This is a genomic window from Streptomyces sp. NPDC091416, assembly GCF_044756845.1.
Taxonomy (GTDB): domain Bacteria; phylum Actinomycetota; class Actinomycetes; order Streptomycetales; family Streptomycetaceae; genus Streptomyces.
The window spans coordinates 1-51,071 of the sequence record NZ_JBIVTU010000026.1 but is presented as its reverse complement, the minus strand read 5'-3'; the positions used below and the strand labels follow the sequence as shown (position 1 = coordinate 51,071).

Genomic DNA, 51,071 nt, shown 5'->3' with positions numbered 1-51,071 from the left:
CCCCGACGCCTGAGGGCCACCCCCCACCCACGACCAGGGATCCTTCCCCAACCTCAACTACGAAACGGACAAGAGCTCACGTTCCGCACTCTCAGAGTAGCCAAAACCATCATAAAGCCACTGAGAGGCGCCACCCACGCCCGCAGCCTGCTTCCGGCCGCCATTAGGACCTCCCACCCTCAGCCCGCATCGGCCAACCGATAGGAGCGGGCCTGGAGAGATACCTTGCCAGACTAGTTGAACGTGTTCACCTTTGGGGCTGCCTGGGCGTTCCCCGCCACGGCGGGGGCAGCAGTGCCGTCGTCGGACGAGGAAGACCCGATCGCGCCGGCGACTACCTGACGCCGGACACCTGATGGGTTCTGAACCGCTTGTCTGCAGTTCAGCTGACTCGCGCACGCCTTCCTCGGAGATCGCGTGCCGGGTCCCTACGCCCCATTGGACGAGATTATTTCCCTTCCCACCTGGGATGTTTTGATGTCCGAGACGAACAGGCAGCCAACTGCAGACTCTACGAACTCAGGCCCCGGCACTTCGCCTTCTTTTGGGTCTCGTCCGGCAGCAAGCCGTTCGCCGTCCTGGTCGTAGATGACGCGCTCATTCTCGGAGGTAGCCGTCCCGTACGCAGATCCCCCGCGATCAGTCGCAAGCCGCTCGTCCAGCCTCAACCCGGCTGCCTCCCGGCGGACATTCGTAGCCGTACAGGGAGCACGCTCTCACGCCCCGAACCAGGCGTGGAGCGGCAGAGACGATCTCCGTATACCGGGAGGGACGGCGGGGCGGGTGTCGTCAGTGCTCGGTGAGGTCCCGGATGTCCCAGCCAGCGCCGGTCATCGCGTCCGCGTACTTTTTGCTCCGGTCGCGGTGGGCAGCGAGCACCAGAAGGTGGGTGGGGCGTGTCGCGCCGACGAAGACGAGCTGCACGGCGGCCTGGACGCTCTTCAGTTCGCGCAGCGGGTCGCTCCCTTCGGCGATCATGCGCAGCGCCTCGGTGACGTCGAACTTCTTGCCTGTCTTTTCCAGACACTCCAGGATCAGTGTTGCCGCGTGGGTCTCGCCCTTCGCGCTCTGGATGGTCCCGGGCACGGCCCGCGCCGCTGGTACTGCGGCGCCGGCTGCGGGAACCGGCCCGGGAGCCACGCCTGCCGTAGCAGCGGGGGTGAATTCCATTTCAGGCTGGCGCAGTTGGCAGCCGTTGAGAAGCTTCAGCTGGACGGCCAGCTGCTCGGTGGCCTCTCCCCAGCTCGCTTCGTCGAACCCGTCTGCGTTGAGAAGGAGTTCACGCAGCAGAATCCGAACCCTGCCTCCAGCCGTCGCCGCTGACCTCTCCAGGCGGCCGAGGGTCGGGAGGCCGTCGCCGGTCGATGACGAGACGGACGCGCGCACGGCGTTCCACAACTCGGTGGCCGCTTCGTGGCTGTCCGGGCCTGTCCTCCACCGGGCGCTTGCCGCACGGGCCGCGCCGATCAGGGTGCGGTGAGCCGTCGGGCGGCTGGTCGGCGTGTATGCGGGCAGGTAACAGGAGATCGACTGCGGGTAGACGGGTGAGGTTTTCGCATTCTGTCGAGCACCCAGTACACGCGGTGGACGCCGCACCAGAACGTCCTCGGGGACGGTCACAGCGGCCATGCGCTCGAAGGTCGGAACGACGTCGGACACTGTGGTCTCGTCGAACAGCAGAACCGCCACCTGACCGTCGGGGCCGGCTCCCCGGACCTGCTGGGGCCGCCGGACGGCCAGGCGGCTGGCCACGGCCGCGATCTGCGGCCCGAAGCGGCGGCTGACCGGCAGCTCCGGGGACCCCGGCAGCGGGAACAGGGAGGCGGGCCCTCCTACGGAGGCCGCGTCGCTGTAGATGCCCTGGTTGGTATCGCCCACCCGCTGCACGACGGTGGATGAGGAGGCGAACACGAGGTCCAGCAGTTCGTGCTGGGTGGCGCTGGTGTCCTGCGTTTCGTCGAGGAGAACGAACGGGAAGCGCGTGGTGACCGCGGCAGCGATACCCGAGTGCCGGGCGAGATACTCCTGGGCGATGGCGTACATGTCCTGGAAGCGGAAGATGCCCCGGCGTGCGAGAGTCCGCTTGAGGTGGTCCAGCTGTTTTCCGCTGGATGACTGGGCGCCGAAGGGCAGATCTCTGGCCGCTCCGGTAACCGCGAGTTCGCCGTCCTGGTAGGTGAACGTCGCCCCGGTAACGATGCCAGTGCCCTGGTGCTGGTGTTCCACATAGTTGCGCAGGGTGGAGTATTCGGGGCGCTGCAGGAGCCGGAAGGCTGCGGTCTCGAAGGCCGCGTCGTCGATGGACCGGACCTCCACTCTTCTGTCCCGCACGGCCGGCAGCGCGAGGAAGGTGTGCACGAAGGACTGGATGGTGCCGATGAAGTGCGGATAGCGCAGCAGGCTGCGTCCTGTGGCGAGAAGGCCCACTCGGTCGGCGATCTCGTTCTTGGCCGTGTTGGTGTGCGACAGCACGCATACCCCGCGGGTCGGGGAGGTCCACGCGTCGGCCATCAGGGCGAGCTTGAGTCCGATCAAGGTCGTCTTGCCCGACCCCGGGGCGGCCTGGAGGTCCTGGGTGCTCTCGCTTTGCAGGAAGTCCCACTGCTCGGCATCGAGCGGGTCCAGCCCCAGGAGTTTCACCATGTCCTCCACCTTGTCGGTGGCGAAGGCGTCGGGCAGGTAGGTGCGGGTCACGGGGCCACCTCGCCGCACAGGTAGGTGAAAGCATCGAGCAGGTAGGGCGGGATGTCGCTGCGAACAAGCGGCGTCGAGGCGAGCAACTGGGCGGCGAACTGTGCGGTGATCGGCTTGCTGACGTTGTCCAGCTTGAGCGGCCGGTAGATCTTCAGGGCGGCCTCTTCCGGGGAAAGTCCCTGCCCTATCCACGTGTCGACAACCCGGTCGGCCCGCGCGATGGCTTTCTCCGTTTTGTCGGCGTCCGGCCAGGACCGTGCAGCGACGGATGCCAATTTGACCGCGCGATACATCAGCCTGGCCATGGTCCAGGACGTGACCGCGAGGTCGTACTCCAGCGTCCACCAGTCAGACACGAACGTCTTCACCGGCCCGTCGTCGCCGGTGGTGAGGTTCGTGACGTACGCGGATATCTCCTCCTCCGTCATATCGGTCCAGCGTGCGAGCTTGCCCCTCATGACTTCGGAAGTTCCGGCGGGCACGAGATCGCGGTCGCGGATACAGGCCACGCGGACCGGAATCTGCTCACCGGCGCGCTGGAAGACCCGGCTGTAGCGGAACAGGCCGACGTGCCCGACGTTGACCACGCTGACCCCGTGTTCGTTGAAGGGCATACCCAGGGCGTCGGCGAGCGCGGGCAAGAAGATCGCCTCGGCGTCTCCCTCGACCATCGCCAGCCCCCGGGCGAAGAACATGTTCGCCTTGGTGACGTCCAGGAACCGGGTCAAGAACGCGTAGTCCCCCTCGGTCAGGCGCGTCATACCGCGCCGCAACGGAAACGTACGTCCCCGGGCGACCAGGGTCAGACACTCGACCGGCGTCGAGGAGGCGAGGTTGGGGCTGTGGGTGGTGAGGATGACCTGCACAGGTGCCCTGTCACCTTCCTGCGGCCGCTGCGCCTTGTCCCGCAGCAGGTCCATGATCCGGGTCTGCAGCTGGGGGTGGAGGTGCGCCTCGGGCTCCTCGATCAGCAGCAGGGGCGCCAGTTCGTTCTTGCCCAGCAGGAGCAGCTCCGCGGCCATGAACAGGGCGTTGTTGTAACCGAGTCCGCGGCGCGTCCAGTCGTCGGATGCTGTGAAGAGGTTCAGTTCCAGCCGCTCCAGCGCGCGGACCAGCGTCGCATCCGTGGCAACGCTGATCTTGGCGCGCAGGACGTCGTCACCGATCGCGAATCGCTGCAAGTAGGCCGAGTTGATGTCCTCGCTCACCTCCGAGACAGCCTTATTGTCGCGGATATCGCACTCAGCCCGCCGCAGAATTCCCCTCAGAGTCGACGGGGGTTCATCACCGGTCGGGTCGAAGTCGTCGACGTCCTGGTCCTTCATCGCCGGGTAGCCGGCGAGGATCTGGGACAGCCGTGACCCGCGGCCCGAGCGCAGTTCCGCCTCTGCATCGCGAAGGGGGCGCAGGTAGGTGGCGCGCAGGAGTTCGCGAGCAGCGCCGTCCAGGGCGGGGCCGTTGCCGTCCGGTCCGGTCCGGGTAGTGACCGAGACCCGGTTGCGCAGCGGATCCATCCGCTGGGCCTTGAATGTGACACACAACCAGACGGCGCCGTCGCGGTCGTGGGTGAGCAGTTCCAGGAAGACCGCCTGCTCCTCGGTCGACAGGTCGGTGAAGGCGCACCCGATAGTGAAAGTCTCCGCCCTCCCGTCCTTCCCGAGGTGGAAGTCGTCCTGGGAGACCCGGTAGTAGTCCGATGCTGCGGACTGCAGGCACAGCCGGATCGCGTCAACGATCGCAGTCTTCCCGCTGTCGTTCTCCCCCACGAGCACATTCGTCCCGGCCGTGAACGACAGGCTCAGCGCATCATCCCGCTCGCCCTCTCCCTGCGCTGCGGGTCCGAAGACCCGGAAGTTCTCGACCCGCAGATGCGCCAAGTACACACAGTCCCCCGCTGACAGGGGCCGCGGCACCCTATTCTCCGAGACGGAGCCCCCAGGCGGCACGGCCCTTGATCTATATTCCCGGAATCCTACGCACTCCGCTGGCCCTGCCCAGGAGGAATCCGGCAGAGCGGTGGGCGCCAACGGCATGAGTGCACCTCCGGCGACGACAACGTAGCTCGCGCAGCCCCGGCGGTACGTCGACCACCCAGCGCGGGGCAAAGGCGGAGGGCTGCCTCCGCGGCGGCCGGCCCCTCCCTCTGGTGACGTTCGTGGGCGTCGACCATGGCCAGGAGGTGCTCTCCGCGGGCCAGCTCCTGCTCGCTCTCGACCTCGGCCCGGAACCCCGAATCGCTGGTGCCTATCGGTGGAGTCGGGTACTGGAACTCCTCGAATGCCTCGGCAGGGACACTGCGAAACAGTGACACTGGCAGTCGCGGGGGTGCCTCGGACACTCGGCGGTGCGCAGGTACGGGTACAGACCGTCGGATGCCAGAGCGGCGAACTCACGCGCGGGGCCTGCCAAGCTGACGTCGGAGCGCGGGTTGGAGCACGACCGCATCCAGGAATCATGGACGAAAGCGGCAGCACTCCCCCACGCAACTTGTCGTGCAATTTCATGCGCAGAGAATGCACACGGAAACTAGCGGGGTACCTAGTGAGGTCAACACCGCCTGTGCGAACCGCTCAGGAATCCTTAGCCGTCTCGACTTCAGGTGCAGTATTCTCGCCAACTCGGCCTCTCTGCTGCGCCCGGTGGAAAAGTACTGGAGCCGCCACCAGGCTGGCCAGCAACGTTCCGGCTCCGGCCAGTTGGAGGGCTCCATCGCCGCCCAGCTGGCCGGCTGCCGGGCCGCCCAACGCCGTGCCGGTGAGATTGGCGCCGTTCAAAGCAGCACTGGAAGATGCGAAGGCGCGCCCTCTGACCTCGGTCTTCACTCGGTCATGGATCAGATTCCGGATGGCCAGGCTCTGCAGTGCGTTGGCCATGCCGGTCAGGATGAATGCGATAAGAACAATGGCGAAATGGGGCACTGACGCGCCGAGGATGAGCCCCGCCCCCATCAGGGCCCCGGAACCGGCCAGGACACGGGACTGCCACGACAGGGGGACCCGGGGGGCCACCAGGCTCGCGGCGACGAGTGTTCCCACCGTGTGAGCGGTGACCAGGACCCCATAGCCGGCGTCCGAGGCGTTGAGGTCGTCACGGATGAAGAACACCCGGGCGACATTGAGTATCGCCGTGAAAGCAATCGCGGACGCCAGGGAGAGGATCGCTGTGCGCAGCAGCCGGTCTTGGCTCAGGACGCCGACGCCTTCGCGGACCTGGGCAGCCCAGCGCGGCCGGCCGGGAAGGAGGGAGACCGGCTCGCGCCGGACCTTCAGGCCGGCGAAGACGAGTGCCATCACGACGAAGGATCCGGCATCGCACAGCAGGGCGATGCGATCGTCGAACGCTGCGACAAGAACACCGGCCAGTGCCGGCCCCGCCACACTTCCCAGCGACCTGAACGTCTCCAGGCGGGCATAGCCGCGGGCGATGTCGTCCTCCCCCACAATCTCGGGGACCACCAACTGCAAAGCCGGAGAGACGATCGCCAGCCCGGCCCCCAAGAGCGCCAGCAGTGCGATCGTGGCGGCCTTGTTGTCGACCACGGCCAAGCCCGCTGCCACCACCGACTGAAAGGCGGTCACGACGACGATCAACCTTCCGCTCTCCACCCGGTCGATCAACGGAGCAGCCAGCGGGCCGATCACCACAATGGGCACCACGCTCGCAATCACCAGCACCGAGATCACAGCCCCGGACTCGCCCTGGTCATGCAACCGAAGCGTCAGGGCGATCATCGCCATCTGGTCACCCATCGCGGACAGCCCGTACGTCGCCGCCACCACCGACAGGACAAGACTTGGGTTGCGAAGCATCCGCCGATGCTGCCACCCGCCCACCACAGCCTCCACCACTGAAAATGGCCATCCACACCGAGCACGTCGATGGCCACCACCCAAGGTGACATCGCGGCTCAACTGGCCTTCACCAACGAACAGAGGTTCGCCTGGAGGGAAGTTCTAGGTGTAGGAGGCCAGGACGTTGCTGACACCTTCGCGCAGCCGTGAGGCTGCCGGTTGTCCATCGGCGGCGCTGTGGGGTCGGTGGTAGTTGTAATGAATGTTCCAGACTCCGAGCGCCTGGCGGCGTTGGTCTTCTGAGGTCCAGGTACGGACGTAGAGGAACTCCTCGGAGATGATTCGGTTGTAACGCTCCACCTTGCCGTTGTGCCGGGGCGTGTATGGCGTGATCCGCTGATGTCTCGAAGCCAGCAGTGCTCGATGGAACGCCTCGGCGCGGTAGCAGGCCCTGTTGTTGGTGACGATTCGCTCGATGTGAGTGACGCCGGTGCCGTCGTCGCAGCGCCGGTCCGAGCACGACGGCCGCCGCACCAGACCCCGCCCGATCAGCCACCCGAACGGCTTTTTGATCAGGGCCTGACAACTCCCCAGCCCGGCCCTAACTGAACGGCGCGGCATCGAAAGCCTGCGCGAGATCACCCAGGAAGCACGATGTGGATCGAGCGGGCCGGCGTCCCCTTACGGGTGGCGACGGCTCGTTTGATGTCATCATCCAACCCGCGGCCTCATCTTTGCCGGGATCAACAAGCGCCCGCCCTCCGTGCCCTCAGACCGGCTGGCTGGCGTCTCAGCCACGCACGGAACGACTTCCAACGCTTTGTGATGGTGCTGGTCTGCGTCCACACGCTCAGCGGCACCGACATGCACCACCTGCGACTCACCGACCTCGACCTGTCCCGTGAGCGCCTCATCGTCCGGCGCCCCGGCAAACGCCACATCATCTACCTGGACGAACTCACCTACCGTTGCGCCTCCGCGTGGCTCCGTGAACGCCACCGCCGCTGGCCGGTGACCACCAACCCGCATCTGCTGATCAACCGCTGGACTGCGGTAGACACCACCTACTCGCCGATCGGCACCACGTTCGCCAGAATCTTCCGGCCCACCGGACTCACGATGCCGACACTGCGGCAGGACCGGATCCGCGACGAGGCGTTCGAGGTCGACGACCCGCTCCACCTGATGCGCCTGTTCGGCATCTCCTCGCAGACCGCGATGCGGTACATCACCGCGGCGCACCCCGAACGCACAGGGAAGCTCCCACGATGAGGCGAGCACACGGCGGGGGCAGGTCTCCGTTTCGGGATAGAGCTTCGGCCGCCGGGTGCGCTGGGTGAACGGAGACTGCTCCTCCTGCACGCCGCGCACGCGTGGAACGAGGCCCGCCCCTCATCGACGACTCGCCCGCGACTGATCACTATTCAGGGGAGGCCGTCTTCCGAGCGCGGGCGATCCGCGCCTGGCTCTCATAGCGCGGGTCGAAGGGAAGGTCGTGAGCGTCACGGATGCGGCCGAACGTCTCGGCGGACTCGCCGGTGAGTTCGCTGAGCTGAGCAAGTCCGGCGCCCTTGCGTAGGCCATCAAGACCGATGACACGCACGACAGGATTGAGCTTTCGCTCTGTCTCCTTGGCCTTCTTGTAGCCGTCCAGTTTGCGGGCCTCTTCCTCAGTGGGGGTTCAGTCGCTGTCGGGTTGGCCGGTTCGTGTCCGCCTCTCGCCTGATCGTGACCGAAAAGCGCCAGTCATGCGAAGGATGTCTGTACGGGTAATGGAACGGTCCCGTACCTTTCGCCAGCGGAGGCACGGGAGTTGACGCCTGCCTCCGCTCCGGACGTCGGATCGGGTGGGGGAAGTTCAATGGCTGTACGGCGGTTTCCGGCTGGGCGCGGGAGAAGGCGACTCGGTCCGGGCACGCGGGTACTTGGGGGTGGCCCGCACCGGGGCCAGCGGCCAGTCTTCCGGCACCGCACGGGGCTGGTCTTCGCACTGATCATGGTACTGGCCGTGTGCGGGCTGTCCTCCCCCGAGTCCTTCCGCACCGCAGCGGCGGCGCCCGGCCCGGACGCGGGCTCCGCCGTAACCGCTCCGGAAGGGCCGGAGGGCACCTCGTTCAACCCGAACCAGATCAAAGACATCAAGACCGCCGACCCCGGCGCTGGCGTCAACCTGGTGCAGGCGCCCACCGCGAACAACCAGGGCGACGCCCGCCTCTCGTACCCCATCGCGGTGCCAAAGGGACGCGGCGGTCTGCAGCCCGAGCTCGCCGTCACCTACAACTCCTCCGGCGGCAACGGCTGGACCGGAGTCGGCTGGGATGTCGTCACCCCGCAGATCACGGTGGACACCCGCTGGGGCGTGGCGCGTTACGACGCGGACGAGGAGACCGAGTCGTACCTGCTGAACGGGGAACAGCTCACCCCGCTCGCACATCGCGGCGCCCTCCAGCCGCGCAGTACCGACAAGGTCTTTCACACCCGTGCCGAGGGGCGCTTCGAGCGCATCGTCCGGCACGGCGACGCGCCATCGGACTACTGGTGGGAGGTCACCGACAAGCAGGGCGTGCGCACCGTCTACGGCGGGGAGCCCAACGCCACGCTCGCCGACGACGCGGGCAACATCGCGGTGTGGGCCGCCCGTGAGGTCCGCGATGGCCACGAGAACCTGCTCCGTTACCACCATGTGACGGTCACCGACGGCGGCACGGCGGACGCCAAGGTGCCCGGCCGTGCGCTCTACCCGCAGCGCATCACCTGGACCGGGCGCGGCGATACGGAGGGCCGCTACTCGGTCAACTTCCTCCGGGACCGCGACCGTGGCGAGGCCCGCCGCGGCGACGTGCAGATCGACGCACGGTACGGCTTCAAGCGGGTGACCGCGGACCTGTTGCGCCGTGTCGAGGTCAAGCTCGATGACCAACTGATCCGCGCCTACGAACTGAACTACCGCACCGGCGCGTTCGCGAAGACACTGCTCAGATCGGTCTCCCAGCTGGGTTCGGACGGCAATGTCTTCCACACCCACCTCTTCGACTACTTCGACGACGTCCGTGACCAGTCCGGCACGTACAACGCCTTCGACGAAGCCGCCGCCTGGTCCGTGCCCGACGACAGCCTCGGCTTGGACATTCGCCAGGGCGGGGCTAGCGCGCTCTCTTCCACGACCTCGGCGAGCGCGGGCGGTCACCTCTACGTCGGCTACAACCCGAGCAGCGTCCCGGCGAAGTCCGGCTCGGCAGGCGTGAAGGTTGGCGTCAACGCCGGGGTCACCGACGGACTTCTGGCCCTGCAGGACGTCAACGGCGACAACCTGCCGGACAAGGTGTTCCGCAAGAACGGCAAGATCTGGTACCGGCCGAATCTCTCCGGACCCGGCGGGCAGCCGAAGTTCGGCGACACCGCGATCGAGCTGAGCGGGCTGCCCGGAATATCCCGCGAGCGGACCCTGTCTGGGACCGCGGGCATCGAGGCGTACGCCGGCGTCAACGGGCAGCTCGACTACGTGTCGACGACGACCACCTCCGACCGCTACTTCACCGACGTCAACGCCGACGGCATCGCCGACCTCGTCAACAACGGCGGTGTCCTGTACGGCCGTCTCGGCGCCGACGGCAAGCCAAGCTACGGCACCGACAGCAGCGGCACGCCCGCCCCCGTCGGCTCCGGCGCCGCATCGGGCACCATCGTCGGCGACCAGACCGAGGCCTTCGAACGCGTCGTCGACAACTCTCCGTTGATGGACAGCGTCCGACGCTGGGTCGCCCCCTACGACGGCACGGTGAAGGTCGAGGGGCCGGCGCGGCTGGTGAAGGACACTGGCGCGGAGCGGGCCGCCTACGAGAAGGCCGACGGCGTCCGCGTCACCATCCAGCACAACGACACCGAGTTGTGGGCACAGCGGATCGGCCCCGATGATTACATCGACTTCGCTCCGACCGGAGTCGGTGCGGTGCAGGTCCACAAGGGCGACGCGTTCTATTTCCGGGTGCAGTCCGTCCTCGACGGCATGTACGACACCGTGGCCTGGGATCCGCGCATCACTTACACCGACGGTGTCGCCGCGGAGAGCGACGCCAACGGGTTGAGCAGTACTGTCTTCGATGCCAAGAACGACTTCACGCTGGCCGGGAGGGCCTCCGCCGTCACCGCGCCGCTCTCCGGCACTCTGAAGATCACCGGCGACGTGGTGAAGGCCGCCGCCACCTCGGACGACGTGACCGTCCTCATCACCCACGAGAGCAGCGACCTCCTGGGTAACCCGGTGACGAAGGAGCTGATCCGCAAGGTGCTGCCGGCCGCCTCCACCGGAACCACTCCCATCGACCTGAACGTGACGGTCGGCGCGCGGGAACGCCTGTCCTGGAAGCTCCTGGTCGATTCACCCATCGACGCGAACGCGGTGAAGTGGGCTCCGCAGGCCTACTACACCAAGGCGAGCGGCGTGGACTCGGTTGTCGACTCGGAGGGCAAGCCGTCCATCGTCGTCAACCCACCGTACGAGCTGAACCTCTACCCGGTGACCTCGCGCAGAGGCCCGCAGACCTCGTGGCAGGCAACGCGCACTGGCACGCTCACCGTGGAACCGGACATCCAGCTGAACTCGAACCTTGAGAACGCGACGATCTGGTTCACGGTGAAGAAGCGCAACGGCCTGGTCGGCAAGCGGAGTATCGGGATCACCCTGGGAGCGGGAGTGCCTGCATGGCTGACCCGGCTCAGCGTCCCGGTCACCGCTGGCGACGAGCTGTTCTTCGACCTCTCCACCACCAACACCAAACTCGTCGGCCTACTCAAGTCTCTGACGGTAAAAGTAAGTTACGACACCACCAACTGGACGACGGTGCCGAGCGCCATGAACTCACCGGCCGTGGAGGGGGCCTTCGCTCAGCCGTTTCGCGGCTGGGGCGCTATCGGCTACCAGGGCAACAAGGAGCGCGCCACTCGCCCCATTGCCCAGAACGAGCTTGTCATCGACCAGAGCTACAAGGACGCACTGCCGAAGGCGCCGGTCCAGGCGGATCTCGAATCGTTCACCGAGGACCCGAAGGTCCCCACCCCGCGAGTCACCGTCCTCGCCCCGCAGCCCGCGAACGGCAAGTGGGTCGCCTCTGACGACAGCACCTGGATCGGCGACTCCGCTGCCGCGAGCTCCCGGCTGGGCCTCGACACCATCGATGTGGTCACCGACGCCGAACTCGCCGGGTCAACCGGCCTGATCCGGCGCGGCCGCACCCAGCAGATCTCCACCACCCTGACGCTCGGCCCGTTCGGCGGGAGCGGCGCCCTGGGTACCAGCGTCGGCGAGATCGACTTCCTCGACATCAACGGCGACCGGTTCCCGGACGTGGTTGGCAGCAAGGAGATCCAGTACTCCGACATGGACGGCGGGCTCGGCGCCACCCGCGGCAGTCTCGGCGGCAACGTCCGCGAGTCGAGGTCGCTCTCTGGCGGCGTCGCCCTCAGCGCGGGCAGCCCGGCCCGCACCCTGGCCAACGCGAGCGGCTACGACGCGCCCAACGGCCGGTCCGCCGCCACCTCCGCGCGCACCGGTCCCGAGATACCCGCCCTCGGCATCGGCGGCAACCTTGGTGGCGGCGAGTCCGACGCCATGTTCGACCTCACCGACATCAACGGCGACGGTCTTCCTGACAAGGTGTACGAGAACGGCGATGCCCAGCTCAACCTAGGCTACCGCTTCGCCGCCCGCGAACCCTGGGGCGGCGGTCCGGTCAACGACGCCTCCACCCTCAACACCGGTGTCAATCTCGGCTTCAACCTCGACAACTACGGCTTCGCGGGCGGGCTGTCCGCCACACTCGGCACCTCGTCGACCAACGTGTCTCTCGCTGACGTCAACGGCGATGGCCTCACCGACCGCGTGTTCACCGACGGCAGGAACCCGGTGAAGGTCGCCGTCAATTCCGGCTCGGGCTTCACCGCGCCCACCGCCTTCCGGGGCGCGTTCAGCGACATCGCCGTCGACAAGAACGCCACCCTTGGAGGCGGCGCCTACTTCACCTTCGGCTTCCCCGTCGGCGCGGGCAGCATCGTCTTCAACCCCGGTGTCGACTTCTCCACCAGCATCGGCCGCGCCGAGGTCGCCCTGCGCGACGTCAACGGCGACGGCCTCCCCGACCACGTGAAGTCCACCCGGGACAACGAGATGCAGGTTGCCCTCAACAAGGGCGGCCGCACCAACCTGCTGCGCTCCGTCAGCCGCCCCATGGGCGCCCGCATCGACCTCGACTACACCCGAGCCGGCAACACCGCCGCCATGCCGGACAGCCACTGGGTTCTCTCCCGCTCCACCGTCACCGACGGTGTCCCCGGAGACGGCGCGGACGCGAGCACCGCCACATTCCGCTACGAGAGGGGCCGCTCCGACCGAGCCGAACGCGAGTTCCTCGGCTTCGGCCGGGTGATCACCGAACAGCGCGACCCCAGCGCCGACGACGCCGTCCGCCGCGTCCTCACCGACGACTACCGCACCGACGGCTACGTCACCCGCGGGCTCCTCACCCGCAGCCTCACCGAGGACGGCGCCGGACACCCGTACAAAGAGACGCTAAACACCTACACACTGGTGGACGCCGCCTCCGGTGAGCCGGCCGATCCGGACAGCCTCACCACCACCGTCTTCCCGCAGCTCACCCAGGTCGAGCAGAAGTACTACGAAGGCGCCGCTACCGCCGGAGCCAGCACGACCACCCAGCTCTCCTACGACTCCTACGGCAACGTCACCCGCGTCTTCGACACCGGCGGTGAGGGCACCGCCGACGATCTGGAGACCACCTACGCCTACACGGCCTCCGACGTGCAATGCCGAGAGGCGAACCGCACCGGCGTCGCCGACGAGACCCGGCAGAAGGACGCCGCCGGGAAGGTGCTGCGCCACCGCGCATCCGACGTCGACTGCGCCACTGGTGAGGTCCGCCAGGTCCGCGAGTACCTCGACGACAACACCGCCGCGGTCTCCGACATGACTTACCACCCCGACGGCAACCTGAAGGCGGTCACCGGCCCCGCCAACGCCAAGGGCCAGCGCTACACCCACACCTACGGCTACGACCCCACCGTCGGCGTGCAGATCGAGTCGGTCGAGGACAGCTTCGGCTACCGCTCCACCTCCGCCTACGACCTCCGATACGGGGTCCCCACCCGGAACACGGACCAGAACAACCAGTCCGTGACGATGACGTACGACAGCGTCGGCCGCCTCGCCACGCTCACCGGCCCCTACGAGCAGGACGCCGGCCAGGCGACGATCACCTTCGGCTACCACCCCGAGGCACCCGTCCCGTACGCCACCACGCAGCACCTCGACCGGGCCGCCGACGGTGTCCGCGAGGACACCATCGACACAGTCGCCTTCAGCGACGGCCTCCAGCGGATCCTGCAGGAGAAGAAAGACGCTGCCGTCGCCGGCTCACCGGGCGCCGCCCCGACCGACGTCATGACGGTCTCCGGCCGTATGAAGTTCGACGCCCTCGGCCGCACGGTGGAGAAGTACTACCCGGTCACCGAGCCGAAGAGCACCGCCAACACCACCTTCAACACGGCCTACGACACAGTCGCGCCGACGAAGGAGACCCTCGACGTCCTCGACCGCTCGGTGAAGACAGTCCAGCCCGACGGCGTCAGCACCAGCACTGACTACGGCTTCGGCCCCGACCGGTCCGGGGCCACACGCTTCGAGACCACCGTCACCGACGGCAACGGCATCAAACGCATCACCTACACCGATGTGCGCGAAGTGACCACCTCAGTCAAGGAATTCCACGACTCCAAGCCGGTATGGACTAGCTACGCCCACGACCCCATGAACCAGGTCACAGCCGTCACCGACGACAAGAACAACGTGACCAGGGCGGGTTATGACGGGCTGGGACGCCGCGTCTCGTACGACAGCCCCGACGCGGGCCGCACGGAGACCCGTTACGACCTCGCCGGGAACGTCACCACCAAGATCACCGCCAACCTCCGCGCCGCCGACAAGGCCATCGAGTACGACTACGAGTACTCCCGCCTCAAAGCCATCCGCTACCCGACCTTCCCCGCGAACGACGTCAGTTACGACTACGGAGCCCCGGGCGCCGCTGACAACACCGCCTCCCGCGTCAGCGAGGTCCACGACTCCGCCGGCACGGTGAAGCGCGCCTACGGAGCCCTCGGCGAGGTCACCAAGGAAACCCGAGCCGTCACCGCGGTGCACGAGGCCCCCCGCACGTACGACACCTCCTGGCGCTACGACGCCTTCAACCGCGTCCTCGCCATGACATACCCGGACGGCGAGACCCTCACCTACGAGTACGACTCCGGCGGCCAGGTCAAGCGGGCCACCGGCACCAAGAACGGCACGGACTACACGTACGTGGACCGGATCGACTACGACAAGTTCGGTCAGAAGGCCCTCCAGCAGGCTGGCAACGGCGTCCGCACGACATACACCTACGACGCCGAGGATCGCCGCCTCGCCACACTGAAGTCCACGCAGTCGGACGGAGCGGCCTTCCAGGACCTCAGTTACACCTACGACAAGACCGGCAACATCACCTCGCTGGCCAACAACGCGCCCCAGGGCGGCGACATCGGCGGGCCCAGCACCCAGACCTACGCCTACGACGACCTGTACCAGCTCACCTCGGCGTCCGGCACCTACACGGACAAAAACGCGGCCCGGAACTCGTACACCCTGAGCCTTGAGTACGACTCAATTCACAACACCACACGCAAGACGCAGACCCATGAGATCACAGACGGCACCCCCGCCCGCCCGTCCGCTGGTGGCGGCAAGGGGCCCATTGAACCGGTCGAGAACCCGGACAACGGCCCCGACGTCCAGGACCGCACCAGCTACGACTACGCGTACACCTACGACGGCCCGAAGCCGCACGCCCCGGGCAAGGTCGGCCCAGTCAGTAACGATTACGACGCCAACGGCAATCTGACCAGCACCCTCAACACCGCCGTCGCCGACAAGCACCGCCAGTACGTCTGGGACGAAGAGAACCGCCTCGCCTGCAACCAGGACACTGCGACAGCGACCGTCACCCAAGATCCCGGCGGCTGCGCCGGCGCCACCGTCACGTACGCCTACGACGACAAGGGTGACCGCGTCGTCAAGACCAGCGACGAGGGACTCTCCCTCTACCCGAACCGCTACTACAGCGAACGCGACGCCACCGGCTACAAGCACATCTTCGTCGGCGACAGCCGTGTCACCACCCAGACGGTGAAGGCCACCGGCGTCGAGGACGAGCAGCAGTTCTTCCATGCCGACCACATCGGCTCCTCCGGCTATGTCACCGACAAGAACGGCAAGGTGACAGAGCACCTCGAATACTTTCCTTACGGCGAGACCTGGGTCGAGGAACACACCGGCGACACTGATACCCCCTACCAGTTCACCGGCAAGGAACTCGACGCGGAGACGGGGCTTTATTACTACGGGGCGCGTTATTACAACCCCCGCACGCAACTATGGGCGAGCGCGGACCCGGCGCTGCCGGGCTATCTGGACAGTGCCGGCGGAAACAAGTCCCGCGACCTGGCCGCTTACACCTACGCATACAACAATCCTCTGCGTTACACCGACCCGACCGGCAAGTTCGTGGAGGAGGTGATACTCGCCCCCACGATCGCCGGTGGCGCGGTCGGAGGACCGCCCGGAGCCGCTGTCGGTGCCGTGCTGGGCACCGTCGTGGTGGGCGTCACCTTGTTCGCGATTTTTGCCGGACCGAAGGGCGGCAACGACCGCTCCGGCTCCAACGCTCATCTCGCGACGCCTCCCACCAACAACAAGATGCCGGAGGCGCCCACTACGGCTGCGTCGCCAGGGACGGTTCCCGCGCCTCCGCCTGCTCCCGCCAACCAGCCGGACGACGACGCGATCATCACCTTCTACCGCGGCACCAACTATTACGACGCCCAGCAGACGGCTGACGAACAGCACATGGATCTCGGTCGGCTCACGAAGAACCAGGAGCGGGCACCGGGCATGTCAGGGAAAGCCCTGTACCTCACCCAGCAGTTGGAGACGGCCAATTATTATGCGAATCAAGCCAGTGAAGGCGGGGTGTCCGGAGGCGGTCGCGGCATCATCAAAATCGACATGAAGGTGAAGGATTTCAAAGATTTTGTCCTGACGCATCCAGAAATTCTCTACAACCAGCTCATACCTGATTCTCCGGTCGTGGGCGGTACCGAAACGGTGATTCCCCTTGATGCGGTGCCCGATTTCGAACGCATAGGCCGACCGCGGTACAGCATGATGGAAGGGTGGCCGCCGCCTCGATGAACCTGCGTTCGCGGAAGGGAACCGGGATGGCGAAGAATCGCCGCCGCGCTCACCGCGACAGCTCTTGCGACCACGCTACGTGTGCTGGCCACAGTGTTTGCCGAGGCCTCCATCGCCGCTCGGCTGGGTGAGAACCTGACCGCCGTGATTGCGCTCGCGCTCGCTGCCTGTGGCCGTTACTGAGGTTGAACTCGTGATGTCGCCGGGTTGTTCAGGTGGGGCTGCTGGTCAGGCCGGTCTCGGCGAGGCAGCAGTCGATAAGGTCGCTGCGGTACTGAATGTGCTGTAGGGCGCGTCGGATGCGCTGGACGAGGTGTTCGGGTGTGGAGAGGCCGACGTTGGAGAGCCAGCCGCGCCGCAGGAGGGACCAGATCCCTTCGACGGGATTGAGGTCGGGTGTGTAGGGCTGCAGGTAGTAGATGGTCAGCCAGTCCCGTGAGTCGGCGAACTCCCGAAGGCCGGCGGTTTTGTGGACGTTGAGGTTGTCCCAGACGATCACGGTCGGTCCGCCGAGCTGCTGGTGAGCGGCGATCAGCAGCTCGCGGTAGTCGCGCGCCAACTTCCGTCGAGCTTGATGACGACGAGATCGAGCGGGCGGTCCAGCTCACGGACACCATGGCCACCGGCGACATCAGCCAGTTCCGGGACCGCTATCGCGACGCGTTGGAAGAACTCATCGAGGCGAAGGCCGAGGACAAGGTGCTCCCGAAATCGGTCGAAGGCGGCCAGCAGGGGTACGGAAAGGTCATGGACCTGATGGCCGCCCTGAATGGCTCCGTGAAGGCGGCGAAGGAGAGACGAAGCGAGGGAGACGGGGATGCCATGGTGCGCGAGATGAAGGTCCGCACGAAGGCGGCGAAGAAGGCCACCACAACGAAGGGCCCGGCCAGGACGGCAGCGGCAAGGAAGCGCAGCGCTTCCTGAATGTGGCTGGAGTGCCCCGGGCGTCGACGCATCCTGGTTCCCCACGGCGGGCCGGAGTTGCCACCCGTAGAGTCCCCGCGAAGGGGGCTCGGACAGCGGGCCCGCTGTCGTCGGCCGCGCTAGGCAGCAGCCCCGTGCAACGTGCGAAGTGGACACGAGGCTGCTGTGTGACCGCCGTCCTGTCTGAGCGGCATGCCGACCGTACTGCGGGGTTCAGCTTCCAGCTCGGCTGGCTGTGCCGTGGCCTCCAAAAGAAATCTCTCTGCCGAGTGGGTCAATCCACCACTGTCACCATCCAGCGGATGGTCTCGGCCAGCTGCAGTGGGCCAGGCGTCTCATCGAACAGGCCGCGAAAGGGCCGCCCAGAAGGCCGACTACTGCTGCTCAGCCTTAGCGGCGGCGGAGAACAGGCGGAACCGCAGGCGAGGGGGTTCCAAGAGCCGGGCGGGGTCGGTCAGGGCGAGTATCAGCATCCAGGCGAGCAGGTCGAGGGCGATCTGGATGAGCTCCAGCCACACCTGGTTCTGGGCGGTGTCGCGCAGGGGCAGGTTGCGCAGGCCGGTGGCCCGGGCCGCACGGATGCGGTCCTCGGCCCGGGCCCGCTGACGGTGGCGCAGTTCAAGCGCGGCGATCGCCTCGCCGCCCGTGTTGGTGGCGAAGCAGGTCAGCCGATGGCCGTCGTTGTCGGTGTCGGTGAAGCACAACTGGGCTCCGGGGTGCGGCCGTTCCTTACGGACGATCAGCCGCATGCCCTTCGGCCAGCCGGCCAGGCAGACGCTGCCGGCGTCGATCTCCGCGACCCAGGCGCTGTCGCGGAGGCCGCCGTCCGGTTCGACGGCCGGTGTCCAGGCCGAGGTCGACACCTTCAGGACGGCCTGATGGAGGGCGTCGGTGATGGTCATGCCGACCAAGTACGAAAGCCACCGCCTGCGCTTCGCGAGCCAGGCGACGAACGCGTGGTGGGTGCCGCCGCCGGAGTCGGTACGGATCAGCGTCTGCCGTCCTCGCCGGTACTGTTTCGGCAGCTGGGCCAGGGCGAGAGGGGCGGCGGTGATGTGGTCGGCGGCGGTGCTGGAGCCCGCGTCCCCCGGCCGCAGCAGGCCACCACCGGCTCGCCGGACCCGCCGCGTCCTGCTTGTCGGAGTGGGCCAGGACGAGGACTCCGTCCAGGTCCACGGTCACCTGACCGCCGGCGTCCGGTGCGGTGTCACCGGCCAGCTCCCAGACGTGCTCGCGGACTTCAGCCCGGGCGGCGCGGAGGGCGGGTCAGGGATCGGCGGCCAGGACCAGCCGGCCGTCCGCCGCCCGCGGCAGAGACACCGCCGCCAGGGCCCGTCGCACCCGGGCCCCATCGACCCGGCCTGCGGACAGGGCATCGTAGAGCCCGCCGTGCCCGCGACGATGTTCACCGACCAGCGACAGTTCCACCAGCGACCGGACCGGACCGTCTGCGCACAACACCGCATCTGCGAGTTCGAACAGCGCGTCCGCACGCCGGGTCAGACAGGAGTAGAACTCGCCCCGGGAGCGTGACAGTCCCGCGAACGGATCCTGCCGGACAGCATGATGCAGCAGACTCATCCTCATGGCCTTCGTGCTGAGCGTTGCGTGTTCCTTGGTCGGATCACATACCCAGCCGAAGGCCGCCTGTACGTAGGGCAGTTACCAGTCCGAGTGATCAAGTACGACGGGCCGTTCGGACCCCGAGATCAAAGATCAGGGAAGTAGCAGAATGACCGGCCCCGACAGTGAGTGGCAGCTCCTGCACGGCGGCACTCTCGTCGGCACGATCACCGTCGATGAGGCAGGCATGCCTTGGCAGCGTGGACGCTTCTTCCCCGAGCCTGCCTTCAGCCAGTTCAAGCCCTGGTTCGACGAGCTCAACGCCATTCTCCAGGCTGAAGAGTTCGAACGCTTCGACGACGCATACGATCGCATCGAAAGTGCCCTAGGACCTGTCTCCTTGACCGTTTACAGGCTGGGGCGTTTGCGGGTGGTCCATGGTGGTGCCGTCAAGGTTCCGCCCGAAGGCGGCCTCCAGAACGGCGGGGAGGTCTTCCTCGGGGACCGAGGTGCGCACGTCCGCCAGAGCCTGAGGAAAGGCGTCATCGCCGATGACGCCCATGTGTTCCTGACGGAGTTGGTAGATGATCTCGACGAGCTCTGGTCTCAGCCGCATCCAGGCACGGGAGGTACGGATCTCTTCATCGACCTGGTGCATGAACCAGCGCATGACCTCGTACGGGACGTCCATGTGCCCTGCGTGCGGGTTGAAGCACATCATCGGTTTCCGTGCCGGATCCTCGTCGGGAACGATTGCGGTCACGAGCATCCGTTGCCCGGCCACGCGATCCAGTTCCAGATACCAGGCGTCATCGGGCACGGAGTACATCGCGGTGATCGCGTAGTCGCCGGCTGGGTGTCGAAAGACCATTGCCGCATGTTGCCACGCTGGCCTGAGGAGGTGCCTCTCCAAATTGTGCGGCCCGACGTCCCTACGTCCGGGCCCAGATGAGGAGGGCAGCGACGTAAAGCGCAGCCTGGTAGGAGATGGCGAGCTTGTCCGTTCGCATGGCCAGCCCCCGCCACTGCTTGAGCCGGCTGATGCATCGCTCGACCGCGTTGCGCTGCTTGTATATCTCGGCGTCGACGGCGGGCGGCCGGCCACCCGAACGACCTCGGCGCCGCCGGTGACCGGCCTGGTCGGACGGCTGGGCAATGACAGCGCGGATCCCGCGTCGGCGGAGATGCGTCCGGATCGCGCGTGACGAATACGCGCGATCCGCCAGAACGGTGTCCGGTCGAGTTCTCGGTCTTCCCGGCCCGCTTCGTGGAACACGAATACTGGCCATGACGGCCTCGAAGGCCGGTGCGTCACCCGCTTGACCCGCGGTGACATGGAGAGCCAAGGGGCGTGCATGGCTGTCGCTGGCGAGATGGACTTTCGTACTCAGGCCGCCGCGGGAACGACCAAGCGCATGGTCGTCGGGCTCAGCCTGACCTGGCGCCCCCTTGCTTCCGGCTCCGGCGGCGTGCTGGTGGGCCCGGCAGACGGTGGAGTCCACTGACACGGTCCAGCCGATGTCGTCAGCCTCGTCGGCCACTGCCAGGAACACGGAGAGGATCCGCTCCCAGGTGCCATCCACGGCCCACCTGAGCAGCCGTTTGTGAGCGGTCTGGAACGAGCCGAGCTCGTCCGGCAGGTCCCGCCAGGGCGAGCCAGTGCGGTACTTCCACACGATCGCCTCCAGGATTCGGCGATGGTCGGCCCATCGCCGGCCACGGACCGGATCGGCCGGCATCAACGGCTCAATCCGGTCCCACATCGCATCAGTGATTACCCACCGGACAGACACACCCGATCAACCGACAAGCAGATCAAGGAGACACGCCCTAACCCTGGTGTCGCCGAAAGGGCCTGTTGCCAACTTCCTCCTCCACGTCGACCAGAACCGTGCCTCTTTCCGCTGGGACGCGGGACCGCCAACAGGTTAAAGATCAAGTTAGGGACGGGGCGCCTCGCCAATACCTTCGGCTCTACGAGACCCCACCCCTCAACCCGGACCAGGCCCTTTCACGGGCCCACGAACAGCCACCGACGGCTTGGCGCAGGTCCGATCCGCCCGAGAGCTGGGCAACACAGCCCGAGAACGCCGGTTAGCCAAAACGGCGTTCCCGCGCACCATGGATATCTCGCAGTCGCATCAAGGAGCAACCCGACTCCTCGTTGACGGAGAGCCTGTCACGACCGCGCAGATCGCCCCGCTCACCGCGTCAGGAACGCGTATCTACCCCCAGGAGCCACCACGTGAGCCCAGTAACTGCCGACGCGAACGTTGAGAGCACGGCGTGCAGCCCCACGCAGATCCGTGCCACCTGGGGCGGCACCAGCAGCGTGGCAGATGCCTCCAAAGCCTTCGGGTTCTCCCGCGCGAAAGGCTACGACCTCGTCCGCCAGGGGAAGTTCCCCTGCCGTGTGCTCCACATCGGCCGCGGAGCACGCGTAATTACCGCCTCCCTGCTCCGCGTACTCGAAACCGGAGAGCCCGAGTACAACCGGGTCAACAACTAACGCTCCCCCGCCCTCACTTCGTGAAGCCCAGCCGAACACGGCGAACCTCCGCCCCAGCTGGCCACCATCAGCCGGCCCATCGCCTGACTACGCACGCTCCGTACACCACCCCTCACCCATGCGCCGCCGGAACCCAACCTTGCTCCGTGTCAAAGCCCCTGATCGAACAGGCCGACGGTACTGGCGGCGGCGTCATCAGCGTCGAAGGCTTCCCCTCGGCGACGGGTTTGGAGTAGGCGCCGAATCCCCCGGTATGTTGAGGCCACGGCACGCAGTCAAGTACGGAGCCAGATAACGAGGGTGGCCGCAGCACCGGTGCCGCTTGCCATAACGGGGTGAAGCCGGGCATCAGCTCCGGGGCCGGCCACAACCGGCTTCGGCAGCACGCCGAGGGTAGGTTGACCGTCCAGCATCTTCGAGTGTCCGGATTGCCGCTCGGTATGGCGCGAGTACTGGAGCGGTTCGTCCTGGGCGGGCTCGACGGCGAAGGCTGGCTGTCCACCCGCGGTGTTGAGTACTTCCCCGCAGAAGCGCTGCAGGACGTCATGGACTTGGTGGGCGAGTGGTTCACTGATCAGCCAGGGCTGACCATCCGTTCCGTGGTTGTTGACGTCGACGAGGTGTACGGCGCCGCAGAGGTGTCCGCAGTCCGCGAGGTTGTGGACCTAGATGTTGACGCGGTCGTGGTCTTCGACTCCGGTGACGTGACACCTGTTGCGGCGCTGACGCGCTGAGTGCGCGTGATCGACCGTTTCCGGTCACCCTTCTTCCCCCGTGGCCGGAACGGGTGCATCGTTGATCGCACGGCCAGAGCTCGCCCCCAGGCAGCCCCTCCCGTTCAGGCCCTGCCCGCTGCCCCCGTTGCGGGCGGGGCCTGCCGCACCTCCCGGTTCCCCACGGGAGGCTTGGCGGCGGTGATGGAGCTGGGGCCGTTTCATCAGCGGCACCCCCGCAGCTTCCTGCTGTTTCAACAAGCTGGGGTGTCGAGCAGCGTCCATCGCGTATGAGCGCGACGCCTGACCTGCTTCTATGGGTGAGCAAGCAAAAGCCCGCCAGCTCAAGTCGGCCTGGACAGCAACTACTTGAGCCAGCAGCATTCGGCAATCACGCATGGAAGAGTGATGCATCGTGTCTGAACACCGTACCGCTCGCCGCCTGGTGAAGTCTCCTGGGCTGCGGGGCTGGAGTGTGGCCTTGGCCGCCGTGTCGGCGTGTGCGAACGTGGCGCGCTTAGTTCGAGAGTTCCTGGTTCACAGCTAGGCAGCTGTGCGGCGCTGGCCCCTCCGCGCCTTGCGGGAGGGGCTTTGCTGTGCGGTACGACTTCCCACCCTTCGGGGGGACCTTGCTGCGGTTCTGCGAGCTTCCGGCTCTGCGGGCCGATACCAAGAATCCATGATCACTAAGACCGCCCGCGGCTTCGCTGCCGCCGCTCTCACCCTCATGCCCCTGCTCTTCGCAACCCCCGCTCACGCTCAGGCGGACGCCCTCACCCTGTCCGACGGAATCCAGCTTCTCCCGCTCGCGGCCGAGTCCCGTGACGGCTACCAGCGCACCAAGTTCAAGCACTGGGTGGACGCCGACCGCGACTCGTGCAACACCCGCGCCGAGGTACTGATCGCCGAGTCGCGCGTCCCCGTCACCATCGACTCGGGGTGCAAGATCGTCGCGGGAGAGTGGTACTCCTACTACGACGGTGTCACGCTCACCGCGCCGGGCGGTCTGGACATTGACCACATGGTCCCGCTGGCCGAGGCCTGGGATTCGGGCGCCTCGCAGTGGACTGCAGCCCGGCGCGAGGCCTACGCCAACGACCTCGGTGCTGAGCGCTCGCTCGTGGCCGTGACGGCAAAGAGTAACCGCTCGAAGAGCGATCAGGACCCGTCGACGTGGCTGCCCCCGCTGGCCGACGCCCGTTGCACCTACGCAGCCGACTGGGTATCGACGAAGCTCCGCTGGGGCCTCACCGTGGACGCGCCCGAAGCTGACGCCCTGGCCGGACTTGCCGCGGACTGCGGCGAGCAGCCCATCGAGTACGAGCCGGCCGCCGAGTAGCGGCAGGCCCTGGGCGCTGGTGTCCGTGTCTGGTTCAGATGCGGGCACCGGCTCTCGGCGTGAGGATCGGTGTACGGGCGGTGGCCCGGTCACCCCTGGTCCCGACCAGATGTCTCCCTAACCGCGGCCGGACCGCCTCCCGGCAGCCACAGGGGGCTTCTGGAGGTACGAATGCCGTCCACTATCCGGTCGGGAGCGATCTCGTCAGAAGGCCCCTGCCAAGAAGGTTGCGGCAAAGAAGTCCACGGGGAAGAAGAAGGCCGCGGCGGGGAAAAGCGCCTGAGCTACCCGAGTACGCCGAGGGTGGTGTCGGGCCGGCAGTGTGTGCAGGCCCGGATCCCGTCGGCGAGCAGGCTGCGGGCTTGGTCGCGGTCGATGGCCCGGCGTCGTTTCCCTGCGGCGTAGCAGTCGCCGGCGTGTACTTCGCTGAGTGGTGCGCCGACTCCGATGCCGAGCTCGACGATCCAGTCGGGCGTCGGCGGCCGCCGCTCCTCGCCCGTCCGCCGTTCGGTTTCTCGCTGCTCTGCTGCGGCGATGGCTGCACGGACGTGCCCGATCCAGATGGTGAGCTGCTGTTCCAGGGTGCGGAGGCGTGGCAGATCGGGCGGCAAGTCGTACATGTATTCGATTCTATGCCCCTTCTAGTACTGATGGAGCCCTCACTCCACTCAAGGAAAGTCTTGAGTTGTTAAGGGTCGCCTTGTGTGCTGTGTCTCGCTACGGTGAGGACACCTCACATAGCAAGGAGTGTCATGACAGCTGACGATCTGCCCGCACCGGACGGGACCTGCTGGTGCGGATGCCGTGAGACCCCCGGCTACGGCCGACGCTTTGCGCCTGGCCACGACAAGACCGCTGAAGCCGCATACATGGCCGTCTACCACGGCGGCTCAGTCGCCCGACTGCTTCATGACACTGGGCACGCGCCAGGCGGTCGGGAGGGAACGGTTCGGCGGGCGGCTCTCGACCGTGGCGGCTGGGAGTTGTGCCCTCGTGGCTGCGACTACGCGGGAGCGCCCGCCAGTATCGCCAACCACGTCAATCGATACCACAAGGAGAAATGACCGTGGCCAACTACACTCCGCCCATTGGCGGAGAGAAACACGAGTACTTCCCGCTGGAGGACGACTGCCTTGGTCCCGACGGCGAGGCGTACCCGGAACACGACTACCCGCAGGTCAGGGAGGGCAACGAGTGCCGCCGCTGCGGAGCTGAAGCCGTCGATGAGACAAATGGGAGTTGACGGTGGCCTCACAGGCAGCCCAGGCCCTGGAGAAGTCGATCCGCGCCCTCGGAGGCGCCTGGGGTACTCACCGTTCCGTGACCGTCCTGAGTAACGCAGGGCTCGGCCACGGTGATCTGCGGGCGCAGGAGAAGCGGGCCCGCCAGGCCCTCCGCGACCTGAAGGCGGCGGGCGTCATTGTGAAGGTCGACCCGGACAGTGCCACCTACCGACTCGTCACCGAGCAGTGAGGACCACGACCATGGCGCAGGTAACCGCCAGCGAAGCCCTGACCTACTCGATCAAGCGGGAGCAGGCCCAGTTCGCCGAGGAGGCCGAGCGGCTGGCCGCACAGGTCGCGTACATCGCCACGAACCCGCCCACCGATGGGCGCACCGTCTCCGGCGACATCACCCGCCTCATCCAGGAGGCCACCTTCCTCCTGAAGCGCGCCGTCACCATCGAAGCCGGGCTTGAAGCCGTCGGGCTGATATGTGCCGAAACCGTTACCCCCGAACAATGAGGAATAAGACCATGAGCACACCAGACGAACTTCGGACGCGCGCCGCCGAGCTGGAGAGCAGAGTCCCGCCGGTCATCGCCGGGCCCCGCACAGACGATGAGCGGATGTGGCTGGAGAAGGCCGCAGCTCTGCGTGCCGAAGCCGACAGCCTCGCCACCCCCGAGCAGTAGCCGCAGAACACGACGCCCCGGCCACCTCTAATGGCCGGGGCGTCGTCGTGTCAGCATAGATCCGTGCCAACCCACGCCCTCAACGCAGCCCCGCAGGTCGACGCTGACCTGCTGCAATCCCTCAACATCGACCCGGTACACCTGGCCCCGACCCCACCCTGGACGCCGTGCGGGACTGCCAGCATCGAACGGCTCCTGGCCCGCCACCCGTGCCTGCGCTGCGGCCAGCCGTCGACTGTGGCCGGTGCCGTCGACATCCCCGGGCACGGCCGCCGGTGGGTCGACCGCTGCACGCCATGCCTTGTCGCGACGAGCGTGTCGGTGCGGTACTGTCCGCGCCGGGCAGTGACTCAGCCGGCGTGGTCGCCACCGACGTGCCAGAGGGTGTTGTGACGGGAGCCGAGGTGGAGGCATCTCCGCCTCTGGCGGTGAAGGCGAGGTCGCAGGTTCCGATGTGGCGCGAAGGGCTGGCCGCGACGGCACTGTCGGTGGACTACCAGCGCATCCTGGCCTCGGTCGAGGATCGGGTCCGTCTCGGGCAAGGGCCGCTGGCCTGTCAGGAGATGGCAGCCGTGTTCGGCCTGGATGTGGTGCCGGTCAAGGTGGAGGGGTTGCGGTCGAAGGCGAAACGCCTGGTCGCGCGGGGCTGGCTGGCCGAGCCGGCACCGGGCCGGTTCACCCTCGCGCGGAACGTGAGCGGGCCAGGCGGCGGGTCATGATCATGGTCATCGACCAGTAGATCATCGCCTCGGCGCTGCTCGTGGATCGTTCGAGTCACGCACCAGACGGCGGCTTCGCATCAGGTGGGCGAAGAGCCGCTCGACGATCCACCGCTTGGGCAGCACCACGAAGCCGCGCATGTCGTCGCTCCGCTTGACGATCGCCAGGACCAGCGCGAGGCCGGCCAGACAGTGCTCGACGAGGCTGCCGGTATAGCCGCCGTCAGCCCAGACGAGTTCCAGCCGGTGGTGAGCGTCGGCCAGCTCCGCCCTCGCGGCCTCCTCGACATGGTTCTGCTGCCAGCCGGACAGCCGCTCCCACAGCCACGACACCGGCCCCAGAGCCACCCGCAGACCAAGATCATCCGGAAGGGCCACTCTCCGCTGCTGCTGCGTCTTGTCCCACCCCGCAGCCTTCGGCTGGTCACCGGCCCCAGCTACGGCAGCGCGCTGTCCCACCCGCTCATCGATCGGGACATCCTTCGGCTTTTCCCGCGCAGCGGGCCGACCCCGGCCACCGGCGACGCCGATCCGGCCGCGGTGTCCTCGCCGTCGACGGCCTGGTCCTCGCGTACGCACGCGCGGTCCTGCGCATGCTCCTCGCCCCAGGTGTCCGACCGGCCGAAGACGAACTCGCCGCCGCGCTTCGGCGGTCGGCCGCCTATGGGGTCGTAGACCCGTGGCGGCGTCGGCTGGCGCATCACCCGGTCCGACCGAGTATGGCCAGCCGGGGATCATCAGATGCTTGCTGTCGCCGTACCCGTACGTGTGGCAGAAGCACCGGTCCGGGGCGGTGTCCGCGTCCGGTCGCAGCCAGGGCGAGACGTCCACCGCCAGCACCAGACGCCCGTCAGCCGCCTTCGGCAGGGGCACCGAAACCAGAGCCCGCCGTAGTCGATCCACGTCCAACCGCCCCCGGTTCAGGCCCGCGTACAGGGCCCCGTGCCCGCGCCGGTGTTCCGGCGCAAGAGCCAGCCCGACCAGCGTCTTCACCGGCCCATCCGCGCACAGCATCGCATCGGTGAGCTCGAACAGCTCGTCTCGACGGGCCGTGAAGCAGTCGTAGAAGTCGATCCGGAACTGGGTAACACGGTCAGGGAATCGTGACCGGAGAAGTCGTGCAGGGGAGTCACCTTCACAGCATCGGGATGATCAACAGCGCTTCAACAAAGCGCATGATCACATCAATCGGAGTGACTTCCATTCGGCGGACTCGTTGTGTGAGGTGTGGCGACAACTCATCTACGCGCATGTGATGTTCCCGAAGTCCGTCAGGACTTCCTCCGTTGGGCCGACAACAACGTCGAGCGCGGCATGCGCGGCTCAGGTGCGGTACAGGTCCACGGCTTCACCGACCCCCTCACGATGCGGAGTGCCGTGCGGGGCGCAGAGCAGTTCTTCGTCAACGACCGCATGACGTGGCTGGCACGTACGACGGGCGAGGAACTGCCGGTGTGCGCGTTCGACGCGGCCGACCTGCCGGACCCGATCGGGTTCCTGCTCTGGTCCGACGACCCGAGCGCACACACCAAGACCCTCGGCCGGCCGCGGGCCGTGCTGTGGTGCCGGGCCGGGATGACCCTGCGGATCCTCGTCCTGGACGATGCCGGGCCGTACCGGCGCACCCTGGAGGAACTCGGGAGCCAGGCTGATCCGACCTGGGCGAGCCAAATCCAGGGCTCGCTCGCCGGTGGCCTGGCCATCGGCTTCGGCGCGACGATTCCGCTGAACACCGAGACCGAGTGGGACCAGGTGAAGCACGCCTGGACCGTCGACAAGTACGGCCGCCCGGCGAAGGACCGGTACGGCGTGGGCACCGACCAGGTCAACAACATCAACGAGGACCAGCTCCGCGTGATCCGGACGCTGCTGGGCACCCTGCTGCTGATCCGCCAGCCCGCCGACGCCCGCCGCGCCTTGTGGCAAGCCGAACAGGTGCGGCCCGACGCCGCCGCCCGTAAACGCCTGCGCCGGGCCGGCGCCGAACACCCCGATGCTCCGGTCCGCTACATCACTCTCCGCCAGTCAATCCGGCCCGCCCCCGACGACGATCACGGGGCACAGGACACCGCCAGCCGCGTCTACCGGCACCAGTGGTTCGTACGACCTCACCGCCGCACCTACCCCGACCAAGACGACCCGACGGGTTACACCCGCAAGTGGGTCGGACCGTACTTGGTCACCCCCACCGGATGCGAAGACGCACCGATCCTCGGAAGAGAACGAGTCGTCAACGTCCTGCGCCGCTGACGCGACGAGGCGGGAACCGAGTCCCGGCGCCATTCATCGCGAGGCTAAAACTCAAGCTCAGGGCGATCAGAAGGGCTTGGTCGGCAGGTACTTGCCGTCCATGGTGATGACGGCGCGCTCGCCACCCTCGGGGTCGGCGATCTTCTTCACGTCCAGCTTGAAGTTGATCGCGGAGATGATGCCGTCGCCGAGCTGCTCGTGAACCAGGGCCTTCAGGGTCGTTCCGTAGACCTGGAGCATCTCGTAGAAGCGGTAGATGGTCGGGTCGGTGGGGATACCGCCGGGGATGGAGCCGCGCGTGGGGATGGTCTGCAGCCTCATCGTGTCGTCGGCGTCCAGGCCCAGAAGGTCGGCCACGGCCTCGGCTGATGCCTTGGGCAGCGGGTGCTGGCCGAGTACGGCGGCGGTGACGAAGGCGATGGAGAGGTCCGCGGCGTCGGCAATCTGCTGCCAGGACAGGTCCTTGCTGATCTTGGCGTCAACGGCCTTGGCTGCCAGGGCCTGACGGGCGGTGTTGTCGAACTGGGCGTGCACCATGAGATGGGTTTCCTTTCGGTCATGCCGATCGCCGGGGGGAAGGGGGGAACGGCATGTAGAGGGGGCAGGGGTGATCCCGCGTCGGGGGATCAGGATTGGCCCGGTCAGGCCGCGAGGGCGGGCGAGGGGACGCTGGTGTGGAGTTCCGTGATGGTGCCGGAGGGGATGTCGTAGACCCAGCCGTGCAAGGTGACCGACTTCGTCTTCAGGGCGCGGGCGACGGAGGGGTGAGTGGCCAGGTTGGCCAACTGGGCGAGCACGTTCTCCTGCACCAGGACATCCACCTCCTGCGCGCCGGACTCTCCGGCGATACGGGCGCGAGAGGCATCCGCATGCCGCAGCCAGTCGGCGATCGCCGGCGCGCAGGAAAGGTCGTGCTGCTCGGCGAGGGCGGTCATCGCGCCGCAGGCAGAGTGCCCGCACATCACGATGTCGCTCACGCCCAGGACGGATACGGCGTACTCGATGCTGGCCGCGACCCCGTCGGGACCGGGGGTGTAGGCGGGGACGAGGTTCCCGGCGGTGCGGATAACGAACAGCTCGCCCGGCTCGCTCTGGGTGATCAGCTCCGGCACCACCCGGGCGTCCGAGCAGCTGATGAACAGCGTGGAGGGGTGGTGGGTGGTCGCCAAGTGGGCGAAGAGGCCCTCCTTGGCCGGGTAGACGTCCCGCTGGAACTGCGCAACGCCCTCGATGAGGTCTTGCATGGTCACTCCCTTCGTGGCTGTCGGCCTCGGGGGCTGACGGGTTCCACCATGCATGACCAGTATCTATAGCGTCCAAGACTCAATATCAATGCCTATAATTACTGACATCTATAGTTGGGTCATGGCCCTGGAACTCCGTCATCTGCGCTACCTGCTCGCTGTCACCGAGCACGCGAACTTCACCCGTGCCGCCGAAGACCTGCACATCTCCCAGCCCACGCTTTCCCAGCAGATCAAACAGCTCGAGCGCACTGTCGGCGCCCAGCTGCTGGACCGCACCGGCCGCACCGTACGCCTCACCGACGCGGGGCAAACCTACGTCCACTACGCCCGCCGGGTCGTGCGCGACCTGGCGGCTGCCGAACGTGCCGTCCTGGACGTCGCCGACCTCTCCCGCGGCCACCTCCGCCTCGCCTTCACCCCCACCTTCACCGCCTACCTCGTCGGCCCCCTCACCGCTGAACTCCACACCCGCCACCCTGGTATCACCCTGGACCTCAGGGAAATGACTCAGGACCGCATCGAAGCCGGCCTGCTGGCCGACGAACTCGACCTCGGCATCGCCTTCCACGGGTCCCACCTGCCCGGCATCACCGCCACCGCCCTGTTCACCGAGACGCTCACCCTCGTCACCGCCGCCGGCCGGCCCGGAACGAGCGGACAGGAGCCACTTCCTGTACGAGACCTCGCCGATCGCCAACTCGTGCTACTGAGCGGCGACTTCGCCACTCGCGGACACATCGACGCGTACTTCACCACCCACGCGGTGCAGCCACGCATCGCGGTGGAGGCCAACTCCATCCAGGTCCTCACCGAAATCATCCAGCGCACCACGCTGGTCACCGTCCTGCCCAACGCCATCGCCCACGACCACCCCCACCTCACCCCCATCCCTCTCACCCCCGACCTCCCCGCCCGCACCGTCACCCTGCTGAGACGCGATAGCGCCTACCAGAGCGCCGCGGCCCGCACCTTCACCCACCTTGCCCACGACCACATCACTACCCGCGGCTACACCCCCCTCTGAACGGCGGCTACCTATTCGCGCGCGCGGGCACGTCAGATCTGAACGACGACCGCGACCTCGTGGCCGCATCGGGGCGAGGAAGGCGAAGTCGACGTCTCCTTCGCTGATCCGATCCCACACCGCCTCGTTCTCGCCGCGGCTCTGGGTGGAGTTCACGGCCGCAGCGTCCACACCAGCCCATCTCAACAGGCCGCTCACGCGGTCCCGTTGCAGGGCGATCCGAGGGAAAACGACGACGGTGGGGCCGGACAGAAGTACCCCGCGCACCTGGTAGGCGGCGGACTTCCCAGCACCGATCGGCATCACCACGAGCGTGTCGCGCTGTTCGATGACCGCTCTCATCGCCCGCAACCGCTCCAGGCGCAGCCGCTCCCATCCGGACACCATGCGCGCACTGCGCTGCAGCCGCCGGGACAACGCGTCGAAGGTGAACATGGTGCTCCCCGGGGGCTGCGAGATCGGGCCGGGCGGCACAAGCGCCGTCCGAGTGACCTCCGACTCCCCCCGTCCGCAACCTCACGGCACCGAATGCGGCCGCTCCCGTCGGCCGCCCGCGCGACAGCTCACCCGCCCCGGACCGTGCCCGCGAGCGGCACGCCGCGCCTGCGGGGTGCGCACGACGCAGCGCCGTCGCGGACCGGGATCGCGGTACCCACCGCGTTCGGCGACCATCCTCGTGATGGCCTCACCGAAGGCGAGCGGGTCACGGCCGCCCCTGCGCAACGACGTTGACCTGGTGGTTCTGGTGCGGGCGGGCTGCGGTGCGGTCTTCGCCGCGGCGCGGGAGTTCTGCAGGGCCACGCGGGCCAGGTCGACGCCGCTCAACGTGGTCTCGTCGTTCACGCCGGAGCTCCCGTCGCGCTGGGAGTGGTGAGGAACGCGGCCATGTCGGCGGCCGCGTCGTAGTTGGGGCTCGGTCCGCAACTGCCCGGCACCAGTAGGAGCACCTTGCACGGGCGACGTGACTGAGGGCCCCGTTGGGGGTCGAGTTCAGTCAGTCGCTCTCCTGGTAATTCATGAACCAATGGGTGTCGAAATAGCGGGCCATCGTGAACCGGTGGTGCGGGTCGATGAGGATGCGACAGACGAACTGTGCGACTTGGCTGTCGAAGAGGACGTCGCCGTCGTCGAAGGTCCGGACGACGACGGGCCACTGATCAGGGTCGTCGCCGCTGACCCGCCAGCAGTACAGCTCCTCGTGCTCCGTGCCCGCCCAGATGAGCAGCCCGTCCTCTCTGAGACTCGTCCACGGCTCCTGATACAGGCTCAGCCACGCGTCGAAGGCTCCCTCGCCAAACGTATTGACCATGCACTTGTAGTCAGTAGGAAGCGTGGTGCCCAGGCGTGACTCCACCTCCGCCCAACGCGCGTCCGGCTGCTGCGCAGGCTGCGTCCAGCCGGTGATCTGTACGAGTCGCTCCACCCAGTCAGCGCTCTCATGAGGAGCGACCGCCAAAGGTTCCAGGACCCGTCTGTGGGCGACCACCAGCACCGGCCGCTCGATGTCGTCGTCGTCTCGCGCCGCACCCATGCCAACCCACTGATCCCCATAGGCCCAGGCCCGCATCGCCACAGCGCGGTCACCGAAAGGGGAAAGAAGACCCGCGCCACTGACCTCGTCGACCGTCGGATCGGTGAAGCCGTCGAGGACGAGCGTCCGAGGGGCTCCGTACCTGCCGACGAGCAGGTCGGTCAGAACTTGCGGATCCAGGTCATCGGGCAGGTACATGTGGCCGTCCGCCGGGCCGAGCTGAGCCAACAGATCGTTCACTGTCGTCTGGGTGAGCTTCATGGCGGACAGTGAAGCGCATCGCACTGACAATGGACCTGCCCCTGCGCATCCTTCGACGTCTATTGGACCGTTGCCGGTCCGGAGATCCTCCAGCGAGATCGCCGCGGCACATGAGTTCTTGGCGACGACAGCACGCCGGCGCTGACCGACACGGCAGGCTCAGCGATCGTGGACATCCGCCGCACCACGACTGCCATCACCGACTACTGATACCAACTCTGCACGTACCACTGACACCCTCCGTGCGCACGCGATGAGCCCAAGAGCCCCGCCGAGGAAACCTCGGAAGTGGTGAACCCATTGAACGCGCAACAAGTCTGGTGGCAGCTCCCGGATACTTCTCCCCGAGTGCGCTTTAACTGATCGTTTCAGAATGCCGTCCTGCGGAGATGCTGGCGGCCCCATGGAACAATCCCTTCAGCTGCGGGATCAGAGGGGATGACGCCGTATGGTACGGGTTGGGGCTGCACGGGAGCTCGTGCTCGGTTACGTCCACGCTCTGAACACAATTGACGAGGCCATGAGGGTGGCGATCCCGTCGCTGGAGCGACTGGGAGATGTCCTCGGCCTGGTCCGTTCGCGCCGGATCATCAGCCGGAGTGGGCGCGTCGGCAGCTACTCCTACACGGTTCATGGGGCAGGGTGCCGCTTCGTCAGCGACGACGGCACTGAGGTCGATGTGGACTTCGCAGCCGACGGGAGCGAAGTCTTCGACATCTGGCGGCTGCGTTGCTATGGGCTGAGCCTGGCGGAGCCTTTTGACGTCGCGGATCAGGACCTGCGCTCCGCAGTGCGGTCCCTGCAACCGCTTCTGGACGAGGTGCGGCCGGGGTGGTTCACCGTAGCCGATTGATCGCTCAGGATGCGGTGCGCGGGCGGCGCAGGCATATGAGGCTGCAGGCCAGTTCGAGCAGGCCCTGGTGAAGATCGGCGCGTCTCTCGTAGCGGGTGCGGAGCCGTTTGAACTGGTGCAGCCAGGCGAAGGCGCGCTCGACCACCCAGCGCACCTTGCCCAGTCCGGAGCCGTGGGCGACGCCGCGTCACGCGATCAACGGCTTGATGCCGCGCTTCCACAACAGGCAGCGGTACTTGTAGTAGTCGTAGCCCCGGTCCGCGTACAGACGCCGGGGCCTGCGGCGGGGGCGTCCCCGCAGTCCCCGGATCGATGGGACGGCGTCCACCAGTGGCAGGAGCTGGGTGACGTCGTGCCGGTTCCCGCCGGTCAGCGTCACGGCGAGCGGAGTTCCGTGGCGGTCGACGATCAAGTGATGCTTGGAGCCGGGGCGGGCACGATCGGCGGCTGAGGGGCCGACGTGATCCCCCCTTTGAGGGCGCGGATGTGGGATCCGTCCACGGAGCAGTCGTCCAGGTCCAGCAGGCCAGCGCGTCGAAGTTCGCTCAACAGGGCGGCATGCAGGCGGGGCCAGACGCCGGCCTCGGTCCAGTCCCGCAGCCGATGCCAGGCTGTTACTCCGGAACAGCCCACAGTCTCCGCGGGGACATCGCGCCACGCGACACCAGTCCGCAATACGTACATGACGCCGGAGAGCGTCGCCCGGTCGGAAACACGCAGCCGCCCGGGATAGCGGCGGCGGCGCTCGGGAGCGGGCGGCAGCAGCGGGGCCAGCCGGTCCCACAGGTCGTCAGTAACAAGATCAGCACGCATTCCGGACACTCTGCCGACCAAGATCGTCAAGCGCAAGACCCGAGCTCAACTCATTCTGAAACGATCAGTTAGTGCGGTGGAACCCAAACGGCCCGTCGTACCCCTCCGCCTGCACATCCATCGTGTTCTTGCCGGTCGAGCGGAGTATGAAAGAGCCGAAGTCGGCACAGACACCCTGTGCGACCGTCTCGCCCTCGATCAACCCGGCGGACAGACTTCCCTCCTCGATGGCGATCAGTCTGCCCGTGATGTAGCACTCGCTTGGGGAGGTGCCCGCAGTGATCTTGATCGTCGAATCCAGCTCCACCTCTTCGATCCGGAGACGATAGTTAGGACTGACATCCTCACTGGTCCATGTGCCGGTGTATTTCTCACTGATCGCCCGCGGGGTGGGTTCGTCCCCCTCGTCACGCAGGACGGCAGACCACACGTCGGCCTCCCAGTGGAGTTCGTCTCCCTTCCGTGTGAGCGTCTGGGTCTTCGGTGGTTGGCACGCCAACACTTCGTCCTCCGGTCGGTCCGCAATGACCTCCGCCTGCTTCAGGTCTTCGCGCTTGATGACCATATGGCCACCGTTGACCGGAACAGATCCGATCGTTCCCCTGCACATACGCTGCCCTTGGAGGAAGGAGTACGTTCCGCTGTTGCCCGAAGCATTGCCCAGGCCGATCCTTATTCGGAGGAACCGCATGGGCCCCGCTCCGTCATTATCCTCGACCTCACCTGCCCAGTTCCCGACGAACGCGGAGTTGTTGCGCGGTAAGGGCCGTCCGGGCCCGTCCGTACCGTTGCTGCCGTCCGCGCCGTCGTCGCCCCCGAACAACTGGGGGAGAAGAACCACCGTACCCACGGTGAAAGCCAGTGCCGTCGCGAGCACGAGGAGCCTCGACTTGCGGATCGCGGGTCGGCGCGGCCGCTTCACGAGGGGCACGTCCGGCGGTGGAGACACTGCCTGCGCCGGAGGGGTGAGAAGGGTCCGCGCGGAGGGTCCGTCGGCATCCAGCAGTCGGCCAGCGTTGGAACCGAGGTGGGCGAGGAGCTTGCCAGGTAGCCAGTCCGGCCGCGCCGTGAGGGCCCACTGCGACGTGCGCTCCAAAAGATCGCCCGTGGAGGGGCGCCGGGCGGGGTTCTTCATCAGGCAATCGCGCACCAGGCCGTACAGGGGTTCCGACAGGCCCTCCAGGTCTGCCGCCTCCTCGGCTATCCGAAACATCAGGGCATGTGCGCCGCTGCCCAGCTCACCGAACGGAGTCCGGCCGGTCGCGGCGTACATGAGAACGGACGCCAGACAGAACACATCTGAGGCCGGGTCGGACTTCCCGCCCCGAACCTGCTCGGGTGACATGAAGCCGGGCGAGCCGATCACCACTCCCGTTCGGGTTCTGACTCCGTCGACCGGTGTCTCCAGCGCCCGCGCGATTCCGAAGTCGATAACGCGAGGCCCGTCCACGGTGAGAAGGACATTGGAAGGCTTGATATCACGGTGCACGAGGCCGGCCACATGAATGTCAGCTAAGGCGTGCGCAAGTCCGTTGGCCAGGGCGAGGACGGATTCCTCCGGAAGCGGCCCGTACTCGCCACCGACGACCGCGTGCAGGTCCGGGCCCGGTACGTAGCCGATGGCGACCCAGGGGGTCGCGGCCTGCGTGTCCGCGTCGAGAACCGGCGCCGTCCAGGAGCCGCCCACACTGCGCGCCGCCTCAACTTCCCGCGCGAACCTCCACCGGAACTCGTCCTGCTGCGCCAGCGTTTCCCGCACCGCCTTCACGGCGACCGTGCGCCCGCCCACGGACCGTGCCAGGTACACCCGCCCCATCCCACCCGCCCCGAGCAGACCAATGAGACGGTATGGGCCGATGTGAGTCGGATCTTCTGGCGTCAGCGCATCCACAGGTTGACGATAGGCCAGGTGGCGGTGGTTGGCGTGGGAATCGGGTGACAGCGGTAGCGGATGCCGGAGCACCACTATCGGGCCCGGTGGAGCAGCAGGTCTTCCTGCCACCACTGCCTGCTGCACCCCTCTGCCGCGGCCGCCATGCCGGCAGACGCCGCGCGGCACAGCCCACATGACCTGGAAAGAACGCCTGGTCTCCTTGGACACCCTCTGGGACTTTCCAGGGACTCTCGGCCGCGCCAAGGGGCACAAGCGTGAAACAACCGAAAGGCCATTTCCCCAGGTCAGAGGCTGATGGTCGGTCGTTCCTGCAGGTCAGCCGAGCAACTACTCTCTCCCAGGACATCAAATCAACACAGTAGGTCTGCGCTCAGCATCGCCTCTCCTTGGCGCCCCATCGATGCTCGTCACCTTGACAGGGCCTGACCTGCCCGACAAGGCGCCTGACACCCCATCAGGACCAACGTCACAAGCGTCATTTCAGCGTCAGGATATCGCCCGTAACGCCCACAGCGCACATAATGCGCGCTCGGCGAAGTCGCAGGTCAGACACCCTTTACAGCAGGCTCAAGGATCACGACACACTCGACGTGGTGGGCCATCGGAACGATGTCGACCTGGACGCCTGGGCACGAAACTGCAGGTCAGATACCCTTCTTCTAGTCGGCCAGGGAGGCGTACGGAGCTCGGAGCGTCACAGCGGAGAATTGGCCACACAAGGGGAGATCGCTGCGAACCCCCACATCGCCGCGCAGTCGCCGGGCAGCTCCTGGAGCAGGCCCACTTCGACGCCCTGCTCGCCCGACGCCCCTAACCCTCGTGCCTCCAGGCCAGCTGGGCGCCAACAGCTCCCCGCCAACGCCATCCGTCAACGCTCCGACCCGGACAGTGATCGTGTTGCGCATCGAGGGCAATTTGCGGACCACTCAGCCTCCAGCAGGGACGGGGGCCCTCGCCAATACACCCCAGTTCCTCAATGCGGACCAGCCCCTTTCACGAGCCCCGTGAACAGCCGACCACGGCTCGGGCGCAAGGTCCGATCCGCCTGAGAGCTGGGCAACATAGCCCGAGAACGCCGGTTAGCCAAAACGGCGTTCCCGCGCACCATGGATATCTCGCAGTCGCATCAAGGAGCAACCCGACTCCTCGTTGACGGAGAGCCTGTCACGACCGCGCAGATCGCCCCGCTCACCGCGTCAGGAACGCGTATCTACCCCCAGGAGCCACCACGTGAGCCCAGTAACTGCCGACGCGAACGTTGAGAGCACGGCGTGCAGCCCCACGCAGATCCGTGCCACCTGGGGCGGCACCAGCAGCGTGGCAGATGCCTCCAAAGCCTTCGGGTTCTCCCGCGCGAAAGGCTACGACCTCGTCCGCCAGGGGAAGTTCCCCTGCCGTGTGCTCCACATCGGCCGCGGAGCACGCGTAATTACCGCCTCCCTGCTCCGCGTACTCGAAACCGGAGAGCCCGAGTACAACCGGGTCAACAACTAACGCTCCCCCGCCCTCACCTTGTGAAGCCCAGCCGAACACGGCGAACCTCCGCCCCAGCTGGCCACCATCAGCCGGCCCATCGCCTGACTACGCACGCTCCGTACACCCCCCTGCACCGCAGGAACCCAACCTTGCTCCGTGTCAAGGCCCCTGATCGAATCGGCCGACGGTACTGGCGGCGGCGTCATCAGCGTTGAAGGCTTCCCCTCGGCAGCGGCTTTGGAGTGGGCGCCGATTTCCTCGGTATGTTGAGGCCGCGGCACGCAGTCAGGTGCGGAGCCAGATATCGACGGCGCCGCAGCGCCGGTGCCGCTTGCCATAACGGGGTGCAAAAGCCGGGGTGTTCTCCAATCTGTTGATGTTCCCTCTCGATGGTCTTGCATTTCTCGTCCCTCACCTCGTCGAAGCCGGTTAGCCGTCAGCCTCGTTGTCTGCACCCGGCAGCCGGCGCACAACTGCTACTCGATCACGGTGGCGACCCCAACCCGTACGAACCGGAGATCCTGCTGCCATGACCCAAACCGGTGGGTTCCGGTTGCACCCGCTGGCCCAGGCGCTCTTGAACCACAAGATCCGGGGCGGGTACACCGGGTCCGAACCCCTGCAGATACCCCCTGACAAGCACCCCAAATAGCTCCTGCCCCAACCGAGACGAGGGGCGCGCCGTACACTCGCTTCGCGACCACACTGAATCGAGATGCATGCGCACCGAACCATGGCAAAGAGACTGCAAAGCAGTCCAATAAGGCCAGGTCGCGAAGGGTGCTCTCCGCGCGTGCGGAGGTGAGCCGCCGACAGGAGCGCCGCATGAAGGTCCGAGCAGGTGCTCTCCGCGCGTGCGGAGGTGAGCCGGCCGGTGCGGCCGGGGTGGGCTTCGGCTTCGGGTGCTCTCCGCGCGAGCAGAGGTGAGCCGTTGTCGTGGGCGTGGGCTTCCTCTTCCTCCTGGTGCTCTCCGCGCGAGCGGAGGTGAGCCGTCCGAGCCGGGGACCTTCCCGCCGGTGCCCGGGGGCTCTCCGCGCGAGCGGAGGTGAGCCGCTGATGCCCCATCACATCTTGCCGATGCCGATGTGCTCTCCGCGCGAGCGGAGGTGAGTCGGCCACGTGGATCGACGGCGTGACCGCCGCGAAACCCGCCTCGCCGACGGCACGGCGGGGACACAGCCATAGGCGCCCCACTGGACGAGAAGACGGTCACAGCAGCAGTTCAGCCGCTCGTGGAGATGGATGAAAGCATGCCTCGAACGGACACAGGATCCGTTGGACGGCTCCCCACGGGAACGCAGGCTTTCACTTCGCCCCACCGACCTCGCAGCATCCCCAGAGCGGGGCAACCCGGGCCGTCTGGGCCGGCCCCGGACCGGAACTGCCAGCCTGGACCATCACCGCGCCCGCGTAGAACTCGAGTTCGCTGCTCGCCGGACTCTCCTGCGCGCTCGCCCGCATGTCGGGCGTACGCACGATTCGCTCAGTGGCCCGGAACGTCCGATCGAAAACCTCGGCACCTTTCAGCGTTTCCCGGCGAGCCGGGATACCTCCTCGAATTCAATCACGATATTCCGACACCAGGTTCACGCCGATGATTGATTCGACCAACCAGGCGACCAGAGAGCGTGATTGTCGGACCATCTTCCCGTAAGGGTGCGAGAGCACCCTTACGGGGGACTTCACCACCGTCTTGGGCTGACTAGGATTCTCATCATGTCTCGCCATGCAATCCCAAATGAGAATTCGGGCAGGCCGCATCCGTGACTGAGCCCAGCTGGCGTGACACTGAATAGTCCACGAGAGAGGGAAGTTCATGCAGATCGAGAATGGCGTTCTCGCCAGCGAGATTCCGGGTGCCCAGTGGGTCAAGGCGCAGTCCAGCCAGGGAAACGGCAACTGCGTGGAACTCGCCAAGCTCGACTCGGGGGTGGCCGTGCGCAATTCACGCTTTCCCGACGGCGGGGCACTGCTGTACACACCGGACGAGGTGAGGCATTTCCTCGCAGCCGCCAAGGCGGGCGAATTCGACCATTTGATCGACTGATGGCCTAGCTTGGGCCAAGGCTTGGAACTGCGGGTAGGCGGAGTGCATCCTGAGGGGCAGATACTGGCATCTAGCCTCTGGGAGCCTCGCATGCCCGCTGTTCCGCATTCGCAGCCGGACGGCCAGGACGCGGTTGTCACACATCTCCACCCCGGCCGCGAGGCATCGAACATCATGCTCGGGGAGTTCCTCCGGCAGTGCCGCGAGGAGCGCCGCCTGAACCAGTCGGACCTGGCGTACGTCATCCGCGGCTCGGTCTCCAAGATCAGCCGCTTGGAGCGCGGCGAGAGTCCCGCGAAGCGTCGGGATGTAATGGATCTGGCCGACTTCATGTGCCTCGGCGCCGAAGAGCGGCGGACGATAGAACAGCTGCTGGAGCAGGCGCTCGACAGGGCCTGGTATCAGCAGTTCAGTGATGTCACTCCCAGCTACCTCAAGCGGTTGATTGCTCTGGAGGGCAGCGCGTCCCACATCATGACGTACGAGAGCCAGGTGGTCCCTGGGGTTCTCCATACGCCGGCCTACTCGCGCAGCCTCGTTGAGAAGGTGATGGTGAACGAGCGGGACGTCGAGCGAACGGTCGCGTTGCGCTTGCAGCGGCAGACGGCCTTGCGGTGGGGCAACACCGTTCGGTTGACGGCCCTTATCGATGAAGGCGTACTGAAGAGGCCCTGGGGCGGGCCCGAGGCGATGTGCGAGCAGTTGGAGCACCTGCTCCGGGTGATGGAAGAGTCCCGATGGAACGTGCGCATCGTGCCGTTCGGCGCGGCCGAGGGGTTCATCCCGCCGTACCCGATGACGCAGTTGGAGTTTCCGAGCGAGGGGCCGGCTGATCTGGTGTACGTCGAGGGAATCACCGGCGCCGAGTACATTACCAAGCCGGAGCTGGTCGACAGGTACCGCAGGGATCTGCACCAGGTTCACGTGGCGGCCTTGGATCGCACAGGAAGCGCCGAGAAGATCCGTGAGGCCATCAAGTCGTATGCCTAGGAGATGGCTTCACGGACCCAGTGGCGGGTCACAGGGAGGCGACTCCACCCCACTCGACCCAGTCGGTCGCTCTAAGTTCGGGCGGCTGCGGCGGCACTTCGGGTAGCCAGTCGACGACATTGCCCAGGCCGGGCGGGTCGATGATGGTCAGCCCGTCGAAGTAGGCGCGAACCTCTTCCGGTGAGCGCACCCGACCCCACGCGTCGCCGGTCTGTTCCCTCATCAGTTCGGTGACATCGTTGCGCACACGGGGGTCGTCGCTGGCGAGCTGGCAGATGACGAGGTAACTTCCGGAGGGGAGTTTGCTGGCGACACGCTCGATCATCTCGGCTGGGGTCCCGCGACCACTGTTGTCCTTCAGGCAGTGGAGCACTGAAATGAAGAGCGCGGCGATAGGTTTCTGCCAGTCGAAGAAGTCCTCGGTTTCCCGAAAGATTGTTGCGGAGTCCCGCATGTCCGCGTCTATGACCATGGTGCCGTCGTTCTCGTCCAGGGTGGAGCGGCCGAAGGCGTGGACCATGGGGTCGTTGTCCACGTAAGCAACGCGGCATTCTCCGTTCAGACCCTGTGCGATCTCGTGAACGTTCTCCTGCGTGGGCAGACCGGACCCGTGGTCGAGGAACTGGCCAATACCTCTGTCCTTGACGAGGTAGCGCACCACTCGTCGGAGGAATGCTCGGTTGTTGCGGGCAAGGAGCTGTGTGCTGGGGGCGATGCGCAGGAGCTGGTTGCAGGCATCGCGGTCGGCGGCGTAGTTGGTTACCCCGCCTAAGAGCGCGTCGTACATGCGGGCGACGCTAGGGGTGTTGATGTCGATGCGGTGAGTTTGGGGTTTCTCCCCGTGGACCATCTGCCCTCCTTCCGATCTCGTTTGAAGATCTCGGCCAAGGAAGTTCCCTATGCTAGATGGGCTTTCGCCCTCGTGATAGTCCCCGCAGGGGTTAATGATCCTTGAGAGAGTTGAGGGAAGCATGAGGTGCGAAACCCCTACGTTTATACACCCTCGTTCCTCAGAATCGGTAAAAGCAACAGGGGGTCGCCGGGCATGTGGTAAAGGCGGCGGAGGACAGGGCCGCGCGGACGGTGTGGTCGTCCGTGCCCGTGGCCGCCGCGGCGGCCGGCAGGCTCAGCCCCAGTTGGTGGTAGAGGCGTACGGCGTCTGCCTGGAGGTCGCTGAGGTGGCACCGTTGCCGGGCGTTCGTAATGATGCCGTGCTCGTCGACGCTGCCGACCGCAAGGTTCAAGGTCTTCCACGCCTCCTCGGCGAGGCTCGCACTGCAAAGCGCGTCACTCCAGCCGGCGCAGAGGGCGGTGAAGGCAAGGTTCACGGCCCGTCGGCACGGCGCATGTCATCGGTCTGAAGTCGGGCGTAGTCGAGGTAGACCTGCTCATTCAGTTCGCGGAAGGCAGCGTATTCCAGGGAGTGTTCGGACGGCCCGGCGCAGACAGCTTCTGCGCCGAGTGCGGCCGACGCTTCACCACACCGACCTCCATCCGGTGCTCCCGTCCGTCGCCTGAGCGCAGATGTTCCAGAAGGGGTGCACGATGCTCGGCTCCACTTCCAGCGCAGCAGCGAGGCTCTCGGTGCTTTGCCAGTCCAGTAGGCCGCCCGCAAGTGCGTGCTCGACGTCATCAGGATCGAGCCGCGCTCGCGCAGCCAGATCCGGAGCCGACGGCGCACCGGCCGCCAGGTGGAGGGGGCGCAGAATACCGCCGAGGCAGCGCTCGGCTTCGGCTGCGGAACTGTAGTCCGCCTCGCCCGATGCTGCTTCCCAGGCCATGCGCAGGTCTCGGGGCTCCCCACCCAGGATTGTGACGACCATACAGGTGACCGGCCAAGAGGCGATCAACTCGCCGCCCAAACCCAGGGTGACCGCGTCGTTCGGCATTCTCGCCTGTCGGGCCACGTCCTCGATGGACAACGCTGCAGCGTCCCGGAGTGCCGTCAGGTACGTCTGCAGCACCCGGGCAGCAGCCCGTTGCACCGGGCCGGCGGGACGCGTGAACACCCAGTCCACCGGCCGCTCCGCGTCGAGCTGCCTCGATCGACGCGCGGCGGCGTTCCTTGGCTGTGCCGCGAGCTGCGCGGCCACCTTCGTCTCGCTCCAGCACGCACGTGCCGAGGCTTCACTCGTTCCCGTTGCGATCCCGATCGTCGACCATGCTTCGCCGACGGCTCGTTCGTCCTGCACTGCGGCGGCCACGTAGCAGGTGACTTCACGCTGGAGCCATTGCGCGAGTTTGAAGCGCACCTCCAACGGTGCCTGGCGGTGCGCGGCTTCCTGAAGCTGTTGGGCCACTGCCTGGATCTCTGCGGCGATAGCCGGGCTGAACTCGCCCGCCGACGATGGTGTGTCGGTGATGCTGCGGCGGGCTCGGTCACGGGCCCACTGGGCACGCCGTCGGCACCGAGTGTCGCAGTAGAGCTTGGGCCGACCGGTGTTGGAATTCTTCTTCACGGGCTTACCGCAGGCGGTGTGAGCGCACCGGGCAGGGCCTGTGGGTGCAGTCATGCGTCTCTCCCCGAGGAACGGCCAGCGTCGCTGCCGGCCGAGAGTGGATCACCGAGCGGGATGGTGGCCAGGCTGACAGCCTGGCCACCCGTCACGCCCTAGCGGCGCATGACCAGCATCACCACCGTGTTCAGGACGGCGTCCCACGGGACGGGATCTGCCTCAACGACGGCAACGGCGAGGACCACGAGCACGACGATCACACGCAGCGCCCGGCGGATTGCGCCGCCCCTGGCCGTTTCCTGGCACGAACAGGCAGGCATACTGGGGGTAGAGGCCGGGGTGGTCATAGCGGACCCTCGGCCTTCTCGAGAGAGCACATCATCTCCTATGGATATGAGGGTGCCCTTTTGCTGTGCCCCAGAGGTTGCCCCCTCTGGGGCGCGGCACCCAACTCATGGTGGTTGGGCAGCGACCCTGAGTACCGACCTTACAGCCACTCGGGTGATCCAGGAGCATTCGCGACGCCCTCGGGATAACTGTCAAAACAGAAATGCTGCCCCCCTGCACAACCTCACGCGCACACCCTTTGAGCACCACTTCAGGCAGACACATGAACACACTCGATCATTTTGACGCGGTAAATGTTCACGAGAGCCAAAAGAGTTTCCACTTCACGCTTGGGATAGTTGCCGCGGGATCCTAAATGCAACACCAGATGCACGTGCATATGAGAATTAATGATCTTCGCGATTGTTAACCAAGACGGGTCTCCATCAGGGAGCGCACCCAAGCGCCAGACGGCGCGCCGGGCGCCTCGCCTTGATATCCCGGAAAATTCAGAGTCAAACGCCCTCACCCGACCTGAGCGCGCCACGCCCGTCAACGTCAGGGCGTTTGCGTGCGAATTAGCACCGAATCTCAGAATCGGAAAATGGGCGACACGCTCGGGGCAGCGCACAAGATTTCGTGAGTAGCGCCACTAATCGAAAACACCCTAGAACAACTTGGTGCGAACCTGCTCGCCTTGCGAGGCTTCACGGCTGGGCTGCGCCCGAACTCGCTGGAAGAACCGCAGGTGGATACGCGCCCAAGACTTCGGCGTTGTCGGGTGCTGTCCAGTTCGTGATCACGTGAGCCCGACGCGGGCGAGGGGACGGCGAGGGCCGCGGGCCTCGGCGAACGTGGCGTCGCGGATGTGATGCAGCAACTCGATCTTCCAGCGATCGCGGACGAGTTGGGCGAGGCGGGCTGGGGTGGCCTGTTCCGCAGTCAGGCCGGTCACCGCGTAGATAGCGGTGACCGATGTCCGGCCGATCTTGCGGTCGGTGCGGCGACGCTTGATCTGGCGGGCTCCAAGGAACAGCAGGTTGTGCACGGTGGCGACTTTGATCCTGCGGATCTCAGGCCGTCCGTGTCCGGTGTTCCGGGTGCGGCCCTGAAGCGAGACGTCCCCAGGGAAGGGACTTGACCTGCTTGAACACCTCCTTCTTGACGATCACGATGTAGTGGGCGCCGCGGGCGAGAAGGTAGCCGGCGTGGTCGCGCTGGATATGCATGGCATCGCTGATGACCACGGTGGCGGCCAAATCGTCGACGGTGCCCAGCATCGGCTGCAAGCAGGTGATCTCGTTCGTCTTCTCGCCGACGTCCAGCTGGGCCATGACCAGACCGGTGGCGTGGCCCAGCGCGGCCAGCAGGTACACCTTGCGGCCCTTGATCGGCCCATGCCGGAACAACGAGGAGCCGGTGACGGGCGGTGCGGTACGACTTACCCGCCTGTGGGGTGACGTGTGAGCGGATTCGCCCACATCAAGAGGCGCCGGGGCAGTACGAAGGCTGCATGATCACTAACACGATGCGCGGCATTCTTACCGCCGCCCTGACCGCCCTTCCCCTCTTCGCGATCACTCCAGCAGTCCATGCAGCCGATCTTCTAGCGCCAACACCTGCCTCGTTCAGCGCAGTCGCCGCTGCGCCCGCACCTGTCGCGGCGCCCGCGTTGTTGACGCTGTCCGACGCAGTCGGCCAACTCCCTGTCGCAACCGAGCAGCGCGAGGGGTATAAGCGCGAGCTCTACAAGCACTGGAACAAGGGCCTGAACGCGACAGACGGGTGCGACACCCGCCGTGAGGTCATCCTCTCCGAGGCCGTCGAATCCCCTCAGGTCGCGACGGGATGCAAACTCACGGGCGGGTCCTGGACCAGTGCGTACGACGGCGTCACCGTGACGGACGCCGGCGGACTTGATGTTGACCACATGGTGCCCCTGGCGGAGGTGCACGACTCCGGCGGCTTCGCCTGGGACGCAACTCGGCGGGAAGCGTACGCGAACGACCAGGACTCCCCCCTCACGCTCATCGCCGTCACTGCCAAGTCCAACAGGTCCAAATCCGACAAGGACCCGGCGCAGTGGCTCCCGCCGGCGGCCGACTACCGGTGCCAGTACGCGGCCGAGTGGACCGCCACCAAGCTCCGTTGGACTCTGGCCGCGGATGCGGCCGAACTCCAGGCGCTCCAGGACCTGGCCGCCGAGTGCCCGACCACCATGGTCGCCTACACACCCGCTCCGTAGGCGGACATGCCGTCATAAGCAGCGCCCAGCCGTGTGACATCTGCCGTTCAGCGCAGCGTGTACTGCAGGAGGCGGGCGCGGGCATCGCGGTCGGGCAGGCCCAAGCCAGAGCCGAGCGTGCTCCCGACCGCGTCGTCCGCCTCCGCATAAAGGGCTGCAGTTCGGCCTGCCTCGGTGACCATGCGCTCCAAGGTGGCGATCGCACGCAGAGCAGCCAGGGGTGCGTCGGAGGCCAGGGCATCGAGGCGTCGGTCGAGCTGGGCGAGGAGAGCGGCGAGGTCTTCCGGAACGGGCGCAGCGCGGGCCTCGACCTCGGCGATGTGCTGGTCCCCGTCGCTCTCAAGACCGGAGGTGTCGTACTCCTCGGGGCTGTGGCGGTCCACGGTCTCCCAATCCAGCGGGTAGTGGGTCTCGCTACGCCACCCACACGCGCACGAGGCGCGCACATGGGTGGCCAGCGGTGCACCCAGGGTGCCGTCGTAGACCCACCGGTCCCTGCTCTGATGCATGAGGCCACCGCTACCGGCATCGAAGTACACCGCCTTCGGCTCCGATCCGTCGGCGATGAGCACTCCCGGCCGGCCCTCATGCGCCGCACCAAACTCGTCTGTCTCCCACACCGCACCCACCCCGCTCTCCTGCCCACCTATAACGACACGGCTGACGATGCACCAGTGCAGCCCTGGGTAAGTGACAAACCCTCGAAATAGTGAGCGACCGGTTCGGGCTGACGTGCGGCTGGCCGGAATACCAGCCGGGTACGGGGCACATGATCACGGTCATCCAACGCAGCGATGGTCCTTGAGCCCCGGAGGGGTCTCTGTCACTCGTACGGACGGAACTCACGAGGCATCCACATCCCGGCAACGAGCCGCTCGTCGTACAGGCATGGAAGCGATCGACGCACAGCATGTACAGGAATCCGGCCTGGTGGTCTTCGACATCACCGCGGCCGACGAAGAAACCGCCGCCCTGGTGATGGCCTCGCTGGAGCAGCGCTGGGCAACATCAGGAATCACCGTTGCCGGGCGCATGCCGGGAACCCGGACGACGACCAACTGACCCGCGCCCAGCGCGACGGGTCGGCCTTCGAACCACTGGTTCGGCGGCACTCGGCGGCACTGCACGCCTACTTTGCGCGGCGGGCACCCGCCGCGGCCGACGACCTGCTCGCGGAGCTGTGGCTGCAGGCGTACTCCGCGCGGCGGGGATTCGACCCTGCCCGCGGCCCCGCGCGGGCATGGCTCTTCGGAGTGGCCAGGAACGTGCTGGCAGGCCACTGGCGCGATACGAGGCAGGAGCGGGCCGGCGGACCGCACTCGGACCTCGTGGGCGACCCGTGGCAGGCGGTCGACCACCGGCTCGACGCGGCGGCCGCCGGACCTGAGCTGCGCCGTGCCATCGGCGACCTCCCCCCGGCGGAGCGGGAATTGCTCCTCCTCGTGGCCTGGGAGGGGCTCAGTCCCACGGAGGCTGCAGCCGTGACCGGTATACCGGCCGGCACCGCCAGATCACGGCTGCACCGGGCTCGCACACGGCTCCGCGAAGCCCTTTCGCTTTCTCTTCACGGCATGACGAAGGAGAACCGATGAACGACAACGACGACGCACCAGGGTCTTCGCGGGCGGCCGTGCTGGACTTCCCCGGCGCGGACGGGCTACTTGCCGCGGCAAAGGTGCCACCCGTGACGGCGGCAGCGGTGGACGCGGCAGTCACCGCGGTCGCCGGACGGGTGGCGGCCGAGCAGGTCACTGAGTTGAGGACCCGCGTGCCGCTGACCCGTCGCCTCCTCGTGGCGGCAGCGGCGGTGGCCACGCTGGCGACCGGAGCGGTCGCGTATCCAGTGCTCGACCTCGGGCGCCCTCCCGCTCAGACCGCGTCGGCTGCCGATTTCCTGCACGGCATGGCGGACACTGCAGGAGCCGCACGCCCGTCGCAGGCACCGTACTGGAAGGTCCGCACCAAGTTCGAGAACGAGGACGACGGAACGGGCACCACCACACTCGTCTTCGACCGTACGGGCACCATGTGGACACAGAACAGTCTCTCCCCCGGCCAGAAAGCCGTCCCAGGCAAGAAGAAGCAGTGGCTGGTGGGCGGGAACCGGCTGACCTGGGCCCAACTGGACGCCCTGCCCGCAGATCCGGACGCGCTCGCGGACACTTTCGGCGACCATCCGTTCGGCCCGATCTCCGTCATCCTGGCAGACTCCCCCGCGAGCCCGGCGCTGCGCTCGGCGCTGTTCGACGTACTGGCCCGGACGGACGGGGTGACGCTCCTCAGGAACGTCAAGGACAGCATGGGCCGACCGGGAACCGCGATCGAGAACACCATTGCCGCCGATCCGCAGTTGGGAAGCAAAGCCGTCGCGACACGGCTCGTGATCGACAGGGCGTCCGGAAGCATCCTGGAGGAGTCTTCCCGCATCGACGGCAAGGTCGTGACCCGGCAGACCTACCTGGAGTCAGGACCGGCATCAAGCCGCCGTACCGAGTGACACAGCACGCCACCCGAAGGTCCCCCCGTTCCATGGTCAACGGAAGGACACGCCAAGGGCCGAGTCGCTCGCTTCGCACTGAATCCCGGACGTGCGATCCACTGGATCACCAGCGTGACCATGGAGCAGCATTTCAGCGCACGCCCGCACGCGTGGGGCCCCCAACGACGGCCAGAACGTGCGCGCGGTCCCGACGCCCGCACGCGCGGGAAACCCCCGCCGGCTCCGGCCGGCTGGGGTGTTTTTCTCTCACCCACGTCTCACCGACCAGACGGACGCGCCTGGGCCACAGCGAGCTGACCTGGCCCCATGCACCCCGTCGGCCCGGCACCGACAACGCGCCATCCCCGCTCAACGGCCGACCGTGTGGCAACAGGACACCTCGGTCAGACGAGTCATGAGTCAGACCCCGGACAAGGTCCGCAACGTGGTCGGCCTCTGCCTCGACCCGCCGAAGAAGGCCCTCGTGCTGTGCGTGGACGAGGAGTCGCAGATACAGGCCCTGGACCGGTCCCAGCCGGTGCTGCCCGGGGTGCCTCCGCCAAAGGGATCGGCTCCCTGCACCGCCGGCACCGCCGGCACCGGGCCACCGAGTTCAAGAAGTTCCTCGCCGAGATCGACAAGGAGGTGCCCGCCGAGTTTCAGGGGTGCACCTGATCCTGGACAACTACGCGACGCACAAGACTCCGGCGGTTCCCCTCGGCAACAACGGCTCCACCACACCACAGCACAGCCCACTGCTCGCCCGTTGGATGTCCCCGCCCCATCTACCGGGATCACCCATCCCCCAAGATCGACTCGTCGGCGAGGGCACGGAGCAGATGCTGACTGCGTTCGGGCAGTTCAACGCACGCTTCTCTCGCACGCTGAGCTACGCGCTGCGCCTGACCGTGGACCCCAACAGCCGCCGGCGTCCGGATGGACCCGGAACGGTTCAGCCGGCTGCTGCCGCCCAGGGGCAGAGGCTCGTGGTCAGGCGCGGGAAGAAAGTGAACTTCCTTGTCATGCAAGACGCCCCTTGCTGCCCCTATCTCGCTGAACGGGCCCAGCGGAACAGCCGCGCGGGACAGTGTTGGAGGGAGCGCACGATGGAGGTCGTCGTGGGGGTGCTGGTGCTGGCGCTGGTTTCAAGTTTCAAGAAGCTGATCAAGAGTGCGGTTCACAGCAACCGCGCCAGGGACGAGGCATTCTTGATCCGTGCCACTGGCGAAGCCGACCTCGCGCGTGCACAGGGCAAGGCAGCCATCATCCGCGCACGGGCTGAGAGGGTGACCGCGGTCAAGTCGGGCCGGAGTCGGGGGAACAAGAACCATGGCTGACGAGAGGACGTTCGCCGACGAGCTCACGAAGGTGTCCAGGGAGAAGGGCGTTGCTCTCGTCGCATACGCCCGAGGGCGGCTTCATGATGCGCGGATCCCGGCGTCCAGGGCGAGCGCCGAGGACATGGTCCAGGACGCCATCGCGATCGCCCTGGCCAACCAGGCCAAGGAACCCATCAACAACCTGGAGGGCTACCTCCGTACGGTCATCAAGAACCGTGTTCGAGACGAGAAGCGTCGTCGGCGAGTGGCCGACCCCATTGACGTGGCAGAGGCGGAGGCCAAGCGCGTCCTGTGGGTCTCGGACATTGAGGACGTGGACGGCCGCCTCGATGCGGAGAAGGCACTGCATGGGATGTCGTGCCAGCAGCGACGGCTCATCCTCCTGGCGAAGGGAGTCGGCTACTCGCATCAGGAACTGGCTGACCTCACGAACCTCAACCGCGGCACCATCTCCCGCCACATCGCCCGAGCGACTCAGGTTCTCACCTCAGCCCTGGGGGCAACTGCCGTCGCAGCAGTCCTGTGGGCCACGCTGATCACCGCGGAACTGAGCCCTCCGGCTTCGCCGCCAGGTGGCCCTTCGTACTGGAAGAAGATTGATCCGCTCACGCCGGCCCTCGCAGCAGCTGCCCTCTTCGCGGCTCTCTGCGCATCGGGCTGGATGGTGAACAGGATCAGGAGCACCGCGCTGCGCCGCACCCAGGTCCTCCGCGGCATGCTCCAAGTCGTTGACGAACTTCGCCAAGCACCTGGCGCAGCTGCCGTTCCCCCAGCCCGCGTGTACGCGCAGAGGCTTGGCATTCCCGTGGGCTGGATCGACGAGAAGACGTTGATCAGGGGCCGTCTCAAGGATTGGTCGAAGCAACCGATTCCACGATCGACGACTCCGGTGGTTCCTCTGCCTGTGATTCTCCGGAGCGGAGATATGGTTCAGGAGATCCGCCCCGGCTCGAACTCGGAGCCGAACCAGGTCATCTACGGCATGGGGCGGCACCCATATGGGTAGCCCCACGACGCCTGTCGGCGGATTCTGATCGTCGCTGGTCCGGCCAGTTGTTCAGGGCCTGTCCAGCGGATCAACTCAGACGGCGCAGCCTGACCTGGTCAGTCAGCGGCGCGCACCGAGCTGTCGGGTAGCGGGACGCGGTCAGCTGCGCAGCCGCAAGCGAAAACCTGGCGACGTCAGCGATCACCTCCGGGATACTGGTCGCCCATGGATGAGGTCAAGGTCGTCGTCGCCCATTCCGAGCGCGCAACCCTGCGCGTCGGCGACGTGTTCCTGAGAGTGCGGAACGTGAGCTCTTGTCCGTTTCGTAGTTGAGGTTGGGGAAGGATCCCTGGTCGTGGGTGGGGGGTGGCCCTCAGGCGTCGGGG

40 protein-coding genes and 10 pseudogenes are annotated in these 51,071 nt (G+C 66.7%); 26 read left to right on the top strand and 24 right to left on the bottom strand.

What is annotated here, in order from left to right; translation table 11 throughout:
* Positions 1 to 789: 789 nt before the first annotated feature.
* From ACIQMX_RS40135 to ACIQMX_RS40120, 4 genes and pseudogenes are all read right to left on the bottom strand, one after another.
* Positions 790 to 2,694, bottom strand: a complete 1,905-nt coding sequence (locus ACIQMX_RS40135) for a UvrD-helicase domain-containing protein (RefSeq protein ID WP_402485991.1) — start codon at positions 2,692 to 2,694, stop codon at positions 790 to 792.
* Entirely contained in the window at positions 2,691 to 4,727 is a 2,037-nt protein-coding gene (locus ACIQMX_RS40130; protein WP_402485988.1) for an ATP-dependent nuclease, read from the bottom strand. The genes ACIQMX_RS40135 and ACIQMX_RS40130 overlap by 4 nt, the downstream gene beginning before the upstream one ends.
* A gap of 537 nt (positions 4,728 to 5,264) precedes the next feature.
* Positions 5,265 to 6,503, bottom strand: a complete 1,239-nt coding sequence (locus ACIQMX_RS40125) for an MFS transporter (protein WP_402485985.1) — start codon at positions 6,501 to 6,503, stop codon at positions 5,265 to 5,267.
* Positions 6,504 to 6,647: 144 nt separating this feature from the next.
* Positions 6,648 to 6,974 (bottom strand): annotated as a pseudogene (locus ACIQMX_RS40120) (integrase core domain-containing protein); the annotation flags it as partial.
* Positions 6,975 to 7,310: 336 nt separating this feature from the next.
* Here ACIQMX_RS40120 and ACIQMX_RS40115 point away from each other — a divergent pair.
* A complete protein-coding gene (locus tag ACIQMX_RS40115) occupies positions 7,311 to 7,757 on the top strand; it encodes a hypothetical protein (RefSeq protein WP_402485982.1) in 447 nt (148 codons plus the stop codon).
* 148 nt (positions 7,758 to 7,905) lie between these two features.
* Here the strand turns inward: ACIQMX_RS40115 and ACIQMX_RS40110 are convergent, their stop codons facing one another.
* Positions 7,906 to 8,088 (bottom strand): hypothetical protein, encoded by a 183-nt coding sequence (locus tag ACIQMX_RS40110; protein ID WP_402485979.1) that lies wholly within the window; start codon positions 8,086 to 8,088, stop codon positions 7,906 to 7,908.
* 393 nt (positions 8,089 to 8,481) lie between these two features.
* On the opposite strand from ACIQMX_RS40110, the gene ACIQMX_RS40105 reads away from it, so the two are divergent.
* A complete protein-coding gene (locus ACIQMX_RS40105) occupies positions 8,482 to 16,782 on the top strand; it encodes a SpvB/TcaC N-terminal domain-containing protein (RefSeq protein WP_402485976.1) in 8,301 nt (2,766 codons plus the stop codon).
* 211 nt (positions 16,783 to 16,993) lie between these two features.
* Here ACIQMX_RS40105 and ACIQMX_RS40100 read toward each other — a convergent pair.
* A pseudogene (locus ACIQMX_RS40100) lies at positions 16,994 to 17,335 on the bottom strand (transposase); the annotation flags it as partial.
* Between the two features lie 62 nt (positions 17,336 to 17,397).
* Between ACIQMX_RS40100 and ACIQMX_RS40095 the strand changes: the two are divergent.
* On the top strand, positions 17,398 to 17,706 hold the full coding sequence (locus tag ACIQMX_RS40095; protein ID WP_402485973.1) for a hypothetical protein: 309 nt from the start codon (positions 17,398 to 17,400) through the stop codon (positions 17,704 to 17,706).
* A gap of 389 nt (positions 17,707 to 18,095) precedes the next feature.
* Here ACIQMX_RS40095 and ACIQMX_RS40090 read toward each other — a convergent pair.
* Together ACIQMX_RS40090 and ACIQMX_RS40085 are read right to left on the bottom strand one after the other, a co-directional pair.
* Positions 18,096 to 18,969: pseudogene (locus ACIQMX_RS40090) on the bottom strand (transposase); the annotation flags it as partial.
* Positions 18,970 to 18,978: 9 nt separating this feature from the next.
* Positions 18,979 to 19,287 (bottom strand): annotated as a pseudogene (locus tag ACIQMX_RS40085) (transposase); the annotation flags it as partial.
* A gap of 151 nt (positions 19,288 to 19,438) precedes the next feature.
* Here ACIQMX_RS40085 and ACIQMX_RS40080 point away from each other — a divergent pair.
* Positions 19,439 to 20,221 carry a hypothetical protein gene (locus ACIQMX_RS40080; RefSeq protein WP_402485970.1) on the top strand — a complete coding sequence of 261 codons (783 nt, stop codon included), beginning with the start codon at positions 19,439 to 19,441 and terminating at the stop codon, positions 20,219 to 20,221.
* Here the strand turns inward: ACIQMX_RS40080 and ACIQMX_RS40075 are convergent.
* Positions 20,202 to 21,032: an IS5 family transposase gene (locus ACIQMX_RS40075; RefSeq protein ID WP_402485967.1), complete on the bottom strand. Its 831-nt coding sequence runs from the start codon at positions 21,030 to 21,032 to the stop codon at positions 20,202 to 20,204. The two genes, ACIQMX_RS40080 and ACIQMX_RS40075, sit on opposite strands and share 20 nt — an antisense overlap.
* 482 nt (positions 21,033 to 21,514) lie before the next feature.
* Between ACIQMX_RS40075 and ACIQMX_RS40070 the strand changes: the two genes are divergently transcribed.
* The 3 genes from ACIQMX_RS40070 (at position 21,515) to ACIQMX_RS40060 (ending at position 23,830) form a co-directional block, all read left to right on the top strand.
* On the top strand, positions 21,515 to 21,778 hold the full coding sequence (locus ACIQMX_RS40070) for a hypothetical protein (RefSeq protein WP_402485924.1): 264 nt from the start codon (positions 21,515 to 21,517) through the stop codon (positions 21,776 to 21,778).
* A gap of 335 nt (positions 21,779 to 22,113) precedes the next feature.
* Positions 22,114 to 22,512, top strand: coding sequence for a hypothetical protein (locus ACIQMX_RS40065; protein ID WP_402485964.1), 399 nt, complete (start codon positions 22,114 to 22,116; stop codon positions 22,510 to 22,512).
* Between the two features lie 658 nt (positions 22,513 to 23,170).
* On the top strand, positions 23,171 to 23,830 hold the full coding sequence (locus ACIQMX_RS40060) for an HNH endonuclease family protein (RefSeq protein ID WP_402485961.1): 660 nt from the start codon (positions 23,171 to 23,173) through the stop codon (positions 23,828 to 23,830).
* A 284-nt stretch (positions 23,831 to 24,114) separates the two neighbouring features.
* Here ACIQMX_RS40060 and ACIQMX_RS40055 read toward each other — a convergent pair whose 3' ends face one another.
* Positions 24,115 to 24,450 (bottom strand): DUF6233 domain-containing protein, encoded by a 336-nt coding sequence (locus ACIQMX_RS40055; RefSeq protein WP_402485959.1) that lies wholly within the window; start codon positions 24,448 to 24,450, stop codon positions 24,115 to 24,117.
* 446 nt (positions 24,451 to 24,896) lie between these two features.
* On the opposite strand from ACIQMX_RS40055, the gene ACIQMX_RS40050 reads away from it, so the two are divergent.
* The 5 genes and pseudogenes from ACIQMX_RS40050 to ACIQMX_RS40030 all read left to right on the top strand — a co-directional run.
* Positions 24,897 to 25,073, top strand: coding sequence for a hypothetical protein (locus ACIQMX_RS40050; RefSeq protein ID WP_402485956.1), 177 nt, complete (start codon positions 24,897 to 24,899; stop codon positions 25,071 to 25,073).
* Between the two features lie 2 nt (positions 25,074 to 25,075).
* Positions 25,076 to 25,303 carry a hypothetical protein gene (locus ACIQMX_RS40045; protein WP_402485953.1) on the top strand — a complete coding sequence of 76 codons (228 nt, stop codon included), beginning with the start codon at positions 25,076 to 25,078 and terminating at the stop codon, positions 25,301 to 25,303.
* An 11-nt stretch (positions 25,304 to 25,314) separates the two neighbouring features.
* Positions 25,315 to 25,575 carry a hypothetical protein gene (locus tag ACIQMX_RS40040; protein ID WP_402485951.1) on the top strand — a complete coding sequence of 87 codons (261 nt, stop codon included), beginning with the start codon at positions 25,315 to 25,317 and terminating at the stop codon, positions 25,573 to 25,575.
* Between the two features lie 11 nt (positions 25,576 to 25,586).
* Positions 25,587 to 25,745, top strand: a complete 159-nt coding sequence (locus ACIQMX_RS40035) for a hypothetical protein (RefSeq protein WP_402485949.1) — start codon at positions 25,587 to 25,589, stop codon at positions 25,743 to 25,745.
* A 314-nt stretch (positions 25,746 to 26,059) separates the two neighbouring features.
* Positions 26,060 to 26,464, top strand: a pseudogene (locus tag ACIQMX_RS40030) (hypothetical protein); the annotation flags it as partial.
* 54 nt (positions 26,465 to 26,518) lie between these two features.
* Here ACIQMX_RS40030 and ACIQMX_RS40025 read toward each other — a convergent pair.
* Both ACIQMX_RS40025 and ACIQMX_RS40020 read right to left on the bottom strand, forming a co-directional pair.
* Positions 26,519 to 26,689: pseudogene (locus ACIQMX_RS40025) on the bottom strand (IS5/IS1182 family transposase); the annotation flags it as partial.
* A gap of 377 nt (positions 26,690 to 27,066) precedes the next feature.
* A pseudogene (locus tag ACIQMX_RS40020) lies at positions 27,067 to 27,538 on the bottom strand (transposase); the annotation flags it as partial.
* A 240-nt stretch (positions 27,539 to 27,778) separates the two neighbouring features.
* On the opposite strand from ACIQMX_RS40020, the gene ACIQMX_RS40015 reads away from it, so the two are divergent.
* Positions 27,779 to 28,714: a hypothetical protein gene (locus ACIQMX_RS40015; protein ID WP_402485946.1), complete on the top strand. Its 936-nt coding sequence runs from the start codon at positions 27,779 to 27,781 to the stop codon at positions 28,712 to 28,714.
* A gap of 66 nt (positions 28,715 to 28,780) precedes the next feature.
* Here the strand turns inward: ACIQMX_RS40015 and cynS are convergent, their stop codons facing one another.
* Positions 28,781 to 29,251: a cyanase gene (cynS, locus tag ACIQMX_RS40010; RefSeq protein ID WP_402485943.1), complete on the bottom strand. Its 471-nt coding sequence runs from the start codon at positions 29,249 to 29,251 to the stop codon at positions 28,781 to 28,783.
* A gap of 104 nt (positions 29,252 to 29,355) precedes the next feature.
* Positions 29,356 to 29,958 (bottom strand): carbonic anhydrase, encoded by a 603-nt coding sequence (locus tag ACIQMX_RS40005; RefSeq protein ID WP_402485941.1) that lies wholly within the window; start codon positions 29,956 to 29,958, stop codon positions 29,356 to 29,358.
* 121 nt (positions 29,959 to 30,079) lie between these two features.
* Between ACIQMX_RS40005 and cynR the strand changes: the two genes are divergently transcribed.
* Positions 30,080 to 30,985, top strand: coding sequence for a transcriptional regulator CynR (cynR, locus tag ACIQMX_RS40000; protein ID WP_402485939.1), 906 nt, complete (start codon positions 30,080 to 30,082; stop codon positions 30,983 to 30,985).
* A gap of 679 nt (positions 30,986 to 31,664) precedes the next feature.
* Positions 31,665 to 31,859 (top strand): hypothetical protein, encoded by a 195-nt coding sequence (locus ACIQMX_RS39995; RefSeq protein WP_402485936.1) that lies wholly within the window; start codon positions 31,665 to 31,667, stop codon positions 31,857 to 31,859.
* Between the two features lie 120 nt (positions 31,860 to 31,979).
* Here the strand turns inward: ACIQMX_RS39995 and ACIQMX_RS39990 are convergent, their stop codons facing one another.
* Complete coding sequence (locus ACIQMX_RS39990; protein ID WP_402485933.1) at positions 31,980 to 32,777, bottom strand: hypothetical protein; 798 nt, start codon at positions 32,775 to 32,777, stop codon at positions 31,980 to 31,982.
* 448 nt (positions 32,778 to 33,225) lie between these two features.
* On the opposite strand from ACIQMX_RS39990, the gene ACIQMX_RS39985 reads away from it, so the two are divergent.
* Entirely contained in the window at positions 33,226 to 33,630 is a 405-nt protein-coding gene (locus ACIQMX_RS39985; RefSeq protein WP_402485930.1) for a DUF6896 domain-containing protein, read from the top strand.
* Positions 33,631 to 33,634: 4 nt separating this feature from the next.
* Here the strand turns inward: ACIQMX_RS39985 and ACIQMX_RS39980 are convergent.
* Positions 33,635 to 34,443: pseudogene (locus ACIQMX_RS39980) on the bottom strand (IS5 family transposase).
* Positions 34,444 to 34,507: 64 nt separating this feature from the next.
* The gene (locus tag ACIQMX_RS39975) at positions 34,508 to 36,334 is read right to left on the bottom strand and encodes a serine/threonine-protein kinase (protein ID WP_402485927.1); all 1,827 of its coding nucleotides are present in this window, start codon (positions 36,332 to 36,334) and stop codon (positions 34,508 to 34,510) included.
* A 1,233-nt stretch (positions 36,335 to 37,567) separates the two neighbouring features.
* Between ACIQMX_RS39975 and ACIQMX_RS39970 the strand changes: the two genes are divergently transcribed.
* Positions 37,568 to 37,831 carry a hypothetical protein gene (locus ACIQMX_RS39970; protein WP_402485924.1) on the top strand — a complete coding sequence of 88 codons (264 nt, stop codon included), beginning with the start codon at positions 37,568 to 37,570 and terminating at the stop codon, positions 37,829 to 37,831.
* A gap of 1,287 nt (positions 37,832 to 39,118) precedes the next feature.
* Here ACIQMX_RS39970 and ACIQMX_RS39965 read toward each other — a convergent pair.
* Positions 39,119 to 39,289, bottom strand: a complete 171-nt coding sequence (locus ACIQMX_RS39965; protein ID WP_402485921.1) for a hypothetical protein — start codon at positions 39,287 to 39,289, stop codon at positions 39,119 to 39,121.
* A 340-nt stretch (positions 39,290 to 39,629) separates the two neighbouring features.
* Here ACIQMX_RS39965 and ACIQMX_RS39960 point away from each other — a divergent pair, with 340 nt between their 5' ends.
* Positions 39,630 to 39,860: a DUF397 domain-containing protein gene (locus ACIQMX_RS39960; RefSeq protein ID WP_402485919.1), complete on the top strand. Its 231-nt coding sequence runs from the start codon at positions 39,630 to 39,632 to the stop codon at positions 39,858 to 39,860.
* A 90-nt stretch (positions 39,861 to 39,950) separates the two neighbouring features.
* Complete coding sequence (locus tag ACIQMX_RS39955) at positions 39,951 to 40,850, top strand: helix-turn-helix domain-containing protein (RefSeq protein WP_402485916.1); 900 nt, start codon at positions 39,951 to 39,953, stop codon at positions 40,848 to 40,850.
* A 28-nt stretch (positions 40,851 to 40,878) separates the two neighbouring features.
* Here ACIQMX_RS39955 and ACIQMX_RS39950 read toward each other — a convergent pair whose 3' ends face one another.
* From ACIQMX_RS39950 to ACIQMX_RS39930, 5 genes are all read right to left on the bottom strand, one after another.
* Positions 40,879 to 41,700, bottom strand: coding sequence for an SAM-dependent methyltransferase (locus ACIQMX_RS39950; RefSeq protein WP_402485913.1), 822 nt, complete (start codon positions 41,698 to 41,700; stop codon positions 40,879 to 40,881).
* 160 nt (positions 41,701 to 41,860) lie between these two features.
* Positions 41,861 to 42,178: a hypothetical protein gene (locus ACIQMX_RS39945; RefSeq protein ID WP_402485911.1), complete on the bottom strand. Its 318-nt coding sequence runs from the start codon at positions 42,176 to 42,178 to the stop codon at positions 41,861 to 41,863.
* A gap of 147 nt (positions 42,179 to 42,325) precedes the next feature.
* Complete coding sequence (locus tag ACIQMX_RS39940) at positions 42,326 to 43,309, bottom strand: hypothetical protein (protein WP_402485908.1); 984 nt, start codon at positions 43,307 to 43,309, stop codon at positions 42,326 to 42,328.
* Between the two features lie 1,123 nt (positions 43,310 to 44,432).
* Complete coding sequence (locus ACIQMX_RS39935; protein ID WP_402485905.1) at positions 44,433 to 44,681, bottom strand: hypothetical protein; 249 nt, start codon at positions 44,679 to 44,681, stop codon at positions 44,433 to 44,435.
* A 25-nt stretch (positions 44,682 to 44,706) separates the two neighbouring features.
* Positions 44,707 to 45,042, bottom strand: a complete 336-nt coding sequence (locus ACIQMX_RS39930; RefSeq protein WP_402485902.1) for a transposase — start codon at positions 45,040 to 45,042, stop codon at positions 44,707 to 44,709.
* Positions 45,043 to 45,146: 104 nt separating this feature from the next.
* Here ACIQMX_RS39930 and ACIQMX_RS39925 point away from each other — a divergent pair, with 104 nt between their 5' ends.
* Positions 45,147 to 45,878, top strand: coding sequence for an HNH endonuclease family protein (locus ACIQMX_RS39925; RefSeq protein WP_402485899.1), 732 nt, complete (start codon positions 45,147 to 45,149; stop codon positions 45,876 to 45,878).
* A gap of 47 nt (positions 45,879 to 45,925) precedes the next feature.
* On the opposite strand, the gene ACIQMX_RS39920 is transcribed toward ACIQMX_RS39925, so the two are convergent.
* Complete coding sequence (locus ACIQMX_RS39920) at positions 45,926 to 46,387, bottom strand: hypothetical protein (RefSeq protein WP_402485897.1); 462 nt, start codon at positions 46,385 to 46,387, stop codon at positions 45,926 to 45,928.
* A 379-nt stretch (positions 46,388 to 46,766) separates the two neighbouring features.
* On the opposite strand from ACIQMX_RS39920, the gene ACIQMX_RS39915 reads away from it, so the two are divergent.
* From ACIQMX_RS39915 to ACIQMX_RS39890, 6 genes and pseudogenes are all read left to right on the top strand, one after another.
* A complete protein-coding gene (locus tag ACIQMX_RS39915; RefSeq protein WP_402485997.1) occupies positions 46,767 to 46,940 on the top strand; it encodes a DUF6207 family protein in 174 nt (57 codons plus the stop codon).
* Positions 46,877 to 47,470: an RNA polymerase sigma factor gene (locus tag ACIQMX_RS39910; RefSeq protein WP_402485994.1), complete on the top strand. Its 594-nt coding sequence runs from the start codon at positions 46,877 to 46,879 to the stop codon at positions 47,468 to 47,470. Before ACIQMX_RS39915 ends, ACIQMX_RS39910 begins: the two co-directional genes overlap by 64 nt.
* The gene (locus ACIQMX_RS39905; RefSeq protein ID WP_402485894.1) at positions 47,467 to 48,375 is read left to right on the top strand and encodes a hypothetical protein; all 909 of its coding nucleotides are present in this window, start codon (positions 47,467 to 47,469) and stop codon (positions 48,373 to 48,375) included. The genes ACIQMX_RS39910 and ACIQMX_RS39905 overlap by 4 nt, the downstream gene beginning before the upstream one ends.
* Positions 48,376 to 48,787: 412 nt before the next feature.
* Positions 48,788 to 49,062 (top strand): annotated as a pseudogene (locus ACIQMX_RS39900) (IS630 family transposase); the annotation flags it as partial.
* A gap of 624 nt (positions 49,063 to 49,686) precedes the next feature.
* Complete coding sequence (locus ACIQMX_RS39895; RefSeq protein WP_402485892.1) at positions 49,687 to 50,703, top strand: RNA polymerase sigma factor; 1,017 nt, start codon at positions 49,687 to 49,689, stop codon at positions 50,701 to 50,703.
* Between the two features lie 207 nt (positions 50,704 to 50,910).
* Positions 50,911 to 50,985 (top strand): annotated as a pseudogene (locus tag ACIQMX_RS39890) (aminoglycoside phosphotransferase family protein); the annotation flags it as partial.
* Between the last annotated feature and the right edge of the window lie 86 nt (positions 50,986 to 51,071).

What these genes read in the sequence shown, in the direction of transcription:
- ACIQMX_RS40055 (WP_402485959.1), bottom strand. Translation starts at nt 24,450, where the DNA reads ATGTACGACTTGCCGCCCGATCTGCCACGCCTCCGCACCCTGGAACAG.
- ACIQMX_RS40060 (WP_402485961.1), top strand. Translation starts at nt 23,171, where the DNA reads ATGATCACTAAGACCGCCCGCGGCTTCGCTGCCGCCGCTCTCACCCTC.
- ACIQMX_RS39990 (WP_402485933.1), bottom strand. Translation starts at nt 32,777, where the DNA reads ATGAAGCTCACCCAGACGACAGTGAACGATCTGTTGGCTCAGCTCGGC.
- ACIQMX_RS40125 (WP_402485985.1), bottom strand. Translation starts at nt 6,503, where the DNA reads ATGCTTCGCAACCCAAGTCTTGTCCTGTCGGTGGTGGCGGCGACGTAC.
- ACIQMX_RS40040 (WP_402485951.1), top strand. Translation starts at nt 25,315, where the DNA reads ATGGCGCAGGTAACCGCCAGCGAAGCCCTGACCTACTCGATCAAGCGG.
- ACIQMX_RS39950 (WP_402485913.1), bottom strand. Translation starts at nt 41,700, where the DNA reads ATGGTCCACGGGGAGAAACCCCAAACTCACCGCATCGACATCAACACC.
- ACIQMX_RS40130 (WP_402485988.1), bottom strand. Translation starts at nt 4,727, where the DNA reads ATGCCGTTGGCGCCCACCGCTCTGCCGGATTCCTCCTGGGCAGGGCCA.
- ACIQMX_RS40035 (WP_402485949.1), top strand. Translation starts at nt 25,587, where the DNA reads ATGAGCACACCAGACGAACTTCGGACGCGCGCCGCCGAGCTGGAGAGC.
- ACIQMX_RS39985 (WP_402485930.1), top strand. Translation starts at nt 33,226, where the DNA reads ATGGTACGGGTTGGGGCTGCACGGGAGCTCGTGCTCGGTTACGTCCAC.
- ACIQMX_RS40105 (WP_402485976.1), top strand. Translation starts at nt 8,482, where the DNA reads ATGGTACTGGCCGTGTGCGGGCTGTCCTCCCCCGAGTCCTTCCGCACC.
- ACIQMX_RS40015 (WP_402485946.1), top strand. Translation starts at nt 27,779, where the DNA reads ATGCGCGGCTCAGGTGCGGTACAGGTCCACGGCTTCACCGACCCCCTC.
- ACIQMX_RS39925 (WP_402485899.1), top strand. Translation starts at nt 45,147, where the DNA reads ATGATCACTAACACGATGCGCGGCATTCTTACCGCCGCCCTGACCGCC.
- ACIQMX_RS40115 (WP_402485982.1), top strand. Translation starts at nt 7,311, where the DNA reads ATGGTGCTGGTCTGCGTCCACACGCTCAGCGGCACCGACATGCACCAC.
- ACIQMX_RS40005 (WP_402485941.1), bottom strand. Translation starts at nt 29,958, where the DNA reads ATGCAAGACCTCATCGAGGGCGTTGCGCAGTTCCAGCGGGACGTCTAC.
- ACIQMX_RS40095 (WP_402485973.1), top strand. Translation starts at nt 17,398, where the DNA reads ATGGCCACCGGCGACATCAGCCAGTTCCGGGACCGCTATCGCGACGCG.
- ACIQMX_RS39960 (WP_402485919.1), top strand. Translation starts at nt 39,630, where the DNA reads ATGCAGATCGAGAATGGCGTTCTCGCCAGCGAGATTCCGGGTGCCCAG.
- ACIQMX_RS39995 (WP_402485936.1), top strand. Translation starts at nt 31,665, where the DNA reads ATGGCCTCACCGAAGGCGAGCGGGTCACGGCCGCCCCTGCGCAACGAC.
- ACIQMX_RS40075 (WP_402485967.1), bottom strand. Translation starts at nt 21,032, where the DNA reads ATGTGGGACCGGATTGAGCCGTTGATGCCGGCCGATCCGGTCCGTGGC.
- ACIQMX_RS39895 (WP_402485892.1), top strand. Translation starts at nt 49,687, where the DNA reads ATGGCTGACGAGAGGACGTTCGCCGACGAGCTCACGAAGGTGTCCAGG.
- ACIQMX_RS39920 (WP_402485897.1), bottom strand. Translation starts at nt 46,387, where the DNA reads ATGCATCAGAGCAGGGACCGGTGGGTCTACGACGGCACCCTGGGTGCA.
- ACIQMX_RS39915 (WP_402485997.1), top strand. Translation starts at nt 46,767, where the DNA reads ATGGAAGCGATCGACGCACAGCATGTACAGGAATCCGGCCTGGTGGTC.
- ACIQMX_RS39905 (WP_402485894.1), top strand. Translation starts at nt 47,467, where the DNA reads ATGAACGACAACGACGACGCACCAGGGTCTTCGCGGGCGGCCGTGCTG.
- ACIQMX_RS39955 (WP_402485916.1), top strand. Translation starts at nt 39,951, where the DNA reads ATGCCCGCTGTTCCGCATTCGCAGCCGGACGGCCAGGACGCGGTTGTC.
- cynR (WP_402485939.1), top strand. Translation starts at nt 30,080, where the DNA reads ATGGCCCTGGAACTCCGTCATCTGCGCTACCTGCTCGCTGTCACCGAG.
- ACIQMX_RS40080 (WP_402485970.1), top strand. Translation starts at nt 19,439, where the DNA reads ATGACCGGCCCCGACAGTGAGTGGCAGCTCCTGCACGGCGGCACTCTC.
- cynS (WP_402485943.1), bottom strand. Translation starts at nt 29,251, where the DNA reads ATGGTGCACGCCCAGTTCGACAACACCGCCCGTCAGGCCCTGGCAGCC.